At 40.2% G+C, this 54,808-nt stretch carries 45 protein-coding genes and 1 tRNA gene (1 of these 46 running past the window's edge); 21 read left to right on the forward strand and 25 right to left on the reverse strand.

The features are described 5' to 3' along the window. A protein-coding gene (locus HMPREF1128_RS00710) for a YcjX family GTP-binding protein (RefSeq protein ID WP_007523205.1) crosses the window boundary here: on the reverse strand, window positions 1-1,148 show its 5' portion. It extends 262 nt beyond the left edge of the window; 1,148 of the gene's 1,410 nt are visible here — the first part of the coding sequence; the start codon lies at window positions 1,146-1,148; its stop codon lies beyond the left edge, outside the window. 60 nt (window positions 1,149-1,208) lie between these two features. Between HMPREF1128_RS00710 and HMPREF1128_RS00715 the strand changes: the two genes are divergently transcribed. The 5 genes from HMPREF1128_RS00715 to trpA all read left to right on the forward strand — a co-directional run bounded on the left by HMPREF1128_RS00715 (window position 1,209) and on the right by trpA (window position 5,494). Continuing rightward, window positions 1,209-2,057: a CYTH domain-containing protein gene (locus HMPREF1128_RS00715; RefSeq protein WP_007523160.1), complete on the forward strand. Its 849-nt coding sequence runs from the start codon at window positions 1,209-1,211 to the stop codon at window positions 2,055-2,057. 18 nt (window positions 2,058-2,075) lie between these two features. Further along, a complete protein-coding gene (locus HMPREF1128_RS00720) occupies window positions 2,076-2,537 on the forward strand; it encodes a YcgN family cysteine cluster protein (protein WP_007523223.1) in 462 nt (153 codons plus the stop codon). Window positions 2,538-2,645: 108 nt separating this feature from the next. After that, window positions 2,646-3,395: an SDR family oxidoreductase gene (locus HMPREF1128_RS00725; RefSeq protein ID WP_007522970.1), complete on the forward strand. Its 750-nt coding sequence runs from the start codon at window positions 2,646-2,648 to the stop codon at window positions 3,393-3,395. Between the two features lie 96 nt (window positions 3,396-3,491). Next, a complete protein-coding gene (trpB, locus tag HMPREF1128_RS00730; RefSeq protein WP_007523169.1) occupies window positions 3,492-4,685 on the forward strand; it encodes a tryptophan synthase subunit beta in 1,194 nt (397 codons plus the stop codon). After that, window positions 4,685-5,494 carry a tryptophan synthase subunit alpha gene (gene trpA / locus HMPREF1128_RS00735; protein ID WP_007522977.1) on the forward strand — a complete coding sequence of 270 codons (810 nt, stop codon included), beginning with the start codon at window positions 4,685-4,687 and terminating at the stop codon, window positions 5,492-5,494. The genes trpB and trpA overlap by 1 nt, the downstream gene beginning before the upstream one ends. A gap of 73 nt (window positions 5,495-5,567) precedes the next feature. Here trpA and leuA read toward each other — a convergent pair whose 3' ends face one another. Next, window positions 5,568-7,112 (reverse strand): 2-isopropylmalate synthase, encoded by a 1,545-nt coding sequence (gene leuA, locus HMPREF1128_RS00740; RefSeq protein WP_007523128.1) that lies wholly within the window; start codon window positions 7,110-7,112, stop codon window positions 5,568-5,570. Between the two features lie 554 nt (window positions 7,113-7,666). On the opposite strand from leuA, the gene HMPREF1128_RS00745 reads away from it, so the two are divergent. Together HMPREF1128_RS00745 and HMPREF1128_RS00750 are read left to right on the forward strand one after the other, a co-directional pair. Beyond that, window positions 7,667-8,482 carry a Cof-type HAD-IIB family hydrolase gene (locus tag HMPREF1128_RS00745; RefSeq protein WP_007523237.1) on the forward strand — a complete coding sequence of 272 codons (816 nt, stop codon included), beginning with the start codon at window positions 7,667-7,669 and terminating at the stop codon, window positions 8,480-8,482. 95 nt (window positions 8,483-8,577) lie between these two features. Beyond that, on the forward strand, window positions 8,578-9,759 hold the full coding sequence (locus HMPREF1128_RS00750) for an efflux RND transporter periplasmic adaptor subunit (RefSeq protein ID WP_007523044.1): 1,182 nt from the start codon (window positions 8,578-8,580) through the stop codon (window positions 9,757-9,759). Between the two features lie 127 nt (window positions 9,760-9,886). On the opposite strand, the gene nfo is transcribed toward HMPREF1128_RS00750, so the two are convergent. Continuing rightward, on the reverse strand, window positions 9,887-10,732 hold the full coding sequence (nfo, locus tag HMPREF1128_RS00755) for a deoxyribonuclease IV (RefSeq protein ID WP_007523118.1): 846 nt from the start codon (window positions 10,730-10,732) through the stop codon (window positions 9,887-9,889). Window positions 10,733-10,795: 63 nt separating this feature from the next. Here nfo and HMPREF1128_RS00760 point away from each other — a divergent pair, with 63 nt between their 5' ends. From HMPREF1128_RS00760 to HMPREF1128_RS00770, 3 genes are all read left to right on the forward strand, one after another. After that, on the forward strand, window positions 10,796-11,356 hold the full coding sequence (locus tag HMPREF1128_RS00760; RefSeq protein WP_010129281.1) for a TorD/DmsD family molecular chaperone: 561 nt from the start codon (window positions 10,796-10,798) through the stop codon (window positions 11,354-11,356). 63 nt (window positions 11,357-11,419) lie between these two features. Continuing rightward, window positions 11,420-14,299 carry a DNA polymerase I gene (gene polA, locus HMPREF1128_RS00765; protein WP_007523125.1) on the forward strand — a complete coding sequence of 960 codons (2,880 nt, stop codon included), beginning with the start codon at window positions 11,420-11,422 and terminating at the stop codon, window positions 14,297-14,299. Between the two features lie 32 nt (window positions 14,300-14,331). Then, window positions 14,332-15,183: a hypothetical protein gene (locus HMPREF1128_RS00770; protein ID WP_007523225.1), complete on the forward strand. Its 852-nt coding sequence runs from the start codon at window positions 14,332-14,334 to the stop codon at window positions 15,181-15,183. A 102-nt stretch (window positions 15,184-15,285) separates the two neighbouring features. On the opposite strand, the gene HMPREF1128_RS00775 is transcribed toward HMPREF1128_RS00770, so the two are convergent. From HMPREF1128_RS00775 to HMPREF1128_RS00795, 5 genes are all read right to left on the reverse strand, one after another. Then, the gene (locus HMPREF1128_RS00775) at window positions 15,286-18,450 is read right to left on the reverse strand and encodes a type I restriction endonuclease subunit R (protein ID WP_007523158.1); all 3,165 of its coding nucleotides are present in this window, start codon (window positions 18,448-18,450) and stop codon (window positions 15,286-15,288) included. Between the two features lie 329 nt (window positions 18,451-18,779). After that, complete coding sequence (locus HMPREF1128_RS00780; protein ID WP_007523014.1) at window positions 18,780-19,631, reverse strand: FRG domain-containing protein; 852 nt, start codon at window positions 19,629-19,631, stop codon at window positions 18,780-18,782. Further along, the gene (locus HMPREF1128_RS00785) at window positions 19,618-20,868 is read right to left on the reverse strand and encodes a restriction endonuclease subunit S (protein ID WP_007523280.1); all 1,251 of its coding nucleotides are present in this window, start codon (window positions 20,866-20,868) and stop codon (window positions 19,618-19,620) included. The genes HMPREF1128_RS00780 and HMPREF1128_RS00785 overlap by 14 nt, the downstream gene beginning before the upstream one ends. After that, entirely contained in the window at window positions 20,861-22,531 is a 1,671-nt protein-coding gene (locus HMPREF1128_RS00790) for a class I SAM-dependent DNA methyltransferase (RefSeq protein WP_007523090.1), read from the reverse strand. Before HMPREF1128_RS00790 ends, HMPREF1128_RS00785 begins: the two co-directional genes overlap by 8 nt. 247 nt (window positions 22,532-22,778) lie before the next feature. Next, a complete protein-coding gene (locus HMPREF1128_RS00795; RefSeq protein ID WP_007523110.1) occupies window positions 22,779-23,321 on the reverse strand; it encodes a carboxymuconolactone decarboxylase family protein in 543 nt (180 codons plus the stop codon). 219 nt (window positions 23,322-23,540) lie between these two features. Between HMPREF1128_RS00795 and HMPREF1128_RS00800 the strand changes: the two genes are divergently transcribed. After that, window positions 23,541-24,974 carry an SPFH domain-containing protein gene (locus HMPREF1128_RS00800; RefSeq protein WP_007523028.1) on the forward strand — a complete coding sequence of 478 codons (1,434 nt, stop codon included), beginning with the start codon at window positions 23,541-23,543 and terminating at the stop codon, window positions 24,972-24,974. 77 nt (window positions 24,975-25,051) lie between these two features. Here the strand turns inward: HMPREF1128_RS00800 and HMPREF1128_RS00805 are convergent, their stop codons facing one another. The 6 genes from HMPREF1128_RS00805 to yajC all read right to left on the reverse strand — a co-directional run bounded on the left by HMPREF1128_RS00805 (window position 25,052) and on the right by yajC (window position 31,027). Then, window positions 25,052-26,353, reverse strand: a complete 1,302-nt coding sequence (locus HMPREF1128_RS00805) for an NCS2 family permease (RefSeq protein ID WP_007523198.1) — start codon at window positions 26,351-26,353, stop codon at window positions 25,052-25,054. A gap of 171 nt (window positions 26,354-26,524) precedes the next feature. Next, window positions 26,525-27,022: a non-heme ferritin gene (ftnA, locus tag HMPREF1128_RS00810; protein WP_007523073.1), complete on the reverse strand. Its 498-nt coding sequence runs from the start codon at window positions 27,020-27,022 to the stop codon at window positions 26,525-26,527. Then, on the reverse strand, window positions 27,022-27,522 hold the full coding sequence (gene ftnA / locus HMPREF1128_RS00815) for a non-heme ferritin (RefSeq protein WP_007523132.1): 501 nt from the start codon (window positions 27,520-27,522) through the stop codon (window positions 27,022-27,024). Before ftnA (HMPREF1128_RS00815) ends, ftnA (HMPREF1128_RS00810) begins: the two co-directional genes overlap by 1 nt. Window positions 27,523-27,864: 342 nt before the next feature. Beyond that, window positions 27,865-28,839, reverse strand: a complete 975-nt coding sequence (secF, locus tag HMPREF1128_RS00820) for a protein translocase subunit SecF (protein ID WP_007522991.1) — start codon at window positions 28,837-28,839, stop codon at window positions 27,865-27,867. A 10-nt stretch (window positions 28,840-28,849) separates the two neighbouring features. Next, entirely contained in the window at window positions 28,850-30,697 is a 1,848-nt protein-coding gene (gene secD, locus HMPREF1128_RS00825; RefSeq protein ID WP_010129275.1) for a protein translocase subunit SecD, read from the reverse strand. Window positions 30,698-30,721: 24 nt separating this feature from the next. Beyond that, window positions 30,722-31,027 (reverse strand): preprotein translocase subunit YajC, encoded by a 306-nt coding sequence (gene yajC, locus HMPREF1128_RS00830; protein ID WP_007523055.1) that lies wholly within the window; start codon window positions 31,025-31,027, stop codon window positions 30,722-30,724. 393 nt (window positions 31,028-31,420) lie between these two features. Between yajC and gyrA the strand changes: the two genes are divergently transcribed. From gyrA to HMPREF1128_RS00870, 8 genes are all read left to right on the forward strand, one after another. Next, on the forward strand, window positions 31,421-34,114 hold the full coding sequence (gyrA, locus tag HMPREF1128_RS00835; RefSeq protein ID WP_007523181.1) for a DNA topoisomerase (ATP-hydrolyzing) subunit A: 2,694 nt from the start codon (window positions 31,421-31,423) through the stop codon (window positions 34,112-34,114). A gap of 93 nt (window positions 34,115-34,207) precedes the next feature. Further along, window positions 34,208-36,139 (forward strand): ABC transporter ATP-binding protein, encoded by a 1,932-nt coding sequence (locus HMPREF1128_RS00840; RefSeq protein ID WP_007523155.1) that lies wholly within the window; start codon window positions 34,208-34,210, stop codon window positions 36,137-36,139. Next, window positions 36,139-36,912 carry a tRNA cyclic N6-threonylcarbamoyladenosine(37) synthase TcdA gene (gene tcdA / locus HMPREF1128_RS00845; RefSeq protein ID WP_007523018.1) on the forward strand — a complete coding sequence of 258 codons (774 nt, stop codon included), beginning with the start codon at window positions 36,139-36,141 and terminating at the stop codon, window positions 36,910-36,912. The genes HMPREF1128_RS00840 and tcdA overlap by 1 nt, the downstream gene beginning before the upstream one ends. A 155-nt stretch (window positions 36,913-37,067) precedes the next feature. Continuing rightward, complete coding sequence (moeA, locus tag HMPREF1128_RS00850) at window positions 37,068-38,291, forward strand: molybdopterin molybdotransferase MoeA (protein ID WP_007523227.1); 1,224 nt, start codon at window positions 37,068-37,070, stop codon at window positions 38,289-38,291. 69 nt (window positions 38,292-38,360) lie between these two features. Further along, window positions 38,361-39,107, forward strand: a complete 747-nt coding sequence (moeB, locus tag HMPREF1128_RS00855) for a molybdopterin-synthase adenylyltransferase MoeB (RefSeq protein ID WP_007523089.1) — start codon at window positions 38,361-38,363, stop codon at window positions 39,105-39,107. 83 nt (window positions 39,108-39,190) lie between these two features. Next, a tRNA-Asn gene (locus tag HMPREF1128_RS00860) sits at window positions 39,191-39,266 on the forward strand. Between the two features lie 210 nt (window positions 39,267-39,476). Further along, a protein-coding gene (gene prfB, locus HMPREF1128_RS00865) for a peptide chain release factor 2 (protein ID WP_139032663.1) occupies window positions 39,477-40,575 on the forward strand; the annotation gives its coding sequence in 2 pieces (ribosomal slippage) (window positions 39,477-39,551 and window positions 39,553-40,575; 1,098 coding nt in all). Window positions 40,576-40,730: 155 nt separating this feature from the next. Further along, on the forward strand, window positions 40,731-41,711 hold the full coding sequence (locus HMPREF1128_RS00870; protein WP_007523231.1) for an AEC family transporter: 981 nt from the start codon (window positions 40,731-40,733) through the stop codon (window positions 41,709-41,711). 217 nt (window positions 41,712-41,928) lie between these two features. On the opposite strand, the gene HMPREF1128_RS00875 is transcribed toward HMPREF1128_RS00870, so the two are convergent. From HMPREF1128_RS00875 to HMPREF1128_RS00885, 3 genes are all read right to left on the reverse strand, one after another. Further along, window positions 41,929-42,765 carry a hypothetical protein gene (locus HMPREF1128_RS00875; protein WP_035529862.1) on the reverse strand — a complete coding sequence of 279 codons (837 nt, stop codon included), beginning with the start codon at window positions 42,763-42,765 and terminating at the stop codon, window positions 41,929-41,931. Beyond that, entirely contained in the window at window positions 42,755-43,396 is a 642-nt protein-coding gene (gene pyrE / locus HMPREF1128_RS00880) for an orotate phosphoribosyltransferase (RefSeq protein ID WP_007523147.1), read from the reverse strand. The genes HMPREF1128_RS00875 and pyrE overlap by 11 nt, the downstream gene beginning before the upstream one ends. Window positions 43,397-43,575: 179 nt before the next feature. After that, window positions 43,576-44,418, reverse strand: coding sequence for a 23S rRNA (adenine(2030)-N(6))-methyltransferase RlmJ (locus HMPREF1128_RS00885; protein ID WP_007523107.1), 843 nt, complete (start codon window positions 44,416-44,418; stop codon window positions 43,576-43,578). 48 nt (window positions 44,419-44,466) lie between these two features. Here HMPREF1128_RS00885 and ampD point away from each other — a divergent pair, with 48 nt between their 5' ends. Beyond that, window positions 44,467-45,039, forward strand: coding sequence for a 1,6-anhydro-N-acetylmuramyl-L-alanine amidase AmpD (gene ampD / locus HMPREF1128_RS00890; RefSeq protein WP_007523071.1), 573 nt, complete (start codon window positions 44,467-44,469; stop codon window positions 45,037-45,039). Here ampD and rluA read toward each other — a convergent pair. The 8 genes from rluA to lptC all read right to left on the reverse strand — a co-directional run bounded on the left by rluA (window position 45,017) and on the right by lptC (window position 50,514). Continuing rightward, a complete protein-coding gene (gene rluA / locus HMPREF1128_RS00895; protein WP_007523246.1) occupies window positions 45,017-45,685 on the reverse strand; it encodes a bifunctional tRNA pseudouridine(32) synthase/23S rRNA pseudouridine(746) synthase RluA in 669 nt (222 codons plus the stop codon). The genes ampD and rluA overlap by 23 nt on opposite strands. A gap of 67 nt (window positions 45,686-45,752) precedes the next feature. Then, on the reverse strand, window positions 45,753-46,421 hold the full coding sequence (locus HMPREF1128_RS00900) for a hypothetical protein (protein WP_007523259.1): 669 nt from the start codon (window positions 46,419-46,421) through the stop codon (window positions 45,753-45,755). A gap of 73 nt (window positions 46,422-46,494) precedes the next feature. Beyond that, complete coding sequence (locus HMPREF1128_RS00905) at window positions 46,495-47,079, reverse strand: hypothetical protein (protein ID WP_007523052.1); 585 nt, start codon at window positions 47,077-47,079, stop codon at window positions 46,495-46,497. A gap of 98 nt (window positions 47,080-47,177) precedes the next feature. Continuing rightward, window positions 47,178-48,044, reverse strand: coding sequence for an RNase adapter RapZ (gene rapZ / locus HMPREF1128_RS00910; protein ID WP_007523214.1), 867 nt, complete (start codon window positions 48,042-48,044; stop codon window positions 47,178-47,180). Between the two features lie 34 nt (window positions 48,045-48,078). Beyond that, on the reverse strand, window positions 48,079-48,639 hold the full coding sequence (locus tag HMPREF1128_RS00915; protein ID WP_007523096.1) for a PTS sugar transporter subunit IIA: 561 nt from the start codon (window positions 48,637-48,639) through the stop codon (window positions 48,079-48,081). A 12-nt stretch (window positions 48,640-48,651) separates the two neighbouring features. Then, window positions 48,652-49,377, reverse strand: a complete 726-nt coding sequence (lptB, locus tag HMPREF1128_RS00920; RefSeq protein ID WP_007523207.1) for an LPS export ABC transporter ATP-binding protein — start codon at window positions 49,375-49,377, stop codon at window positions 48,652-48,654. Between the two features lie 8 nt (window positions 49,378-49,385). After that, window positions 49,386-49,898, reverse strand: a complete 513-nt coding sequence (gene lptA, locus HMPREF1128_RS00925) for a lipopolysaccharide transport periplasmic protein LptA (protein WP_007523039.1) — start codon at window positions 49,896-49,898, stop codon at window positions 49,386-49,388. A gap of 19 nt (window positions 49,899-49,917) precedes the next feature. After that, the gene (gene lptC / locus HMPREF1128_RS00930) at window positions 49,918-50,514 is read right to left on the reverse strand and encodes an LPS export ABC transporter periplasmic protein LptC (protein WP_035529880.1); all 597 of its coding nucleotides are present in this window, start codon (window positions 50,512-50,514) and stop codon (window positions 49,918-49,920) included. 434 nt (window positions 50,515-50,948) lie between these two features. On the opposite strand from lptC, the gene HMPREF1128_RS00935 reads away from it, so the two are divergent. Then, window positions 50,949-54,808 (forward strand): ESPR-type extended signal peptide-containing protein (locus tag HMPREF1128_RS00935; protein ID WP_007523092.1); only part of this gene is annotated, 3,860 nt, incomplete at its 3' end.

Here is a 54,808-nt window from a genome sequence, read left to right on the forward strand (position 1 = left end):
GCGGAAATTGCGTGATAACCCGTTTCAATCCCTTCAAATTCTGCATGACGCCCACCTTCTTGTACCAACTGACGCATAAGGCTTTCAAGATTAGGCAGCTGGTCGCTAGTAATGTGGTCAGCTTTAGTTGCCACAAATAAGAGTTTATCAATTTGAGCCGAAAATAGGCGATGAAACAGCGAGCGATTGCCATAATGGAAATGCTTAAACAGTTGTTGTAAACCAAGCTTCATTTCCAAAAAGGCTTCATAACCATGATTTAGCGGTGTTAAGCAGTCCGCTAAAATGACTTGGCGGTCAAATTGTGAAAAATAATCTTGATAAAATGGTTTCACAATTTTTTCTTGATAAGCCTGATAGCGTTTTTTCAATGTATGGTAAGCACTATTTTTCGGGCTATTTTCTAATTTTTGCCAGTCTGCTTCAGTTTGATTTAATAACGGGAAAAATTGATAAATCGGTGCTCCTTTCATGATTTCTGTTGGCAGCACAAATCGCCCCGGTTGAATGTATTGCATACCAGCATCTTTACAAGCAAACAGGTAATGAGTGTATTGTTCGCTAATCTCAGCGAGTTGGTTTTCATTGGTTTTTGCAAAAAGATCAAGATTTTCGACCGCTTGTAAGTAGTCTTGTGCTAATTCTGCCCGTTGACCAACGTGCACTTGCTGTTGGCTTTGCGACCATGTTTTGAAATCTTGCGAAAGCATTGGCAAATCAAGCAACCATTCACCCGGATAATCAAAAATATCTAAATAGAGCGTGCCTGTTTCTTTAAAGTGTTTGAGTAGCCCATTTTGTCGCTGATAGCGAATGGCAAGGCGAATCTCGCTAATGCCAGTGGTAGATGGCGCCCAAATCGGCGGTTGGCTTTCTAAACATTGGCGGTTTCTATCGTAATCAAAACGAGGAATAGTGAGATCGCCATGTTCAATACGCTTAACTGAAAGAATTTGATGATGGCGTGCTGGCGCAAAAAGATTAAGATGATTTGCCTCATCTTTGCGAATATGCAAAAGCTGATCGACAAGACTGGTAATAAATGCGGTCTTGCCACTACGGCTTAATCCAGTCACGGCTAAGCGAATATGATTATCTAAACCACGTTGGACGAATTTATGGAGTTTATTTTGGATTTGATGAAACATTGTTACAATGCAGAAAGCGAAAAATTAGCCAAATAATAGCAAAAAACAGCGAGGTAAAAAATGGCAAAGCTGGCAGAAACCGCAGAAATTGAATTGAAAATCAGATTAGCATCAGAAAATGTGGCGAAAATGCAGGCGTGGTTAAATGGCCTACCGAATGCAGCGCATCATCAAGTGGTTTTAGGTAACACTTATTACGACACCCCAGATCGCTTTTTTGCCCATGAACAAATGGGATTGCGTGTTCGCACTGAAAATACCCGCTATGAAATGACACTTAAAACGGCAGGAAAAGTCGTTGATGGCGTGCACATCCGCCCTGAATATAATTTGCCATTAAATGAACCTAAACCTGATTTTGCTAAGTTGAATACACATTTCCAGTTAGGGTTTGAAAATGCAGCTCAAATCAATGCCGAATTGTTACCGACTTTCAGTACTGATTTTACTCGACATATTTGGCTAGTTAACTATCAGCAATCACAAATCGAAATTGCGTTAGATCAGGGTAATATTCGAAATCCATTGGGAGAATGTAAAATTTGCGAGCTTGAGTTTGAATTAAAAACAGGGCAGTTAAAAGATATTTTGGCGTTAATTGCCCAAATGCCGGTCATGCAAGGTATATGGTTTAGCGATTTAAGCAAGGCACAACGTGGATATTATTTAGGACAAGCGGTTAAATTTTCAGAAGAAATTGCAAAAATCCTCAAAGCCGATTCTTTGCTAAAACAAGAAGCGCTGTTGGCAGATTATATTCGAGAATATCCAGAAAATAGCGCTTATTTAGCCACACTAAATCAACAGTTAAAAACCGAATTTGATTGGGCGCAAATGCAAGCTTATTTAAAAAGCCCAACCTATTTTGCACAAAATTTAGCGCGTTTAACTCAGCGTTATGCAGGCTAATATGTTAGAATCTGCGGTATGAAACAAAACGACCAACAAATACAAATTACCCCTGAATTTTGGAAGCATAAAAGTCTGCTTGAAATGAATGATGCCGAGTGGGAAGCGCTGTGCGATGGCTGTGGCAAATGCTGCTATCGTAAATATATTTTAGGCAGAGGCAAGCGAGAGCGACTTTATTATACGCGCGTGGCATGCAATCTTTTAGATGTGGAAACGGGAAGATGCACGAATTATCCGAACCGTTTTAAAATCGAGCAAGATTGCACTAAGCTCACCAAAAAGAATTTACCTGATTTCGGCTGGTTGCCTAAAACTTGTGCTTATCGCCTACTTTATGAAGGTAAGCCGTTGTTTGATTGGCATCCACTCATTTCCCAACGACCTGACTCCGTTAAACAAGCGCAAATTCTGATTGCCAATGGCGTTCACGAAAAGGATGTGATTGAGTGGTTTGAGTTTGTGATTGACGAAGTTTAATGCTAGCGGTGTGATTTTGTGAATTTTTTGCAAAATCACACCGCTTCTACTTGCATCAAAAATAAAAATGTACTACTTTAATAGTACAAGTTAAAATGAGGAGTAAACATGAGAACCGCATTAGTGACTGGCGCAACAGCAGGATTTGGTACGGCTATTTGTAAATTGCTGATTGCTTCAGGTTATAAAGTGATTGGAACTGGCAGACGCGCAGCGCGTTTAGCAGAGTTACATTCGCAATTAGGCAATAATTTCTTACCGCTTGCATTTGATGTGAGCGATGAAAAAGCGACTGAACAGGCATTAAATAGCCGTCCTGAAGGTTGGAAGCATGTTGATTTATTAGTAAATAATGCAGGGCTTGCTTTAGGGCTTGAGCAAGCACATCAAGCAAATTTAGCAGATTGGTATCAGATGATTGATACGAACATTAAAGGCTTGATTACGGTTACCCGTTTAATTTTACCTGAAATGGTAGCGCGTAATACGGGGCATGTTATCAATTTAGGCTCAATTGCAGGAAATTATCCTTATGCGGGTAGCAATGTTTACGGTGGAACGAAAGCGTTTGTGAAGCAATTTAGCTTGAATCTGCGTGCAGATTTAGCCGGCACCAATGTACGAGTAACCAATGTTGAGCCGGGCTTATGTGGTGGTACAGAATTTTCAAATGTGCGCTTCCATGGCGATGATGAAAAAGCAGCGAAGGTTTATGAAAATGTTGAGTATGTTAGCCCAGAGGATATTGCTAATATTGTGCTATGGCTAAATCAACAACCAGAGCATGTCAATATTAACCGCATTGAAGTTATGCCAACTGCACAAAGTTTTGCGGGTATGTCAGTCAGCCGAAAATAATAGATGGGGTACCTTAAGGGCGTGCTGAGTACGCCGTTTTTAAGCCATTCTTTATAAAAGCAATCGAACAAAAAATTAAAAAGGAAATAACAAAATATGTCAGACACACTTTTAAACCCTTATTTCGGTGAATTTGGGGGAATGTATGTACCGGAAATTTTAGTGCCTGTACTAAAACAGCTTGAGCAAGCTTTTGTTGAAGCGCAAAACGATCCTACATTTCAAGCCGAATTTGCCGATTTACTGAAAAATTATGCAGGTCGCCCAACCGCTTTAACGCTTTGTCGTAACTTAACGAAAGGCAGTAAAACTAAACTTTACCTTAAACGAGAAGATTTATTACATGGTGGTGCACATAAAACTAACCAAGTTTTAGGCCAAATTTTATTGGCAAAACGCATGGGGAAAACGAGAATTATTGCTGAAACTGGCGCAGGTCAGCATGGTGTCGCGACTGCCTTAGCGTGCGCTATGTTAGATATGCCTTGTGTGGTTTATATGGGCGCAAAAGATGTGGAACGCCAATCTCCAAACGTGTTTCGTATGCGTTTAATGGGGGCTGAAGTTATTCCAGTGCAAAAAGGCTCTTGTTCGTTAAAAGATGCTTGCTGTGAAGCAATGCGAGATTGGGCTGCTAATTATGAAACCACTCATTACTTAATTGGCACGGCTGCAGGGCCACATCCATTCCCAACAATGGTAAGAGAATTTCAGAAAATGATTGGCATTGAAACCAAACGTCAAATTCTTGAAAGAGAAGGGCGCTTACCAGATGCGGTGATTGCCGCTGTCGGTGGCGGTTCAAATGCGATTGGTATGTTTGCCGATTTTATTGATGAAACTGCAGTTGGGTTAATTGGTGTTGAGCCAGCTGGTAAAGGGATTGAAACAGGCGAGCATGGCGCACCGCTTAAACATGGCACAACGGGTATCTATTTCGGTATGAAATCGCCAATTATGCAAGATAAAGATGGACAAATTGAAGAATCCTATTCAATTTCAGCTGGACTAGATTTCCCATCAGTAGGGCCACAGCATGCTTATTTGAATGCAACAGGCCGAGCGGAATATGTTTCTATTACTGATGATGAGGCTTTAGAAGCATTCCAAGCGCTAGCAAGACATGAAGGGATTATTCCTGCATTAGAATCTTCTCACGCTTTAGCTTATGCGTTAAAACTGATTAAACAACAACCAGAAAAAGAACAATTATTAGTGGTGAATTTATCAGGACGTGGCGATAAAGACATTTTTACCGTAGATAAAATTTTAAATGGAGGAGCAAACTAATGAGCCGTTTTGACACTTTATTTCAAAGCTTAAAAGCAAAAAATGAAGGGGCATTTGTGCCATTTGTGACCCTTTGCGATCCAGATTTTGACCGTTCATTTGAAATTATTGAAACTTTAATTGCCAACGGTGCGGATGCATTAGAGCTAGGTTTTCCGTTTTCTGATCCACTTTTAGATGGGCCGGTGATTCAGGCAGCCAATAAACGGGCATTAGATGGCGGTTTTAGCACAGATAATTGCTTTGAGTTGATTGAGAAAATCCGCGCAAAATATCCAGAAATGCCGATTGGTTTGCTGTTGTGTGCTAATTTGGTTTTTGTACCGACTCAAGAAGCTTTCTTTAAACGCTGCCAAAAGGCAGGCGTTGATGCGGTGTTAATTGCAGATTTACCAATCTTAGCTGCAGAAGAGTTTGTACCAACTGCAAAAGTACATGGTATTCAACCTGTGTTTATTTGCCCGCCCAACGCAGATGAAGCCACAATTTCTCGTATTGCCAACTTAACCGAAGGTTATACCTATTTAGTTTCTCGTGCAGGGGTAACTAGTGCCGAAAACCAATCTCATGCTGGCAATTTAGATACATTAGTTGAAAGCCTCAAGCGGTCGAATTCTGCTCCAATTTTGCAAGGCTTCGGTATTGCCAAACCAGAACAAGTCAAAGAAGCGCTAGCGCTAGGTTGTGATGGTGCGATTTCAGGCTCGGCGATTGTAAAAATTATTGAACGTAATTTAGATAACCAAGCCAATTTAATTCGAGAATTATCGGCTTTTGTTAGTGAAATGAAAGCGGCAACGCGCAGTTAGTTACAATAAAAATAAAAGCGAGTGGATGTAAATTATGCCACTCGCTTTTTGCTTTTCAAGCTTTAGTTTTGGATTAGTGTTTAGCTTTTAAATTCGCCACTTTATGCGCACGATAAATCGCATTGATGGCGTGAACTAAGGCAAGTGCGGAAGATTCAACAATGTCTGTCGCCAAACCTACACCGTGGAATTTACGGCCTTCGTGTTCAACCACAATATCTACCTGACCTAAGGCTTCAGCACCTTCTCCTTTAGCGGTTAAGTTATAGTGAGACATTTTGATCTCTAAGCCAGTCAAGTTCAAAATCGCATTATAAACGGCATCTACTGGGCCGTTACCACCGATTGAAGAAGTACTTAATTTCTCACCATCTAGTTCGATTTGAACAAAAGCTGTGGCCGGATATTCTTTAGTGGAGTGGGCAGAAAGTTTATCTAATACTAAACGATCTTCATCACCTTGTTGCATATCGATAAATGCTAAGGCTTCCAAATCATAATCGAACACTTGGCCTTTTTTATCGGCTAATTTTAAGAAAGCATCATATAATTTATCTAAATCATAATCTTGCTCGGTGTAACCCATATCTGCCATGTGACCTTTCACGGCTGCGCGACCAGAGCGTGCGGTTAAGTTTAATTTCTCTTTCTTCAAGCCAATGGTTTCTGGTGACATGATTTCATAGGTATTTTTGTTTTTCAACATGCCATCTTGGTGAATACCAGAAGAGTGCGCAAAGGCATTTGAACCTACAATTGCTTTATTCGGCTGAATCGGCATATTACAAAGTTGGCTAACCATTTGGCTAACACGGTGAATTTCTTGTGTGTTAATGCGCGTATCTACGCCCATAAAATCTTGGCGGGTTTTAATTCCCATCACCACTTCTTCTAATGCGGTATTACCTGCACGTTCGCCAATACCGTTAATGGTACACTCAATTTGTCTTGCGCCATTTTGTACTGCGGTTAAGGAGTTTGCAGTTGCCATACCTAAGTCATTATGGCAATGCACGGAAATAATCGCTTTATCAATATTTGGTACGCGGTTACGCACTTGAGCAATGATGTTGCCATATTCATTTGGTAAGCAGAAACCTACTGTATCTGGAATATTAACCGTTGTTGCGCCAGCGTTAATGGCAGCTTCTACAATTCGGCAGATATTATCAATTCCGGTACGGCCTGCATCTTCACAAGAGAATTCCACATCATCGGTATAGTTGCGTGCACGTTTCACAGCTGCCACAGCCATTTCTACCACATCATCGAAAGAACGTTTTAATTTAGCCTCAACATGTAATGCTGAGCTGGCAATAAAGGTATGAATACGAAAAGCTTCAGCCACTTTTAATGCCTCATAAGCTGCATCAATATCTTTATCGACTGCGCGAGAAAGTGCGGCTACACGACTATTTTTGATATGACGTGCAATCGTTTGTACAGATTCAAAATCCCCTTGAGAAGATACTGGAAAACCCACTTCCATCACATCCACACCTAAACGTTCAAGCGCTAAAGCAATTTGTAATTTTTCTTTTACGGTTAAGCTCGCTTTTAATGCTTGTTCACCATCACGAAGAGTTGTATCAAAAATAATAATGTTGTTATTGCTCATAATCAGTCCTCTGTATGCGTTGTGTGGGAATGGTTTTGCCACAAACGCTTTGATTGTATTCTCTTTTTAGAGATAAAAAAAGCCCGCATGGAGATGCGGGCGAAAGTTGTGGATAGTGAACTCATTTCTCAGACAATCTTTATCCTCGCATCAAAAATACGATAACAGAGATAATCGGAGTGAGAGTTGTTTTTCCATTGTTGTGTGTGTTTGTGTTTGCATTGTAATTTGTTTGCGCTGTGTATATTAAACTCATTTGGAGTATTGTCAATAGTGTATTTCACTTTGCGCAAACGTTTACTAGATTAAATTGTGATTTCAAATAGCGTAAAATGCTAAAGATATGTTGATTTATAGATGAATGTGTCAAGTTTAGATGGTGATGTCAAATAAATGTTAAATAATTATTGAAAATTAAAGTAATTTAATCTTAAGGAGTGTTTGATGATTTTTTAATCAATTTGAAATGAGCTATCAAATGAAAGGATTCTCTTTGAACAAACCTAGAGAATTTGATAGGCTAGCTTTGATAATTTTTAATCTAAGGAGTCTTTATGACCATGCCGTTTAAAGCCATTATTTCAGATTTGGATGGCACATTGCTTAACGGGGAGCATCGAATCGGAGAATTTACGATTCAAACTCTTAGTCAGCTTGCTAAAAAAGGGGTTGATATTTATTTTGCTACGGGGCGTAATTATCCGGATGTGAAACATCTGATTAAAAAAGTGCCCGTTGATGAGGCTATGTTGGTCACCTCAAATGGGGCACGAGCGAATTTTTTATCGGGTAAAACGGTATTGAATCACTATTTACCAGAAAATTTAGCCAAAGCTTTAATGTCAGTGCCATTTGACCCACTGAATGTTTGTTTAAATAGCTATCAAGGCGATGATTGGTTTATCAACGTGGATATTGAAGCATTGAAAAAATACCATCAAGATTCAGGATATTGCTACAAAGTGGTTGATTTCCAGAATCATCACGGTAGAGAAACCGAAAAAGTTTTTTATATCGGCAGAACACCAGCAGATCTCGCCCCGATTGAGGCTTATATCCAAGCTAAATTCGGTGAACAAGTTTATATGACTTATTCCACGCCACAGTGTCTAGAAGTGATGAATAAAAATGTGTCCAAAGCAAATGCTTTAGATGAACTTGTTACACATCGAGGCTATCAACTTAGCGATTGCATTGCTTTTGGGGATGGCTTAAATGATAAAGAGATGCTCGCTCGCGCTGGAAAAGGCTGTGTAATGGGAAACGCTGATAAGCGACTTAAAGCCCTATTACCTGAGCATGAAGTGATTGGTGAGAATAAAGATGAAGCCGTCGCTTGCTATTTACGTAAGCTGTTTAATTTAGCTTAATTTACTCGAAAAAGAAGAAACAAGCGGTTAAATTTTGAAACCATTTTGCAAAATGATAGTCAATTTTAACCGCTATCTTTCTTTGGGAAAATAATATGAAATTCAAATCTTTTGCTTTGTTGCTTGGTATTACCGCTTTAGGTGTCGCAGGCTATGTTTACTACAGCAAGGAAGATAACGCTAAGCAAGTCCATTACATTACTGAAGCTGTTTCTCGTACAACTTTAGAAAAAACCGTGCTAGCAACAGGTTCTGTACGCGCTAGTCAGCGAACAGAGGTTGGCGCACAGGTATCTGGACGCATTATTAACTTGTATGTAAAGCTTGGGCAAACAGTCAAAAAAGGCGATTTAATTGCTGAAATTGATTCAAGTAGCCAAAGCAATAGTTTAAGTACTGCAGAAGCGCAATTAGCTTCTTATCAAGCCCAACTGGCTTCAGCGAAAGTGGCGTTAGAAGTGGCGCAAGCCAACTATAACCGATTAAGCAAATTGTATAAGCAAAATAGTGCATCTGAAGCAGAAGTTGAAACCGCGAAAAATACTTTAGCTTCAGCCAAAGCGAGCGTGAATGAGGCGATCGCGCAGATTAAGCAATCTCAAATTTCGGTAAATAACGCGCGGACTAACTTAAATTACACTCAAATTTTATCGCCAATGGATGGCGTGATTGTTTCTATTCCGGTTTCGATTGGACAAACGGTAAACTCTGCACAAAGTTCACCAACCATTGTGCATGTCGCCGATCTTTCTAAAATGTTGATTAAGTTAGAAATTTCAGAAGGCGATATTGCTCAGGTTAGGGCAGGTCAGGCGATGAGTTTTACCACTTTAGCTGAGCCGAATTATCGGATTCAAAGTCAAATTGAAAGCATTGATCCAGCGCTTACAACATTAAGTGATGATAATTCATCGAATAAATATGTGGAGCAATCAGGGAATACGGAAGCAATTTATTACTATGCCAATGCATTGGTAGATAATAGTGAGCAACGGTTACGTATTGGGATGACTGTGCAGGGGCAAGTCGATATCGCGAAACGTGAAAATGTGTTAGTGGTGCCAAATACCGCATTAACAAAACGTAACGGTGAAAACTACGTGCAAGTGTTAGAAAATCAACAGCCGATTGAGAAAAAAGTCGAGATTGGTTTAGCGGATGGTCAGCATACGGAAATTTTAAGTGGTTTGAATGAGGGGGAGAAAGTGATTACGACCCAGCGTTCAAATAGCGAAAAAATCAGCAGTGAACCGCGCCGTGGGCCAGGTGGTTTCTAACTCAACACTTAACAAATGGTTTACTTTGCAGGTTTCGCTGTAAAATTCTAGTTAGATAGATAAAAAAGATCTGCTGCCAAACGTTAATCTAACGCTTGGCAGCAAATTATTTTTTATTCCATTCTTTTTATACTTTTTCTAGGCTGCGTAAGTAGGCAATCTCTTCTGCCCAAATATCTGGATTGATGGTTTCTAAGATCATTGGAATGCCATTAAAGCGGTCATCTTTCATAATAAATTTGCAAAATTCGGTACCAATGGTTCCTTCGCGCAAGGTATCGTGACGGTCTTTTTGGCTACCTAATGGCGTTTTTGAACCGTTTAAGTGCATTCCCCGTAAATATTCAAAGCCAACAACTTGGTCAAATTCCTGAAATACGCTTTGGCAGCCTGCTAATGAGCTGATGTCATAGCCTGCAGAGAAAGTGTGGCAAGTATCTAAACAAACGCCAACACGCTTTTTATTTTCAACTTGTTCAATAATTTCAGCTAAATGTTCAAAGCGATAACCTAAATTTGAGCCTTGTCCTGCCGTGTTTTCAATCACCGCCACCACATTCGGTACTGCATCAATAGCGATGTTAATCGATTCGGCAATACGTGCTAAACAGTCACTTTCGCTAATTTTATTTAAGTGTGAGCCTGGGTGGAAATTTAACAAGGTTAAACCTAATTGGTCGGCGCGTTGCATTTCATCAATGAAAGCGGCACGAGATTTCTCTAAGCCTTCGGCTTCTGGGCTGCCAAGGTTAATTAAATAGCTGTCATGTGGCAGAATTTGGGCGGAAGAAAACCCATGGACTTGGCAAAAACGTTTAAATTTTTCAATGGTTTCTGCTTTAAGTGCAGGGGCTTGCCATTGGCGCTGGTTTTTAGTAAATAATGCAAAGGCATTTGCCCCAATTTCTACTGCGCGTAACACGGCATTTTCTACGCCGCCAGAAGCACTCACATGTGCGCCGATATATTTCATTTTGTGTCCTATTAACTGAATTTCATGTAAAATAACTGCACTTTCCTTTCATTTGAGAAAAAAATGCACGAAACAATGATTAACGATTTTTCCCTATTATGTCGTTTATTTGGGAATCTTTTCTACCGCCAGCCGACTGATTCTTTATTAGCTGGTACTTTCAACTGGTTAGCTCAAGGTGGATTACGCCAGCAATGGGCGCTTAACACCGATGCGCAGAGCGAATTAGCGCTAACGCTGATAGAAAAACACGCACACCCTACGGAATTAAGTGCTGCTTATCAAGCTATTTTTGCAGATTCAGGTCATGTTTCAACAAAAATTTCTGATTATCAAATCAATGTTTCTGAGTTTGAAGCTTTTCGCTTAACGCGCGATATGCCAGTATTAAGTGATTACGATCATGTCGCACTATTATTACTGACCGCTTCTTGGATTGAAGATAACCTTGATTCTACCGCGGCTCAACAAGCGTTATTTGCGGATTTTTTATTACCCGTGATGAGCAAATTTTTAGGTAAAGTGGAAGCGCAAGATTCCGCATTTTATCGCGCATTAGCGCAACTAACTCGTGAAGCGCTGGCTGCAATGGCTGATGAATTAGACGAGCAGTCAGAGAACTAGTCAATAACATTTGCAAAAAATCCAAAAAATTTCACCGCTTACTCATTAAAAGGTTTATACATTATGGCAACAATCGCTTCAGACCCACTTGTGCTTGTCGATGGCTCTTCTTACTTATACCGTGCATTCCACGCATTCCCTCCGTTGACTAACCGAGACGGTGAGCCAACAGGCGCCGTTTATGGCGTAATCAATATGCTTAAAAGCCTGATTACGCAAGTTTCGCCAAGTCATATTGCAGTGGTGTTTGATGCTAAAGGTAAAACCTTTCGTGATGAATTATTCGAGCAATATAAATCTCATCGACCTCCCATGCCAGATGATTTACGTGCGCAAATTCAGCCTCTCCATGCAATTATTAAAGCGCTCGGGATTCCATTGATTTCAATTGAAGGGGTTGAAGCGGATGATGTTATCGGCACCCTTGCAGTTCAAGCTGCCCGTGATGGCAAAAATGTGCTGATTAGCACGGGCGATAAAGATATGGCGCAGTTAGTGAATGAGCATATTATGCTGATTAACACAATGAATAATACCTTGCTAGATCGTGAAGGTGTTATTGAAAAATATGGCATTCCACCTGAGCTAATTATTGATTATTTGGCGCTACAAGGCGATTCATCGGATAACATCCCCGGTGTAAAAGGGGTAGGTGAGAAAACCGCACTTGCTTTATTGCAAGGAATTGGCTCACTTAAAACGATTTATGAAAATTTAGATAAAGTTGCCTCGCTCTCTTTCCGTGGTGCAAAAACGATGGCGCCGAAATTACTGGCAGAAAAAGAAATGGCGGATCTGTCTTATTTATTGGCAACCATTAAAACGGATGTACCGCTAGAGGTTAAGCATGATGAGCTTGTCATGCAGCCTCAGAATCAAGATGAACTGGTTCAGTTATTTGGTCGCTATGAATTCAAACGTTGGCTAAATGAAGTGATGAACGATGCTAATCCCGTCACGGAAAGTCGAGAAAAACGCCAAACATTAGGCGCTTATCAAGCTGCTGCATCCTTACAAGCGGTCGAAAATACTGAAAATTTTGCAGAACCAACAGTTAATCCGATTACGATTGATCGCAGTCGTTATGAAACCATTACCACTGAATCACAATTAGCAAAATGGATTGAGTTAATGGCTGCTGCCCCATTGATAGCCTTTGATACTGAAACTGATAATTTAGATGCGATGCAAGCAAATTTAGTGGGGGTTTCGTTTGCACTTCCTGACGGTCAAGCTTGTTATATCCCGCTGGCGCATAAAGCCAAAAGTGCGCCTGTTCAGAGCGATTTATTTGCGACTGAAGAAGAGGAGGATACGTTAGCGTGGACATTAGTAAAAGATCAGCTAAATTTGACCGCTTGTTTAACGCAATTAAAACCGATTTTGGAAAATCCGGCTGTGTTAAAAGTGGGTCAAAATTTGAAATATGATTTAACGGTGTTGGCTAACCATGGTATTTCAGTTCAAGGCGTCGCATTTGATACGATGTTGGAATCTTACACGCTAAATAGCGTGGGCAGACATAATATGGATGAGTTAGCCAACCGTTATCTCAACCACCAAACGATTTCGTTTGAAGAGATTGCCGGTAAAGGTAAAAATCAACTCACTTTTGATCAAATCAGCATTGAAAAAGCCAGTGAATATGCCGCAGAAGATGCAGATGTGACGATGAAGTTACATCAAACTCTTTTCTCAACGTTAGAAAAGATTCCAAGTTTGCATAAATTATTCAATGAAATTGAGATGCCGTTAGTTTCAGTGCTTTCACATATTGAACGAAATGGGGTATTGATCGACCCGCAAAAATTATTAGCTCAATCTGCAGAAATTGAAGCGAGACTCGCCGAATTAGAAACGATGGTGCATAGTGAGGCGGGCGCGGTATTTAATTTGGCATCAACCAAACAATTACAAGAAATTCTGTTTGAAAAGTTAGGCTTGCCGATTTTGAAGAAAACCCCAAAAGGTGCACCTTCTACTAATGAAGAAGTGTTAGAAGAGTTGGCACAAAAAGGGCATATCGTACCAAAACTTTTAATGGAACACCGTGGATTGAGTAAATTGAAATCAACTTATACCGATAAGTTGCCACAAATGATCAACCCAAAAACAGGACGAGTACATACTTCTTATCATCAAGCTGTGACTGCAACAGGCCGGCTTTCTTCGAGTGATCCCAATTTACAGAACATTCCAATTCGTAATGAAGAGGGCAGACGGATTCGCCAAGCTTTTATTGCGCGTGAAGGTTATAAAATTGTCGCGGCGGACTATTCCCAAATTGAGCTACGCATTATGGCGCATTTATCTAATGATGAAGGCATGATTACCGCTTTTGCGCAAGGCAAAGATATTCACCGTGCAACGGCAGCGGAAATTTTCGGCATAGCACTTGAAGAAGTCACCAGCGAGCAGCGCCGTAGTGCTAAAGCAATTAACTTTGGCTTGATTTATGGCATGTCCGAGTTTGGCTTATCAAACCAGCTAGGCATTTCTCGTGCGGATGCCAAACATTATATGGAACGTTATTTCCACCGTTACCCAGGTGTGCAACAATTTATGCAGGATATTCGAGTTTCTGCAGCAGAAAAAGGCTATGTTGAAACCTTATTTGGTCGTCGCTTATATTTACCAGAAATCAAATCAAGTAATGGCATGCGCCGAAAAGCTGCTGAGCGTGTTGCAATCAACGCACCGATGCAAGGGACAGCGGCAGATATTATTAAAGTTGCGATGATTGGCATTGATAAAGCGATTGCGCAAGATGAAAACATTAAACTTATTATGCAGGTGCACGATGAGTTAGTGTTTGAAGTTAAAGCAGATCAGGTGGAACATTACAGCAAAATTATTAAAGCTGAAATGGAAAAAGCCATTGATATGAAAGTGCCACTCATTGCAGAAGTAGGCGTGGGTGATAACTGGGATGAAGCGCATTAAATTTTTTAAATGAAGCTAAAACAGGAGTTCGAATGAAGAAACCATTATTGATGCTTTCTACAACAGCAATTTTTGCTTTCGCTGTCAGCGGTTGTAATGAAACCTTAGATCCAATTAGTACAGTTCAATCGTACGTTACAGAACACAATGGTAAAGAAATCACTTATGCTGAACTTTTGGCACAAAGTGGCCGTTGTAATAATCCAACATGGTCGCAAGAATCGAATGAAATCACGTGGCAAAGAGGCGGTGATGTTAGTGATTCAATAAAAGTTAATGTTGTTTGCCATAGTAAAACGAATCTCCAATTGCGCCAAAGATTTGCCTCTGAGCTTTCTAGATTAGATGAGATTGCAAAAAAAGTTATTCCTGCGGAAGAATTTGAAAAGGTGCGTAAGCAATATGAAGATCGTAAAAGCGATAAAACACCAGCATATAATGAAGTACGCCTTAGAGAGTTAGTGACAGCGTTTTGTCATTTCCCTGATCCAACTACTGAGCTTACTCAATTTATTTCTGAGGTAAGTTGGCCTCGAGGCGGTGCTTGTTCGCTAACAGAAGAACAGAAAAAAGCGCTTGAGACAGAATTTGCCTTTAAATATGGTTCTGCTGAATCCATTTTATGGCCATTTTATGAAGAAAAAGGCGTTGAATTGGCTAAAAATTTTGATGTAGAAAAAGTTGAAAATGCTAAACAATTTGATGTTGAAGAGAAAGTGACTTTTACCGTGCAATACCGCAAGAAAAGTGCAAGAAAGTTTAATAAAAAATACTCCGCAAGCGTAGGGGGTAATTTTTATGAATTAAGCATCAATGGCGAAGTAAAAAATCAACGAAGCCACCCGAATGTGCTATCGGTGTTTACCTCGCCGATAGAGTGGTAAGGTTTGAGCTTTTATTCAACATATTTAATTGAATCTTATATTATTTAGTAAAAAATCAGGGCGAATATTATTCGTCCTGATTTTTTTATTCCTCATTTTTTATTAAAGTTGGCTGAGATCTTCCGCAATTTCCTCCGCTTGCTTAATCACATAGCTCACGGCTTCTTCCTGTTTATCCGGCGGGTATTTATAACGCTGTAAAGCTCGTTTCACGAGAATGCGCATTTTGGCACGTACGCCTTCTTTGTATTGCCAGTCGATGGTAACTGAGCGTCTTAAAGTATCGGTAATTTCTTTGGCAAGTTTGCTCAATACTTCATCGCCCATCAGCTCTCGGGCGCTTTGGTTTTGGGCGAGGGCTTCGTAGAAAGCGAGTTCTTCTTTTTTCAGCCCCAGCTTTTCACCTAAAGCTAAGCGTTCTTGGAAGTCTTGGCTCATTTTGAAGAGCTCATCCAAAATTTCCACCACGCTTAAATTATGGTTGTGGTATTGATTTAGGGCTTCTTTTAAACGCTGCTCGAAGTCTTTTTGCAAGGTGAGGTTTGCGCCTGATTTGGCTTTGATTTCGCTTGCCAAATAACGCTCCACCGCGCTGACCCATAAGTTCTTAGTCGGGCTGTTTTTAATGGTCTGCAAAAACTCTTCAGAAAGTAGATTGATTTGAGGCTGCGGTTTTTCCAGCAGATCAAACAAATCAATCACGCCTTCGGAATAGACGGCTTGATTGACCAATTTTTTCAATAAAATCTGTCTTTCATTAGAACCCGTACCATTTTGTTTGTTCTTCGTGAGAATAGCGCGTACTGCATCATAAAAAGCAATTTCTTGGCTGTATGGCTCAACTTCAGCCAATGCGCCGCATAGCATATAGCCTTTTTTCACCAAACCCGCCGCTTTCAAAAAGGCTTTTTTACGTGGCTCGGTTTCTTTTTTATTAAACCAATGTTGCTCGTGCACTTTGCCATCAAACGGTAATCGATCGAGGCAAAAAATATGGTTGGCGGCAAAACGAATAGCCATCAGAAGATCATTCGGATTATCTTTTTCTAAGGCCGTCTGAACATCAAAGGTTTTCCCTTCAACCGGCGTTGCAAACAGGCTACGGACGAATTCTAAATGCTCTTTCATTTTAAAGAACACATCAATCACGTTATCAGTCAGCTTGCCCTTGCCTTGTGAATTGGTGTATTGCTGGGTCGCTTCTTTGAGCTTGTCAGCAATGCCTACATAATCCACAATCAAGCCGCCGTTTTCTCGGCTTTTATTGCGAAATACACGGTTAACCCGAGCAATCGCCTGCATCAGGTTATGCCCTTGCATCGGCTTGTCGATATACATCGTATTACAGCAAGGCGCATCAAAGCCCGTCAGCCACATATCGCGCACAATCACTACTTTCAGCGGATCGTTCGGGTCTTTAAAGCGGCGTTCCAGCGTTTGTTTTTCCTGTTTACTGTAAACGTGTTTCTGCATTTCCGGCGCATCGGAAGCAGAACCCGTCATCACAATTTTAATCACCCCTTCGTTGATATTATCCGAATGCCATTCTGGGCGCAGTTTGATGATTTCATTGTATAAGTCCACGCAAATCTGACGACTGGAAACCACCATCATCGCTTTGCTGTCGACGACTTCATTGCGTTTGGCAAAATGCTGCACAAAATCCGCGGCTAAATCAGCCAGACGGGCTTGCGAACCCAGCAGTTTTTCCTGCAAACGCAGGGCAGGGGATTGCTCCTCTTCCAGCAAATCATCAATTTCTTTGAATAGCTCATCGTGTTCTTTTTCGTTTAAGCGGATTTGGCGCGCTTCATACACAATCGGCACGGTTGCGCCGTCTTCCACCGCATCTTGTAAGTCATAAATCGACACATAACGTCCGAACACATCTTGCGTGTCTTTATCTTCTAGGCTAATCGGTGTACCGGTAAAACCGATAAACGAAGCATTAGGCAGCGCATCGCGCAAATGGCGGGCGTAGCCTGCTTGAAACTTGCCTTTATGCAATTTTTGCGTAAAGCCATATTGGCTGCGGTGTGCCTCATCGCTGATTACAATAATATTGCTGCGCTCGTTTAAAACAGGGAAGCGGCTTTCTTCCTCATTTAGGGCGAATTTCTGAATCGTAGTAAAAAATACGCCGCCGACTTCATTTTGCGCGAGCAGTTGGCGCAGTTGATCGCGGTCTTCCACTTGTTGCGGCGTTTGTTTGATTAAATCTTTGCCTGAAGAAAAGGTTTGGAAAAGCTGACCGTCCAAATCGTTACGGTCGGTAACCACCACAATCGTCGGATTTTTCAATTCAGGCTGCGCAAGCAGTTTGCCGGCATAAAACAACATGGAAATTGACTTACCCGAACCTTGCGTATGCCACATCACGCCAATGCGGCGGTCGCCTTTTTCTGAAGTTGCAAAAAGCGTGGAATCTACCGCTTCATTTACGCCGTAATATTGATGGTACGCTGCGATTTTTTTAATGGTTTTACCGCTGGAATCCCGCTCAAATAAGACGAAATAGCGGATATAGTTCAATAAATCCTCAGGCTTCATTAAGCCATTGAGCAGGCTTTGTAATTCATCATCAAAATATAAGCGCGCGCTTTTATTTTTTTCATCAACCACTTTCCACGGCGTAAAGCGTTGGAAATCTGCCGAAAGCGAGCCCAAACGTGCGGCTATGCCGTCTGAAATAATCAGGGCTTGGTTGTAAACAAACAGCTCGGCAATTTCATCTTTATAGGTTTCAAACTGATTAAACGCCTGCAACAAATCCGCCGATTCACGCAACGGATTTTTCAGCTCAAATACCACCAAGGGCAGGCCATTCACAAAGCCGATAATATCGGGAATTCGTTTCCCCCCTTTACGGCTGCGGATTTCCAGCTGATTGACGGCAATAAAGCGGTTGTTCTTCACATGCTCAAAATCCACCAAGCGCGCCATCTCGATTTTTTGTTCACCGTTTGCCTGATATTCCACCCGCACGCCATCACGCAACAGTTTATAAAACGCCTGATTACGCACCACCAAGTCGCCAATATCGCTTTTCGTCGCCGATTTCACCACCGAATCAACCGCACTTTCAGGCAGTTGCGGATTAAGCTTACGCACTGCCTCTCGCAGTTGCTCAATAAAGACCACACCGCTTAAATCGCCACGTGCAAACTCGCCTTCATGAACAGGCAAGTCTTTACCGTAGCGATATTCCCAACCGAGGGATTGCAGGCGTTGAAGGGTAAGTTGTTCGATGTCGTTTTCGTTGAGCATAGAGTGTCCTTTTGTGTATTTGCTGTCTTTGGGGAGCTAATGGATTAATTTCTTCGTTTATTGATACTGCCAAATCTCCCCTAACCCCTCTTTGCTAAAGAGGGGGATTCCTTGAGTAAATTGTCAGCAACTGGCTCATTGTTAATCTAAGAAAATTTCAATTTCTCATCGCATATTAAAGTAGAAAGCCAAAATTTAAATTACCTTCGATCCAATCCCCTCTTTAGCAAAGAGGGGGAGGGGAGATTTGGCAGAGGTGAAATAAACCTCATCATTTACAAAACGCTCTGAAAAAATAACCGCTTGTGTGAGGATTGCTGCTATTCTTCCTAGTCTTGATATTCTAAATTAATCTCTGTAATCGCATTATCAATGCCAATTTCACAAAGTTTTATTTTTCCTAATAAATCAGGATAAATTGTTGAAGCATCAATATTAATTGAGGCAAGATAAGCTAAAACATCTTTTCTTAATTCATTAGAAATAAGAATTTTACTTAATCTATGAAAAACATACCCATTACCAAAGTTTGTATTCATTTTGGCAATCTCATCAAATTCCCTAGATGATAACTTCGTAAAAACGCCTTTTTGTGCATTGATACGATTTCCAATTTTAATTATTGGTTCAATAATGAGCTTTTCACCAACATTAAAAAATTCATTTAATTCATAAATAACACGATATTGATTTTCTTTTTGATTTTCTTCATGACTCTCAAAAGCAAAATAAAGTGCAATAAAGAAAGATTTAGTCCAGTCTAATAAAGGCGTTTTTAATTGATAATGCTGTCCAAATGCCCAAATATCGTTATCTTCAAGGTTACTTGGTAATGAAATATAGCCGTCAATACTTTGATTAAGCAGAATACGTTTGCAATGCTCAAGATATTTTCCTTGTAGCTTTTCATACTCTTTTTCAATATCAATTTGTTTATCAAACTTTTTTAAATATCGCTCTAAAGTTGATTGCAAACGATAATCTTCACGGCTATGCCCGCGATAATATCGAGCGTAAATAGTATAACTTTCACTTGTTGATGGTATGCTTTTATATATATCAGGCGTTTCTTCATCAAATATATAAGAGTGAGCAGATAAAAGGGATTTTAATTCATCTAATGTATTGATTTCTGCTAAAACAGGGACTCTATCATTCCCGATAAGATTAGTTTTTTCCATTTGAAAAATTCCCACTCAATAATTTAGGTAATAATAAATCTCTAGTTGCCTCTAATACTTTATTCTCATCAAAATTTTTTCTGATTTTTGCATATAGAGATTCAATATATTCTGCAAAAAAAGCATTAATTGCATTATTAGCTCTTAAAAATGGAATACTATTCATATTTTTTTGGTTTAACTTAAGCTGAACAGCTCCTGTGATATAAGCAGATATATTTGTTTGTTGAATAAATATCATTAAGTGTTCAGTACTTATACCATTCCTTCCTTTGAGGATATGTGCATGGTTGTTTACCCAAGATTTACCCCAAATGTATTGAGTAAATGGCGTTCCATCTTCTTTTAAAACGGAACCATCTTCGCCAACTAATAAATAAATATCATCAAAAATAGCTTCATCTACATAATCCATAACAGATGTTGCACCATAATAAGGAATATTACCTTTTCTCTTTTCTCGTTGTTGTTTAGATAAAGGGATACGTTTACTATCAAAGCATTCTGAAACATCACCAAAGCTGCAATATTCCCACCCCTTTGGCATTTCAACCCCATCAACTTCCACCATCTCACACGGAAACGCTTTGGCGGTTTCTGCTAGTTCGGCGTAGCGGTCAGGCTCGGCTTGTGAAAGTGCGGTCAGTTCTTCGGGTGTTTTTCCGCTGATTGCCTGCATGGCTGCCAGCTCTGCTTGTTCAAGGCTAAGGCCGTCTGAAAGCGTTTGGACTTTGGCATGCACGGGCTCGAAATCGACAAACCAGCTTTTAAACAGGGCTTGGGTTATTTGTGCCAAGGTTTGGTTGATTTGGGTGTTGAGGTCTATTTTTTGGTCAAAACTAAGCAAAATTTCCCCAACTTTTATTTTGTTGATATTTAAATCAGGAAGAGAAATAGATTTTAAAATAGTTTGATTTAAAAGAGGTTGGCCAGATCCTACACGCATGCTATTTAAATTTAAGGATTTTAAATAATAAAACCAAAAAATACTTTCTTTTAAATTCATACTTCTTGCGGATATTGCATTATCTGTTACCCAACATTTCTTATCTGAAAAATGTACACTTCCACAATATGAGCCAACTCTTCCAATAATAATTGTATTTTCATCAGAGTTATATTCAGATGAATAACCAATTATTCCGTTAGCCCCATAGACAGGATAAAAACCAGTATCAGTTCTGTCTGGTGAAGTTTTTCCATTAGAAAACTTCAGGTGTTGCCCTAAGTTACTCATACCCCAATCCTCCTAAATTCTTCTTAATCTCTGCTTCCAACTCTGCACTTTTTGCAAACTGTTCCTTTAAAAGAGCGGTCAGATTTTGCATTTTTTCTGCAAATGGTACGCCGTCGTCTTCTTGTTCTGCGGTGCCGACATAGCGCCCCGGTGTGAGGATGAAGTCGTTGTCTTTAATCTCTTCTAAGGTAGCGGATTTGCAGAACGCGGCTTGGTCTTCATAGCCGTCTGATTGTTGCCAAGCGTGGAGGGTATTGGCGATTTTGGCGATGTCGTCAGCGGTGAAATCACGCAATACGCGGTCTTTCATGTAGCCGACTTGGCGGGCGTCGATAAATAACACTTCGCCTTTACGCTTTTTGTTGCGGTTTAAAAACCAAATACAGGCGGGGATTTGGGTGTTGGTGAAGAGCTGGCCTGGCAGGGCAACCATACATTCCACCAAGTCGGCATTGATGATGGCTTTGCGGATTTCGCCTTCGTTGTTGGTTTGGCTGCTCATGGAGCCGTTGGCAAGCAATAATGCCATTTTGCCGTTGGGCGAGAGGTGGTAAATCATGTGTTGCAGCCAAGCGAAGTTGGCGTTGCCTTTGGGCGGCGTGCCGTATGCCCAACGTGGGTCATCGGCTAGGGATTCGCTCCACCAATCGCTGATGTTGAATGGCGGGTTTGCCATAATGAAATCCATCTTTTTGTCGATGTGTTGCGGCTGGGTGAAGCTGTCAGCATTGTGTTTGCCGAAGTCGTAATCAATGCCACGAATCGCCATATTCATCGCAGCGAGCTTCCATGTGGTCGGGTTGAATTCTTGCCCGTAGATAGACACGTTGTTGATGTTGCCTTGGTGGGCGGTGATAAAGCGTTCGGTTTGCACGAAAAAGCCGCCGCTGCCCATAGCCGGGTCATAGACGCGGCCGGAGTATGGCTCGAGCATTTCGACAATCAGGGAAACAATGGATTTCGGCGTGAAATATTGCCCGCCGCGTTTGCCTTCGGCTTGGGCAAAGCGACCGAGGAAGTATTCGTAAACGTGGCCGAGAATGTCTTTTGCACCCAAATGCACGGACTTGCCGTTGTAAGTCGGGCGGGTAAAGTTGGTATCGGAGAAGAGGATAATCAGCCCGCGCAGGGTGTCTTCGTTTACGGCATAGCCGCTGATGCGTTGGAGTACGCCTTTGAGTTTTTCGTTATCTTTTTCAATGGCATCGAAGGCATCGTCAATCAGTTTGGCCACGCCGGAAAATTTCCCTCCCCAAGGCAGCTCTGCGCCGATGTTTAAGATGGAAACGGCTTTAATTTCGTCCCAACGGGCTTGTTGCGGCACCCAAAACACATTGTCGGCGGTGTAGTAGTCGCGGTTTTCCAGTTCGACGGTTAAGGCTTCTTGATATTCTTCGTCTGTATCGTAAAAAGTGCGGTCAAGATAGAGAGCGTTTTCAGGATCGGTCAGTTCAGCCTGAATTTTTTCTTGCTGATGGGTGAAGCTGTCGGAGATGTATTTCAGGAAAATGAGGCCGAGTACGATGTGTTTGTAATTGGCAGCATCAAGCTGCTGGCGCAGTTTATCGGCAGATGACCAAAGTTTTTCATCTAGATCGTTTAGGAAGGCTTGTTGTAAAGCGGGGTTATCAAGCGCATTTTTAGTGGTTTCTGGCTTATCCATAAATGTATATCCTTCTGATTTCGGGTAACTTTAAATAGTAGGTATAAATGGCAAGTATTCTATCTAAAAAATAGCAAGTAATGAATGGCAAAATAGTTTTTATCTTATTAAATAAACACAGCAGAATGGGGCTTATCGAAAATAATATGAGATAGAAAGAATATACTTAAAAACCAAAAGGACTGATTTTGATTTTATAATCAATTTCAGTCCTTTTTGTCTAACAAGCGGTTATATTTTTACAACATTATGCAAAATCTTGTAATTCTGGGTTGATTGGGGTTTTTGCGATGTTGTTTACATAGTTGCAAAGGGTAGCAAGGCTAACACCGAGAATGACATCAATTGCATTTTGTTGGTTGTAGCCAACTTTGAAGAAGGCTGCTAATTGTGCTTCGGTTAATTGAGCTTTTTGTAAGATAACAGCAAGGGTAAAACGTGCAAGGGCATCTAATTTTTCATCTTCAATACGCGCGGTTTCACGGATTGCTTTGACTAATTCTTCTGGTGCTTTTAAGGCTTTTAAAGCAATTTTAGTATGGCCTGCAACACAGAAACCACAACCATTAACGACGGCTGCAGTAATTTGCACCACTTCGCGCTCAATCGCAGTTAAACTGTTGCGATTGTTGATGCCACCTACGGTGCGGTAAGTTTCAAGCGCAGTAGGCGCATTGGCTAAAACGCCGATTAAATTAGGAATAAAACCGTTTGCATTTTGTACGGCTTGTAAAGCTTCTTTTGCTTCAGCTGGTGCGGTTTCGATGGTATGAATTTGGAATGTTGACATATTGTTTCTCCTATATAAATGATGTGCCTATCATAGGCGATAGCTAAAGATTTACAACCGTTTAGCGCAGTAGTTATTAGATAAAAAAGCGATATGCTATAACTAAAAACACAAATTCCTATCATTTTTAGGCTTTTTTGCAAAAGCATCTTGCATTTTGACCGCTTGGTTTCTATATTTGCGCTATCTTTCGGCAATTCTTATCAACAAGGAGTCATCATGGAAATTATCATTCCAGTCATTGCTGTTATTGTGCTACTCGCTATATTTTTAGTAGTGGCATTATTATTTCGTCGGGTGGTGAAAACCAATGAAGTGCATATTGTGCAGTCTGGCGGCAAAACAACCTCATATGGTAAAGATACCGGTAATGGTAACGTTTATTATGCGTTCCCGTCTTGGCTACCGTTAATCGGGGTGAGTACGATTGTGCTACCGGTGTCAGTGTTCTCAATTAAAATTGATAACTATGAAGCCTATGATTTAGAGCGTTTACCCTTTGTTGTAGATATCACCGCGTTTTTCCGCGTATCTGATTCTAATTTAGCAGCGCAACGTGTATCAGATTTTCATGATATGAATGTGCAGTTGGTGGATATTATTCAAGGTTCGGTGCGTTCGATTCTCTCTAGCCGTAACTTAAACGACATTTTGCAAGTGCGTTCTGAACTGGGCGATGATTTTACAATGGCAGTTAAAGAACAGCTCAAAAGCTGGGGGATTGAGCCAGTTAAAAATATTGAACTGATGGATATTCGCGATAGCGGCAACTCTAAAGTAATTTTCAATATTATGGAAATTAAAAAATCTTTTATTGAAAAAGAGAGTCGTGTTGAAGTCGCACGCAACCAAAAAGAAGCGCAAATTGCAGAAATTGAAGCGAAAAAAGAAGCTGATGTAAAACAACAAGAAGCAGAAAAAGCGGTAGGGTTGAAAACGGTTGAAAATCAACGTGAGGTTGCTGTTTCTAATGAGCAAGCGCAACAATTGGTGAAAGAACAAGAAAAAATCACCAAAGAACGTGAAATGGACGTTAAACGTGTTGCAGAAGTAAAACAAGCTGAAATTGCAAAAGATGTTGAAATTGTGAAAGCTGATCAAGAAAAACGTACGCAGGAAATTAAAGCAGAAGCGAATAAAAATGCGTTAATTATTGATTCTGAGGCAGAACGTCAGCATCAAATTTTAGTGGCAGAAGGGGAGAAACAAAAAGCCTTCTTAGCCGCAGAAGCTTTATTAGAAACCAAAGATAAAGAAGCGCAAGGTATTGCCAAAATTGGTGCGGCAGAAGCAGAAGCGAAACAAAAATTGGAAGTTTCTATGGTGTCTGGTCAAATTGAGTTGGCAAAAGAGATTGGTGGAAATGAAGGTTATCAACATTATTTGATTAGTATTCGCCAAATTGAAGCAAATCAAGCAATTGGTATTGAACAAGCAAAAGCACTTTCTCATTCTGAGATGAAATTTATCATCAATGATGAAAAAGTCGATAAAGGGCTTACCCGTGTAGGGGAATTATTTAGCTCTACAGGCGGTACGAAAATTGCAGCAGCGTTGGAAGGGTTGAATCAATCTGATTTAGGTAAAGCGGTGATTGATAAATTCTTAGGCACTAAACCTGCGGGAAATCAATCTGAACCTGAAGCGAAATAGTTCATTTAATAAAAGACAAGCGGTGGATTTTGCGAAACTTTTTGCAACTCCACCGCTTTTTTGTGCCAAAAGAAGAATTAAATCGCTAAATTAAATGCATAGAAAGCAACTAATACAACGGCAATAATAACCGTACCGAGATTTAATTTTTTGAATTCTCCAGCAATTACGCGACCAATTACAAGGCTAGCAAAGCCCAGCATAATGCCAGTAACGATGTTGCTGGTTAATACGATGAATACTGCACAAATTAAACCCGCCATTGCGCCAATAAAGTCATTGAAATCTAACTTAGATACGTTGCTCAACATCAATAAGCCAACATACATGAGTGCTGGTGCTGTCGCATAAGGTGGTACTAAAAATGCAAGCGGTTGGAAAAAGAGCATCAATAAGAAACCAATACCAACTACTACAGCAGTTAAACCAGTTTTACCACCAACTGCAGTACCTGCAGCTGATTCAATATAAACGGCAGCAGGGGCTGTACCGAATAAACCTGAAAGAATAGAGCTTAAAGAATCAGAGGTTAAAGCCCGACCACCGTTGATAATTTGTCCATCTTTATCTAATAAATTCGCTTGTCCAGCTACTGCGCGGATAGTGCCGGTTGCATCGAAAATAGCTGTCATCACTAAAGCGAACACAATTGGCAATACAGCGGCATTCAGTGCGCCCATGATGTCTAGGCTTAAGAATTGAGAGTTTTCACCAAAAGTAGGCAGTTTAATAAAACCGCTATATTTTACAGAAGGATCGAAGATTAAGCCGATAATCGTAATTGCAATAATTACCCATAAAATCGAGCCTTTCACTTTTAGGCGCTCTAAACCGATGATAGCAGCTAAGCCAATTAACGACATCATGACTGGAAATGAAGTAAAGTCGCCCATTTTAACTGGAATCGCTAACCCGCTGTTGATCACTAATTTTACGTTGGTTGCCGCAATTAGTAATAAGAACAGCCCAATCCCGATACCTGCACCATGTGCGATGCTAGATGGAAGATTGCGTAAGATCCAAGAGCGAATACCAGTAACAGAAATTAAGGTAAAAAGCACACCCATTAAGAAAATCGCACCAAGTGCAACAGGGATTTCGATTTTTTGACCTAACACTAAACTAAATGCAGTAAAGGCTGTAAGAGAGATCGCACAACCAATTGCCATTGGGGCATTTGCCCATAAGCCAATGATAATCGAGCCAATGCCTGAAACTAAACAGGTAGCAATAAAGACAGATTCAGCTGGAAAGCCGGCTTGGCTTAACATACCTGGCACAACAATGACCGAGTAAACCATTGCTAAAAAGGTGGTTAATCCAGCGATAACTTCTTGGCGGACATTAGAGCCTCGCCCTTCAAAATCGAATAATGACATAAAAAAAGGCCTCAAAGGAAAAATGAGGTACAGATTTTACAGAATCCGATTTTAATAAGCAAACGTTTGCTTGATTTAATATAAAACAAGCGGTTGATTTTTATACCTGATTTGTAATTTGCAAACTTCGTAAGAAAATCAACCGCTTGTGAGCTTTAAGCTAAACGAAAATTAGTGTGCTGCTGCCATTTTTTCTAAATCTTTATCGATATAGTATAGCGCTTTACCATCTTCGCCTAATAAACGGAATTTGTTTAAGATAGAGTTGAATAAGAACTCTTCTTCGTGTTGTTCTGCAACATACCATTGTAAGAAGTTGAAGGTTGAGTAGTCTTTTGCATCAAATGCAACTTCAACTAATTCGTTGATTTTTGCAGTAACGTGTTTTTCGTGCTCGAAAACGGTTTCAAATAATGATTTTAAAGAATCATATTTTGCTTTTGGTGCTTCAATTGCATAGATTTCTGCTAATGCACCCGTTTCGTTTAAGTAAGTAAATAAACGACGCATATGTTCCATTTCTTCAGTCGCGTGCGCTTTTAAGAATTTCGCTGCACCTGGGAAACCATTGTTATCTGCCCAAGCAGACATTTGAAGGTACACATTTGAAGAATAGAATTCTAAGTTTAATTGGTCGTTTAAGTATTTTACGATGTTTTGAGATAACATTATTCAGCTCCTTGGTCTAAAGTTTCTAAGTCTTTGTCGATGAAGTAAAGTGATTTATTGGTTTCACCTGCAACTGCGAATTTGTCTAAGATTTCACCGAATAATTTCTCTTCTTCATGTTGCTCAGCCACATACCATTGTAGGAAGTTGAAGGTTGAGTAATCTTTTGCTGCAAATGTTACTTCAACTAATTCGTTGATTTTTGCAGTAACGTGTTTTTCGTGTGCAAACACAACATCAAATAGCTCTTTTAATGAAGCATATTCTTTACGAGGTGCTTCAATTTTGCCTAATAATGGTGTTGCACCAGTTTCGCAAACATAGTCAAATAATTTTTGCATATGCTCTAATTCTTCATCTGCGTGACGAAGTAAGAAGTCTGCTGCACCAGTAAAACCATGTTTTGAACACCATGCAGACATTTGAAGATAAACATTTGAAGAGTAGAACTCTAGGTTGATTTGCTCATTGAGCTTATCAATAATAGATTGTTGTAACATTTTTACTCCTTGTGTAAAGATAATGTTAATGAAATGAGAGCCAATCTCATTTCTAAATTTTAATATAGCAAAGGACAGAATCAATCTGCCCTTAAAACACAACCATTATAGTAAAGGAAGAAAAACTAATCAAGTATTTAGATAGGTTTTTTCTAATAAATTTTAATTTTTGATAAGTTTAAACGATTTAAATAAAAAGTATTCTCATTTGCGAGCTTTAAATGAGAATGAATTTAATCCCGTTAAGATAAAAAGTAAAGTAATTTTTGAGAAAATTTTCAATAAATATGAAAAAGGCGTGCCAATTAGCACGCCTTTTAAATGGATTAAACAGATTCTAAATTAGTAATCAATAAAGGAATCTGTATTTGCCCCTTCTTTTTCCACTACCGGTTTATTCATATGTTCACGGGTTAAACCTAATTCTAATGCTACGCCGATAGCAATATAGATTGAAGAGTAAGTCCCGAAACCAATACCAATCAATAGCGCTAATGAGAAGCTATGAATGGTTGGTCCACCAAACCAGTATAATGCTGCAACCACGAATAATGTTGTGATAGAGGTCATCAATGTTCGTGAAAGCGTTTGGCTTAATGAAATATCAATAACTTCTTTTGAGCTTACACGGCGGATTTTACTGAAGTTTTCACGCACACGGTCAAATACCACGATGGAGTCATTTAGCGAGTAACCAACTACAGACAGAATTGCAGCCACAAAGGTTAAATCTACTTCAATTTGTAGATAAGAGAAGACCCCCAAAGTTACGATAACATCGTGGAAGAGTGCAAGCACCCCACCGACAGCTAAACGAATCTCAAATCGGCTACCAACATAGAGTAATAACATCGCTAAAGTTGCTAAAGTGGCATAAATTGCCCCTTGAGTCAGTTCTTCACCTACGTTTGGCCCTACGAACTCAACACTCTTAATGGTGGCATTTTGATCGAGATCGCGGTGTACCATGTTGATAATTTTATTACCGAGGTCTTTATCACCAGCTGAAGCAGGTAAGCGAATCATTAAATCTTTTAGGCTACCGGTTGTTTGTACTAATGCACTGCCATAGCCTTCTTTTTCTAACGAAACACGAACTTTCTCTAGATCTGCTGGTTGTGAGAAGGTTGTTTCAATTACCGTACCACCAGTAAAATCTAACCCCCAGTTAAAGCCTTTAGTTGCAATAGTAAAAATACAAAATGCAGTTATTAACAATGAAAAGGCATAACCGATGAAGCGGTACTTCATAAACGGTATGAGTTTATAAGGCAGTTTTACTTCTGCAATATCTTTTTCTTTAACATTAACAGTCATTGATTCCACCTTAAATCCAAAGTTTTTTCACGCGTTTATTTCCGCCATATACCCAGTTTACTAACATACGCGTTCCCGTAATTGCAGTAAACATGGAGATCATTACCCCTAAAGCAAGCGTAATTGCAAAGCCTTTTACTGGACCTGTACCCACAGCATATAGTACTAATGCGGTTAATACCGTGGTTAAGTTTGAGTCAAAAATAGAGGTAAAGGCGCCACTATAGCCTTCATAAATCGCTTGTTGAACAGAACGTCCGTTACGAAGCTCTTCTTTAATCCGTTCATAAATCAGTACGTTGGCATCCACCGACATCCCAACAGCTAATACAATACCTGCAATACCCGGCATTGTCAGTGTTGCGCCAATTAAAGACATTAAACCAATGGTTAATACCATGTTTACAGTCAAAGCAAGTGAAGCAAATACGCCGAAGACTTTATAGTAAACTAAACAGAAGAAGATGGTTAGGATTAAACCATACATCCCTGCCGTCATCCCTTTTTCAACGTTATCTGCACCAAGAGATGCTCCGATAGTACGCTCTTCGATAATTACGATAGGCGCAATTAATGCACCAGAACGTAGTAACACGGCAAAGTTCTGTGCTTCCGCTTGGCTCATGCTACCTGAAACTTGGAATCTATTAGAAAAACGAGCTTGAATGGTTGCTACGCTAATAATTTCTTCGTGTTTTTCTAAGATAACTTTGCCATTTTCATCACGGCGGCCAGAATCTTTAAATTCACGATAAAGTGTAGCCATTCCTTTTTTATAGAAGGTTTTAGTAATCTCAGACATTTGATTACCGCCCTCTGAATCTAAAGTGATACTTACTTGTGGTAAGCCACCTTCGCCTTTTTCAGATTTAGCATCAATAATATGCTCACCGCCTAATTTAGGGCTACGTAATAACACAACAGGATCGCCATGTTGGTTATATTTCACTTCAGAGTTTGCGGGAATAATGCCTCGTGCTACTGCATCTGGGGCGACGCTATCATTCACTAAACGGAATTCTAGTGTTGCTGTTGCACCTAATAGCTCTTTTGCGCGAGCAGTATCTTGGATACCCGGTAATTCTACAACAATACGATCCGCACCTTGACGTTGAATGGTTGGTTCAGAAACCCCTAATTCTTCAACACGCTTACGTAAAATTGATAAGTTTTGCTCGATCGCTTTATCACGTGCTTCAGCTAAACCTTGATCTGATAATAAGAAATTGACGGTATTTTCAGAAACGGGTAATGCCTGAAGTGTTGGGTGGTTACGTTTAATATAACGTACGGCTTTATCTGCGTTATCTTTATCAGCAAATTCGATTTCTACGGCAAAATTTTCGCCTTTTTTCATCGATTTATACTGCAGTTTTTCACGACGAAATTCACCACGAAGGCTGTCTTGCAAAGAGTCTTGTTGTTTTTGCAAGGCAGTATTCATGTCGACTTCCATTAAAAATCGCACACCACCACGTAAGTCTAAGCCCCGTTTCATTGGGCTACCACCCACATCTGTTAACCAAGAAGGGGTTGCTGGCGCAAGGTTAAGCGCTACAGAGTATTTGTCACCAAGTGCCTCTGCGATTTTTTCTTTTGCTGGAAGTTGCTGCTCATCGCTATTTAAACGCACTAAAATCGCATTGTTTTCTAACAACGTAGATTTTGGTGAAATATTGGCGTTGGCTAAAGCATGCTCAACTTGAGAAAGCGTTTCCGTATTGACTTCTTGGCCACGAGTGCCAGAAATTTGGACGGAAGGGTCTTCTCCATATAAGTTAGGAAGTGCATAAAGACCACCAATCAGAACGATGATGATGATCATTAAGTTCTTCCACAATGGGAAACGGTTTAACAAAATAGTTCTCCCGAATAATTAAAATTATTGTTGATCTCTTAATGCTTTCATGGTGCCTTTTTGTAAAGTTGCTACCACGAAGTTACGTGAAATCATGACTTCAGTGCTATCGTTTAATGCAATGATGATATTTTCGTTATCGTTGCTCACTTTAGTGATTTTACCGATAAGACCACCATTGGTCATAATTTCATCGCCTTTTGCTAAGTTTGAAAGTAAATCACGTTGTTCTTTTTGACGCTTTGATTGTGGGCGAATCACGAAGAAATAAAAAATTAAACCAAATACGACGAGAAGAATAATCATCTCTAAACCGCCACCTTGTTGCATAAGAGCTCCTTGTAATCAATAAGTGAATATAAAAACGGGGTTTACTCAGATTCATTAGAAAATCTGAGAAAATTGGGCGATAAAATAGCATAGTTTGCGCCATTTAACGAGTAGAAAATATCGCCTTTGTTTGCTTTATTACAGCTTTCTTGCCGAAAGGTGTTTTTATAAGCATGGAATTTGCTATTTTCAAGGCAAAATCGGGCATTATTTTTTCATGTGAAAAGCAAGCGGTCTAATTTTGGTAAAAAAATGCAAAAAGTTGACCGCTTGTAGATGCGCAGTTGTGTCTCTTTTTACGCCATTTTTTGCTTTTTTATGCTATACTTGTACGAATTTTTTCGCCCAAGGTAGATTGGGCAATTTTTTAATAAACTTGATTAGGAAATCTCAATGAGCGAATTAGCCAAAGATATTACCCCCGTCAGTATTGAAGACGAGCTAAAAACGTCTTATCTCGATTATGCGATGTCTGTCATTGTTGGACGTGCATTACCAGATGTGCGTGATGGCTTAAAACCGGTTCACCGTCGCGTATTGTTCTCGATGGATCAAAATAGCAATACTTTCAACCGTCCACACGTAAAATCGGCACGTGTCGTTGGTGACGTAATCGGTAAATACCACCCACACGGCGATTCTGCGGTGTATGACACTATTGTGCGTATGGCGCAACCTTTTTCTTTACGTTATATGCTTGTAGACGGGCAGGGTAACTTTGGTTCTATTGATGGTGATGCACCTGCGGCAATGCGTTATACCGAAGTACGGATGCAAAAAATCACGCAAGAGTTGCTCACTGATTTAGATAAAGAAACGGTTGATTACTCGCCAAACTATGATGGCAAAGAGATGATTCCGGATGTCTTGCCAACTAAAATTCCTGCATTATTAGTAAATGGTTCATCGGGGATTGCGGTAGGGATGGCAACGAATATTCCACCACATAATCTTGGTGAAGTTTTAGATGGCTGCTTAGCGTATATTGAGAATGAACAAATCAGCTTAGAAGAGTTGATGCATTTTATTCCGGGCCCAGATTTCCCAACTGGGGCAATTATCAATGGCCGTAAAGGGATCGAAGAGGCTTATCGTTCAGGCCGTGGTAAAGTTTATGTGCGCGCAAAAGCTAGCGTAGAAACCACTGACAAAGGCCGCGAACAAATTGTGGTGACTGAGTTACCATACCAAGTGAATAAAGCTAAGCTTATCGAAAAAATTGCGGAATTAGTAAAAGATAAAAAAATTGAAGGCATCAGCGGCATTCAGGATCACTCAGATAAAAAAGGGATCGCGATTGTTATTGAAATTAAGCGTGATGCCGTAGGTGAAGTTGTTTTAAACCACCTTTATGCATTAACGCAAATGCAGGTCACTTTCGGGATCAATATGGTGGCGTTAGATAATGGCCAACCAAAAGTCTTGAATTTAAAACAAATTATCGAAGCATTCGTTAAACACCGTCGTGAAGTGGTTACTCGCCGTACAATTTTTGAATTGCGTAAAGCTCGTGAACGTGCACATATTTTAGAAGGTTTAGCGATTGCGTTAGCTAACATTGATCCAGTGATTGCGTTAATTCGTCAATCGAAAACGGCTGAAGAAGCACGTGAAGGGTTGCTTTCTCGTAGCTGGTCGTTAGGTAATGTGGCTGCGATGCTTGAAGCAGCAGGCGTAGATGCTTCTCGCCCTGAAGATTTACCTGAAAATTTCGGTATTCGTGATGGCGAATATTATCTCTCTGAAGCGCAAGCTCGTGCGATTTTAGAACTTCGCTTACACCGTTTAACTGGTTTAGAACACGAAAAAATCGTTGAAGAGTATAAAGAGTTATTAACCGAAATTGCGGAACTTCTTCATATTCTAAATAGCGCAGACCGCTTAATGGAAGTGATTCGTGAAGAATTAGAGCGTGTAAAAGCAGAATTTGGTGATGAGCGCTGTACTGAAATTACCGCGGCTTCAGGCGATATCAATATTGAAGATTTAATCGCACAAGAAGATGTGGTTGTGACACTTTCTCATGCAGGCTATGTGAAATATCAACCACTTTCAGATTACGAAGCGCAGCGCCGTGGTGGTAAAGGTAAATCCGCTACTAAGATGAAAGAAGATGATTTCATCGAAAAATTATTAGTGGCCAATACTCACGACACTATTCTTTGCTTCTCAAGTCGTGGTCGTTTATATCAACTGAAAGTGTATCAATTACCGCAAGCAAGTCGTGGTGCGCGTGGCACACCAATTGTGAATATTCTGCCGTTAGTGAAAGAAGAAAACGAACGTATTACCGCGATTCTGCCAATTCCAAACGGCGAATTTAGCGCAGATAAATTCGTCTTTATGGCTACCGCAAGTGGTGTGGTGAAGAAAGTAACGTTAGATGCATTCAGCAATGTTCGCTCAAGCGGTCTGATTGCGTTAAAACTTCGCGAAGGCGATGAGCTAATTGGTGTAGATATTACCAACGGCGAGAGCGAAATTATGTTGTTCTCTGCACAAGGTCGAGTGGTTCGCTTTGAAGAAAAAGCGGTTCGTGCAATGGGACGGACTGCAACAGGGGTGCGCGGTATTAAACTTGCTACTACCGAGATTTCATCAGAAGAGATCGAAGAAGCAGAAATTGTTGATCTTGAAAACGAAGAAGCAGAAGAGAGCGCAGTAAATCTTAATACTGACAAAGTGGTTTCACTGGTGATTCCGCATAATGAAGGCGAAATCTTGACTGTAACCCAAAATGGCTTTGGTAAACGAACAGCATTAAGTGAATATCCAATTAAATCTCGTGCAACGAAAGGGGTTGTTTCAATCAAAGTAAATGAGCGTAACGGTAAAGTGGTTGCGGCAGTACAAGTTGAAGAAGCAGACCAAATTATGTTGATTACTGATGCTGGTACCTTAGTACGTACTCGCGTTGCAGAAGTGAGCCTAGTTGGACGTAACACGCAAGGGGTACGAATTATTCGTACTGCAGATGATGAAAGCGTAGTAAGCCTTGAACGCGTGTGTGAACCTGAAGAAGATGAAGAATCTGTCGATGGTGCAGAAAATCATGACACTTCAGTAGAAACCTCAAGCGAGGCATAATGACAGCATAACAAGCGGTCGTTTTTTCCAAACCTTTTGCAAAAAATTTGGGAAAAGCGACCGCTTGCATATTTAAAGAGAGCAATTAGAAAAATGGCACTACTTAATTTATCCAATGCCTATTTAGGTTTTGGTGATCATCCTTTATTAGATCATACCGAATTACATATTGAACCGAATGAACGAGTCTGTTTAGTTGGACGAAATGGCGCTGGCAAATCGACTTTAATGAAAGTATTAGCCGGAGAGATTCAGTTAGATGATGGTAAGCTCACGCTTGAAAAAGATATTGTGATAACCCGTCTTGAGCAAGACCCACCAAGACATGTTCAAGAAAGCGTATTTGATTATGTGGCGGAAGGAATTGCACATTTAAGCGACTTATTAAAGCAATATCATCACATTTCACAACAAATGCAGACAGATTATAGCGATGAGTTATTAACAAAACTTTCGCATATTCAAGCACAGCTTGAACATAATAATGGTTGGCAATTTGAGAATCGCATTCAAGATACACTGAAATTATTAGAATTAGACCCAGATAAAAAATTGTGTGAACTGTCAGGCGGTTGGGTACGCCGTGCGGCATTAGCGCGAGCGTTAGTTGCTGATCCCGATATTCTCTTGTTAGATGAGCCGACCAACCATTTAGATGTGGAAGCCATTACTTGGTTAGAAGATTTACTGCTTAATTTCAAAGGTTCAATTATTTTTATTTCGCATGACCGTAGCTTTATCCGCAAAATGGCAACACGAATTGTGGATTTAGATCGGGGTAAGTTGGTCTCTTATCCGAGCAATTACGATCTTTATTTAGAAACCAAAGCGGAAGATTTGCGTGTAGAAGAGTTGCAAAATGCCCTCTTTGATAAAAAATTAGCGCAAGAAGAAGTTTGGATTCGTCAAGGCATTAAAGCTCGCCGTACACGAAATGAAGGGCGCGTGCGTGCTTTGAAAAAATTACGTGAAGAGCGCCGTAACCGTCGAGAAGTGCAGGGTAGTGCTAAAATTCAAATCGATCAAAGCACGCGTTCAGGCAAAATCGTTTTTGACATTGAAAATGCAAGCTACGAAGTGGCAGGAAAAACTTTGTTGAAAAACTTTAGCGCAACTATTCAACGTGGCGATAAAATTGCACTTGTTGGTGCAAACGGTTGTGGTAAAACAACATTTATTAAATTATTACTAGGCGAGTTACAACCAACTTCGGGCACCATTCATTGTGGCACAAAGCTTGAGGTGGCTTATTTTGACCAATATCGTGCAGAATTAGATTTAGAAAAAACCGTGATGGATAACGTTGCTGACGGTAAACAAGATATTGAAGTCAACGGGGTAAAACGCCATGTTTTAGGTTATTTGCAAGATTTCTTATTTCCGCCAAAACGTGCAATGACGCCAGTTAAAGCACTTTCTGGGGGTGAACGTAATCGTTTATTATTAGCTAAATTATTGCTCAAACCGAATAACCTGTTAATTCTTGATGAACCGACCAATGATTTAGATGTTGAGACTTTAGAATTGTTAGAAGAGCTGTTAACAGATTACCAAGGCACTTTGATTATTGTGAGTCACGATCGTCAATTTATTGATAATACGGTGGAAGAGTGTTTCTTCTTTGAAGGCGATGGTGTGGTAAATAAATATATTGGCGGATATTTTGATGCGAAACAGCAACAAATCCAATATCACGCAAGCCTTGCAGCCCATTCGCAAAATGTGAAGAAAAATGAACCGCTTGCAATCGAACCAGTGAAAGCTGAAAAGCCAAAAGCAGAGCAAAAGAAAGTAAAACTTTCCTATAAAGAACAGCGTGAGTTAGAGGCATTGCCAGCACAAATGGAAGCGTTAGAAGCTGAAATGGAAGCCTTACAAACAGAAGTGAATTCTGCGGATTTCTTTAGTAAAGAAGCCAGTTATACACAAGCGCAACTGCAAAAACTCGCTGAGGCAGAAATGGCATTAGAACAAGCCTTCGAGCGTTGGGAGCAATTAGAAAATATCAAAAACGGAAATCTATAATGGCGAGAGTAGATAACTTTGAACAACGTTTCGGTGGCATTGGTCGCCTTTATACGCCAGAAGGTTTAGCCAAATTGCGCCAATCGCATATTTGTGTGATTGGCATTGGTGGTGTTGGCTCTTGGGCGGTCGAAGCGCTGGCGCGTTCTGGTATCGGAAAAATTACCATGATTGATATGGATGATATTTGTGTCACCAATATCAATCGCCAAATTCATGCCTTAACGAGCACGGTGGCAACCTTAAAAACGGAAGCCATGAAAACACGAATTGCGGAAATTAACCCAGAATGTCAAGTTGAAATTATTGATGATTTCATTAGCCCAGATAATCTGGCGGATTATTTAAACCGCGGTTATGATTATGTGATTGATGCGATTGATTCGGTAAAAACTAAAGCCGCACTGATTGCCTATTGTAAACGCAATAAAATTCGCCTCATTACTACAGGTGGCGCTGGCGGGCAGACAGATCCGAGTCAAATTCAAATTGCGGATTTAAGCAAGACGATTCAAGACCCACTTGCCTCAAAAGTTCGAGCGCTGCTACGCAAGGAATATCATTTTAGTCAAAATCCAAAACGCAAATTTGGCGTAGATTGTGTTTTTTCTACCCAGCCCCTAATTTTCCCGAAGATGGGCGAAGGTTGTGAAATCTCAGCCACAATGAATTGTGCGAATGGCTTTGGTGCGGTAACTATAGTCACTGCGACGTTCGCTTTTTTTGCAGTAGGTCGCGTGATTGATAAGCTATTACAAGCCGAAAGCAAATAAATTTGCTTGCTGAATTAAATTCATACCTTGGCTATGATAAGATTTACACGATAAATTTAGCCTCTGTGGTGATGAATCATTTACTGGTCGGTATTCTTTCTATTTATATAGATTGATGTGCCACAGTAGTCATAAAAACGTAAAAGGAGAACGTAATGCTTCCATTAAATCAAGCGTTAGAAGAGATGCTAGGTCAATTACCTACACCAAGCTCAATCGAAACGTTTCCATTAAATCAATGTGCAAATCGTATTCTGGCAGAAGATATTTTTTCCCCGATTGATGTGCCAGGCTTTGATAATTCAGCGATGGATGGTTATGTGCTTCGTTTTGAAGATTTAGAAAAATTTGCTGATTTTCGCGTTATTGGAAAAAGTTTTGCAGGCAATCCATTCACTGGACAAATTCAAGCTGGCGAATGTGTACGGATTATGACAGGAGCGATGATTCCAGCTGGCACAGATGTTGTGATTATGCAAGAACAGGCAGAAACGGTTGCCGATGATCGTATTCGTTTTAATGCACAACCTAAGCTCGGTGCGAACATTCGCCGAGTCGGGGAAGATGTGAAGCAAGGCGCTTTAGTGTTAGCGAAAGGCAGCAAACTTAACGTGGCTAGCTTACCGTTATTGGCTTCATTAGGTATTGCGCATGTTTCTGTTTTTTCCCGTTTAAAAGTTGCCATTCTTTCAACGGGAGATGAGTTAACCAGTGTTGGTGAACCATTAGAAGCTGGCAAAATTTATGATACTAATCGCTTTACTGTAAGCTTACTCCTAGAAAAATTAAATTGTGAAATTCTAGATTATGGCATTTTATCTGATGATCCAGCGCTTTTTGAAAAAACGTTTAGTGAAGCACAAGCGGCTAGTGATGTATTGATTACAAGCGGCGGTGTTTCTGTTGGGGAAGCTGATTTCACTAAAGCGGTGTTAGAAAAATTGGGCAAAGTAAATTTCTGGAAAATTGCGATGAAGCCGGGCAAACCTTTTGCTTTTGGTCAGTTAGGCAAAACATGGTTCTTTGGATTACCGGGTAACCCAGTTTCGGCGTTAGTCACATTTTACCAATTAGTACAGCCAGCATTAGCCAAATTATCTGGCTTTAATGCTCAAGGAATTGCAAATTTAACGACAAATTTAACCGCTTGCGCGGCAACAAATCTGAAAAAAGCGGTTGGACGACAAGATTTCCAACGCGGATTTTATTATTTAGATGAACAAGGCAACTTGATGGTAAAAGCCGTTGGGATGCAAGGTTCACATATCTTTAGCGCATTTTATGAAAGTAACTGCTTTATCGTATTAGAGGCTGAACGCAGTAATGTGGCAGCAGGCGAAAAAGTGACAATTCAACCGTTTAATGCGTTATTAAGTTAAACCTTTTCACGAAATATTTTAGGGCGTACTTTGTACGCCCATTGTTATCAATAAAGAGACTCAAACGTTATGGAACTCTCCGATCAAGAAATGCTGCGTTATAACCGCCAAATTGCATTAAAAAGCGTCGATTTTGAAGGGCAAGAAAAACTCAAAGCAGCACGCGTGTTAATTGTTGGTTTAGGTGGGTTAGGTTGTGCTGCTTCACAATATTTAGCTTCAGCTGGAGTAGGGCATTTAACGTTGGTCGATTTTGATACGGTTTCACTCTCTAATTTGCAACGTCAAATATTGCATACAGATGCAAACATTGGACAGCCAAAAGTGTTTTCTGCAAAAGCAAGATTGGAAGCGATTAACCCCCATATTCAGATTAAAGCGCTTAATCAGCATTGCGATGAGGCAACTTGGGCAGAATTGATTGCGAACTGTGATTTAGTATTAGATTGTACAGATAATGTTACGGTGAGAAATCAGCTCAATTTGCAATGTTTTGCACAAAAACGACCGCTTGTCTCTGGTTCGGCTATTCGTTTTGAAGGGCAAGTTTCAGTCTTTACGTATCAACAAGGCGAGCCTTGTTATCAATGTTTAAGCCAATTATTTGGCGAGCAAACCTTAAGCTGTGTAGAAGCCGGGGTGATAGCGCCTATTGTGGGAGTGATTGGTAGCTTGCAAGCATTAGAAGCGATTAAACTCTTATTGAATATTGGGAAAAGTTTAGCTGGGAAATTATTATTGATAGATGGCTTACATTTTTCTGTACGCGAAATGAAGCTACCTCAAATGTCAAATTGTGTAATTTGCCAGCCTTAATTGTAAAAAATGCAATAAAAAGTGAATTTTAAACGGAGCATTTGACTCATTTGATAAATTCGCCTATTATAACCTTGTTTTGTTCCTCCTTAGTTCAGTCGGTAGAACGGTGGACTGTTAATCCATATGTCGCAGGTTCGAGTCCCGCAGGAGGAGCCAACTAATTTCCTTTAGTTTTTACTTTTGTTCTTTGTTTTATTTGTCTCCTTTTATAAAACAGTTGATTCATACCTCCAGAATTAGAACAAAAGATTTGCCCTGCGGGTTTTCCGTAGGGTTCTTTTTTTCTGCCTTTCTGATTTGCAAAACTTTCCAACAATTTAACCGCTTACGTTATAATACGCGCCGAATTATTTAGAAGGAAAAATCATGTTTGAATTAAATCCCATTAAAACCCAATTAGCGGATTTGGCTGAACGCACAAATTTGCTTCGGGGGTATCTTTGACTTTGATCTGAAAGTTGAACGTTTAGAAGAAGTGAATGCTGAATTAGAGCAACCTGAAATTTGGAATACACCTGAAAAAGCGCAAGCGCTAGGAAAAGAGCGTGCGAGTTTAGAATTGGTGGTCAATACCATTAAAGACTTAGATCAAGGGATTGAAGATGTTGAAGGCTTAATTGAATTAGCGGTTGAAGCAGAAGATATAGATACTTTCCAAGAAGCGCAAGCCGAAGCTGATCAGCTAGAAGAAAAATTAGCAAAATTAGAATTCCAAAGAATGTTTAGTGGTGCGCATGATGCAGCAGATTGTTATGTCGATTTACAGGCAGGATCAGGCGGAACAGAAGCGCAAGACTGGACAGAAATGTTGCTCAGAATGTATTTACGTTGGGCGGAAAGTAAAGGCTTTAAAACCGAACTGATTGAGGTTTCTGATGGTGATGTAGCTGGTCTGAAATCTGCAACCATTAAGATTTCTGGCGAATATGCTTTTGGCTGGTTACGCACTGAAACAGGCATTCATCGTTTAGTCCGTAAGAGTCCGTTTGACTCAAATAATCGTCGCCATACTTCGTTTGCTGCGGCTTTTGTTTATCCAGAAATCGATGATGATATTGATATTGAAATCAATCCAGCAGATTTACGGATTGATGTTTACCGTGCTTCTGGTGCGGGCGGTCAGCACGTCAATAAAACTGAATCTGCAGTGCGTATTACCCATATGCCGTCGGGTATTGTGGTGCAATGCCAAAACGGTCGTTCTCAACATCAAAATAAAGATCAGGCGATGAAGCAGTTAAAAGCAAAATTGTTTGAAATGGAAATGATGAAAAAGAATGCGGAAAAACAAGCAATGGAAGAGAGTAAATCTGATATTGGTTGGGGAAGCCAAATTCGTTCTTATGTGTTAGATGATTCTCGCATTAAAGATTTACGAACAGGCGTAGAAAACCGTAATACTCAAGCGGTTTTAGATGGTGATTTAGATAAATTTATCGAAGCCAGCCTTAAAGCCGGACTTTAAGCATCCTATCAAAACATAGCCCGAATTTCGGGCTATGTTTTTTTTATAGTGAAAATAAGCTAAGGCTTTCAAAAAATTATTTCTATTTGTATTTTGTTCGTGCTATTTTTTACTTCTCATTATGCCAAATAATCACAAAAAATCAGGTAAGCAGTATGTTTTGGGAATCATTGCAATATAGTTTTGGGGTTACTTTCCCAATTATTTTTCTCATGTTCGTGGGCGTATTTTTACGTCGTCGAAAATTTGTAGATGATGCTTTTTGTCATACGGCATCTAAGCTGGTCTTTAATTTTACCTTGCCGCCAATGTTGTTTTTAAATGTCATTAAAAGCCCGCTGAATTTTGCACAAGAAATCAATTTGATTCTAACTGGTTTAGTCGGCACGTTGATCATTTACCTTTGGGCAGAGTGGTGGGCCGCGCGAAATATTCAAACGCGTGAATATCGTTGTATTTTCACGCAAGGCACTTTCCGAACAAATGCTGCGATTTTAGGTTTGGCTTTAGTTATCAATGCTTATGGCGATGCCGGTATTGCTCCAGTTTCTCTTTATACAGCATTTTTAGTGCTTATTTTCAATAGCCTTGGTGTGGTAACAATTCTTAATTCATTGAGTAATGAAAAACCTAATGTAATGAAACTATTGCAAGCGGTGATTAAAAATCCTCTGATTTTAGCCATTATTGTGGGCATGCTATTTAACTATTTCGAAATTCGTATTCCAATGCCAGTGATGAAATCATTGCAACCGCTTGCCCAAGTAACGTTGCCATTAGCGCTCATTTGTATCGGGGCGAGTATTGACTTTAAAGCGTTGTACCGCCTGAAAAGTGAAGATAAAGCTGAACAAGAGCTTAATCGTGTCGTTCTTTATTCGGCAGTCATTCGCCTTGTGTTTGCGCCAATATTTCTTTTTACTCTGGGCAAATGGATTTTCCAACTTTCCCCGATTCAGTTAGGTATTATTTTCTTAACCGCATCCGCACCAGTTGCCGCAGCCGTTTATGCAATGACTCGTGCCTATGGTGGCAATGGTACTGGCGCGGCGAATTTAATTGGACTCACTACTATTGGTTCAGTCATTAGCACTAATGTGGGATTATTCCTTTTAAAACAGGTTGGCTGGATTTAGTCAAAAATTGAAGAAAAAAGACCGCTTGCAAGCGGTCTTTTTTGATGAAAAATTTGCGATAAACGTTCTAATTATTCTTATTTCTCAAATGGTCTTACCCATTTAACAGGTGAAATTTCTTTTGTTTTCATCTTATCAGAACCCCCCGCTTTCCAAATGGTTGTAGTATAGCTCAAGCCCCACTGATAATAGGGTAGGCCATCATTGTGATTCCAAATTATTGAGCGCCATCTTCGGTAGGCCATTCTAAAATCGCTTTTTGATAGGGGCTCACAAAAAGCGAGGGTTTGTGTATCACTTTTTGCTCGCTTTTGGCTTGATGAGCGGGCCAAATTTTATCGGTGTAAAGTAATTCCCATTTAAAATTATTTTCATATATAGAGGGCGATTGTGCATTATTGTCCGCGGCTGGTTCGTTTCGGTGAAATTTTATTTGTAAAATACGACTGAACTCATCATAGCAATGTGGGCTATTTTTATATTCTTCTGTATTAAAACAAGCACGCTTTTTCTCGTATTGATAAAAAGGAATGTTTTCAAGCACGACTTCATATTCGCCATAATGCTTTAAGTCTATAAAATCGACAATTTCAGAAACAGATTCCCCTTCAGAAAGTGGTTTATAAAAAGTACGTTTTAGAGCAATGACACTGTCGTCATCATGAATTGGATAGAAAGCTGGATGAATTTTTAGCCCCACATAAGAAAGTTCTTCTTGAGAGTGGCTATAACTTTTTTCCTGATTTTTATTCTTTTTATAGTCACCAAAATACCACATGGTATCGACTTCGTAGCCACTATCCGTTTTATTCAGCATAACAAACTGCGGCACATCGTTGATATAATAATAACCGCCATTGTCACTTTGATAGAGATAATGTTCTTCTCCTTTGCAGTCATTTCTAATTTGTCGACAAATGTTCACAAGCTCAGCTTTGCTCATGCGAACGGGTTTTAGCACACTTGGCTTTATTTCTGTTGTTTCATTATTAGCATAAGCGGTTGCAAAACAGAGAGAAAACCCAACCGCTTGTAGGAGCTTTTTAAACACCATATTCTTCTCGGTAAGCTTTCATTGCAGGTAAAAATGGTGCATATTCGGTTGATTTTTCGATAAATTGTAATAAGTCATCAAAATCAATAATCGAAAACACTTGGCAGTGATAATCACGTTCTACTTCTTGAATCGCGGAAAGTTCGCCTTTGCCTTTTTCTTTTCGGTTTAAAGCGATGAAAACGCCCGCTAGATTTGCTTGGTTCGCCTCAATAATTGCCATGGATTCACGGATTGCGGTGCCTGCGGTGATCACATCATCAACCAACAAAATATTCCCTTTTAATGGTGCGCCGATAAGATTGCCGCCTTCGCCATGATCTTTGGCTTCTTTGCGGTTAAAGCAACAAGGTTTGTCTAAATCAAAGTGGTTGGCAAGTGCCACAGCAACGGTTGTTGCGATGGGAATTCCTTTGTAGGCAGGGCCAAAGAGGACGTCAAAATCAATTTTGGCAGCTTGAATGGCTTGGGCATAGAATTCGCCTAATTTAGCTAAATCTTTTCCTGTGTTAAATAATCCTGCATTAAAGAAATAAGGGCTTTTTCTGCCTGATTTAAGTGTAAATTCACCAAATTTTAATACTTGACGACTTAGCGCGAATTCAATGAATTGATGTTTGTAAGATTGCATAAGGCTTCCTGTTAGGGGTGATCGGTAAAGGTATTCTAATAGATGACAAACGTTTTCGTAAAGCAACTAAACAGGATTTGTTTGACTAAAATATACCTTTAAAGGGATTTGCAAAATAATGCAGAAAATAGCCCGCTTGCAGAAATGAAAAAAGGGGAGTATTCCCCTTTTTTATGTGATTATTCTGGTGTAATCCAATCAACAGTCCATGAACCAGTACCTTCTGGTACTAAAACTTCAGTCAGATAAGGCAGAATTTTTTTCATTTGCGCTTCTAGCTGCCATGGTGGATTGATAACAATCATTCCACTCGCGGTCATGCCACGTTGATCAGAATCCGGACGCACAGCTAACTCAATTTGTAAGATTTTTCGAATACCAGATTCTTGCAATCCTCTCACAATACGTTTGCTATGTTGGCGAAGCACAACTGGATACCAAATCGCATAGATGCCGGTCGCAAAACGTTTATAGCCTTCTTCAATAGCCTTAACCACTAACTCGTAATCTTCTTTAAGCTCATAAGGCGGATCAATTAAAATAAAACCACGGCGTTCTTTCGGAGGCAGTGCAGATTTTAATTGTTGAAAACCATTTTCACGCTTGGTTTGCACATTTTCAATTTTGGCAAACTCTTGGCGCAATAATGGAAAATCATTAGGGTGAAGTTCAGTTAAAATGGCACGGTCTTGCGCTCTAAGCTGATTAACAGCCAATAATGGCGAACCTGCATAATATTTCAGTTTATTACCACGGTTGATTTTTTTGAGAGCATCAATATAAAGCGCCACTTCTTCGGGTAAATCATCACGTTCCCAAAGGCGGGCAACGCCTTCTAAATATTCGCCTGTTTTTTCAGATTCAGCACTAAATAGGCTATAACGCCCAACGCCCGAGTGGGTGTCTAAATATAAAAAGCCTTTTTCTTTTTGTTGTAAGGATTGTAGAATCAAAAGCTCTACAATGTGTTTGAGCACATCGGCATGATTGCCGGCGTGAAAACTGTGACGATAGCTCAGCATAATTTTCTCTAGTTTTGTTTAATTTTAGCCATTTTATCACAAACGCTTATGGATTTAACGCTTAAAAACGGTACGCTGATTCATCAAAAGCAAGTGCCTTCCCCGCATTTCAATGCCCGTCCCGAAGGGACTGAAATTTCGCTATTAGTGATTCACTATATTAGCTTGCCGCCAGAGCAGTTTGGCGCGCATTTTATTGATGATTTCTTTCAAGGTAAGTTAGATCCGACCGCGCATCCTTATTTTCAAGAAATCAAAGATTTACGTGTTTCTGCGCATTGTTTAATTAACCGACAAGGTGAAATCACGCAATACGTGAATTTTAATGAAATGGCGTGGCACGCAGGGCTTTCCATATTTGAAGGAAGAGAGAAGTGTAACGAATTTTCGATTGGTATTGAGTTAGAAGGCTCGAATAATCAGCCATTTACTCAAGCACAATATGAAAGTTTGGCAAAATTAACGGATAAACTTCAACAAGCTTATCCGAAAATTGTTGATGAGCGGATTACCGGGCATCAGCATATATCTCCAGGAAGAAAAGTCGACCCTGGTCGTTATTTTGCTTGGGACTATTATCGCCAGTTATTAACTCAAATTAAAACTCAGGCGCAGCGCTAAATGTCATCGGCTCACCGGTAATTGGGTGAGTAATTGTTAAACTTTCAGCATGCAAGCAAAGGCGGGGAGATAAACTTTTTGCCAGTGGATTGGCATAAAATTTATCGCCTAAAATAGGATGCCCTAGCGCTAAACTATGGACGCGTAATTGATGAGAGCGTCCAGTAATTGGAGTTAATTTCACTCTCGTTGTATTGTTTGGCAAATGCGCTAAGACTTCATAATGCGTAATTGCTTTTTTACCGCGTTCATAACAAATCTTTTGACGAGGGCGATTTTCCCAATCACAAATCAGTGGAAAATTCATCTCACCCGTATCGCCCGCTTTTTCGCCTAATTTTCCCCAAAGCAGAGCAATATAGTGTTTTTTCGGTTCACGTTCGCGAAATTGGCGTTTGAGTTCTTTTTCTGCAGCTTTGCTTAAAGCAAATAGTAAAATACCGCTAGTAGCCATATCTAAACGGTGGGCTGGCTCAGTAAAACCATATTTTTTCTGCACGCGAGTCATTGCACTATCAAAATATTCAGGGCGATTGCCAGGAACAGAGAGCAGACCGCTAGGTTTGTTAATCACTAAAATATGGTTATCTCGATAAACCTCATCTAAAAAAGGCTCAAGTGGCGGATGATATTCAATTAATGCCATTTTTTCTGATTATTAAAGGAATTAAAAATATATAAGGGGCGTATTATACGCCCCTAAATAGGAAAAATTATTGTGCTTTTGGCGCTTCTGCTGGTGCAGAAGGTGCCTGAGCTGCTGGCTGTTCTGCAGGCGTTGCAGGTTGAGCTGGCGCAGGTTCATATTTCTGTGTTAATTCAGATTCTAATGCTAGGCCTTCATCTGCCAGCTTATTGAGTTGAGTTTGTAGTTCACCAAGTGCTTTATGGCTTTCTTCTGTTGGATTTTTTGCGACAGTTTCAGTCGCTTCCATCATTTTTAGCCCAAGCGCTAACACTTCTAATGTTTTATCTTTTAATGCTTTAACTTTCTCATCTTGAATGTCTAATTTTTCTGCGCTCGCTTTAACAGCTTGAATTTGTTCCATTAACACTTTGTTAAGCGTTTCTTGCATCACTTTTGGATCAGCCTGTTCGCCTAATTTTTTCATCGCTTCTTCAGATGCGCTGTTAATTGCAAGTTCTTGTTCAGCTTTCCATTGGCGGAATGTTTTGTAATCTTGTTCACCTGTATCTGCTTTTGGCGCTGGTGCAGCTTCTTTTGTTGGCGCAGATGTTGCTGCTTCTTTTGCTGGTGTTGATGCCGCAGCAGTTTCTTTTGCTGGTGTTGCAGCTTCTGTTGTTTGACTTGCAGGTTTATCGCAAGCGGTTAAAAAAATCGCTAATAATGCAGCTGTGCTTAGAGCAGTGAATTTTTTCATCGTTATACCTTTAATCATCCAAGATAAAAAAGGTTAGGCAATCACCTAACCTTTAAAAAAAGAAAAGTTAAAATTATTTAATACCAAATTTTGTTTTTAACTCATTTTGTGAGTTTAAAAGATTTTGGCTTTTTTGCATTAAGTCTTGAACTTTAGTTTGAAGACCTTTTTGTAAATCTGCATCTTGTGGGTTTGAAGCAATTTTTAATGAATCAACCATCACATCTCGAGATAAACCTAAAACGTCTTTCGCTAAAGTACGGAAGTCAACTACTTGTGCATTTTTAATATCAAGTGAATCTAATGATTTAATCGTATCATCAATATATGCAGTAAAGCCTTTTACTGCTTCTTCAATTTGTTTTGGATCGCCAGATGCTGCTTTAGCTTGTAACTCTTGTTGAAGTTTAACCATTTGACCTTGGTTTTGGCTATCCCAAGCAAGTACTTTTTCTAAATCAGCTTTACCTTGTGCCATTTCATCAGCTGCTGCAGGTTTCGCTGCTTCTGTAGCAGGTGCGGCTGCTTTTTCTTGCGTTGCTGCCGCTGGTGTTTTTTCTGGTGCTGCAGTTTCTGCTGGTTTGTTAGCTGGTTTGTCACAAGCGGTTAAAAATAATGCAAATAATGCAGTTGCACTGATTTTAGTAAATTTAGTCATAATTCAATCCTTATAAAGTTAGTGCCGTCAACCGGCAATATAATTGTACCTCAATGGACAAGCAATTGTCATATTAGTTCGGTAAATTTGTGTAGATTTTAGTCTGGCTTATGCTTTTTTGTATATTTTTCAAGACTACGATGGCGAATTTGAACTTTTTTTCCTTTCGCTTCGAAATATTTCCCAATTTGTTCGGCAACAAATACAGAACGGTGCTTTCCGCCCGTACAACCAATTGCAATTGTTAAGTAACTACGATTATTTTGTTCAAGTTGCGGAAGCCATAGCTCTAAATAATTGCGAGTATGGTAGATAAATTGGTGCACTTCTGTTTGGCGTTCAAGGAAATCAATCACAGGTTGTTCAAGCCCTGTCATTGGACGAAGTTCAGGATTCCAATGCGGATTAGGCAGAAAACGCACATCAAAAACATAGTCTGCATCTAACGGCAAGCCATATTTGAAGCCGAAAGATTCCACTACAATATTGAGTTCCTTAACGCTAGCGCCTTGTAATAACATCCGTAAACTTTCAGCTAATTCATGAGATGAAAGGTGAGTAGTATCAATAATATGATTAGCTTGATGAATAAGCGGATCTAATAATGAATCTTCTAAATCAATCGCGCTTTCTAATGAAAGATCTTTTGTTGAAAGCGGATGCAAACGGCGAGAATCGCTATAACGGCGAATCAAGGTATTACGTTCACAATCTAAAAAGATAATTTTTGTGTTGTAATGTTCTAGTTGAGTTTGTAAGTCGATAATTTCATTTGGATTATTCGGCAAATTACGAATATCTAAACTAATCACCGCGGAGCTATTGGTCTGAGCGAGAAATTCAGCTAGTTGGGGAATAAGAGGAAGTGGCATATTATCTACGCAATAATAGCCCATATCTTCTAATGCATGTATTGCAACAGATTTCCCTGAGCCTGAACGCCCACTGATAATAATTAATTCCATAAGACCTCAAATGATTGTGTTTGTATAATATTTATTATTCTGTTTTTTCGTTGGCTTGTTCTTCTGTTTTTTCCGCTTTTTCAGCTTGTTCTTCTTGATTATCTAAATAACAGAAAAGTTGCCAAATATCTTCTTCCGTTTCAGCAGTACGGATTTGTTTAATGATATTTTTATCACTTAATTTTTCAGCGATTTTAGGTAAATACGCTTTATAGTGATGACAAGATTGCTCTGGAAAAAGGATAGCATAAATTAAATCCACCTCTTTGCGATCTTGCGCTTCATAGTCAACAGGTTGCTCTAGTTTAAGGAATACTGCAATCGGTTTTTCAAGCGATTGTGTACAAGCATTCGCCAGTTTAGCGTGTGGCATTGCCACACCATTATTTAAAGCGGTACAGCCTAATTTTTCTCGTTTTAAAAGCGCATCAAAACAAGCAATAGGGCAAGCCTCATCGCTATCAATTTCTTCTGAAAGCTGTTTGCGCATCGCATCGGCAAGCAGTTTTCCAGCAATTTCTAATGCACGTTTTTTACAAGAGGCGGGCGTATCCAAATGGATATTCTCCGCAGTTAAAAATTCAGTTAATAACATAATAATAAAAATTTACAACTTAAATTGCTCACCTAAATAAGCTTCTTTCACTAATGGATTATTTAAAATCTCATTTGGGGTGCCTGTTGCAATCATATGCCCGTCTTTCACAATATAAGCGCGCTCACAAACATCTAAAGTTTCACGCACATTATGGTCAGTAATTAACACACCTAAACCGCGTTCTTTTAGATTAACAATAATCTTTTTAATATCAATCACCGAAATTGGGTCAACCCCAGCAAAAGGTTCATCAAGCAAAATAAATTGCGGGTTTGCAGCTAAAGCGCGCGCAATTTCTACACGACGACGTTCACCACCAGAAAGTGATTGCCCTAAACTATCGCGAATATGTTCAATACGAAATTCAGCAATTAACTCATCGGCGCGAGCTTTACGTTCGGCATTGGTTAAATCTTTACGAATTTGTAGCACGGACATTAAGTTTTCATACACGGTTAAACGGCGGAAAATAGAAGCCTCTTGCGGTAAATAACCGATCCCTTGTTTAGCGCGGTCGTGCATAGGGAGCAAACTAATGTCTTCATTATCAATGCGCACCACACCATTATCGTGACGAACTAAACCCACCACCATATAAAACGAAGTGGTTTTACCCGCACCATTCGGACCTAATAGTCCGACAATTTCGCCAGTATTGACTGCCAAGCTTACATCTTTTACCACTTGACGATTTTTATAGCTCTTAGCTAAGTGTTCCGCATAAAGAGTCGCCATATTTGCCCTTATTTTTTCTTATTGTTTAATTGGTTTGGAATTAACACCGTTTTCACACGAGATTTACCACCGCTAGTAGCTTTTAACTGTTGTTTTTTTACATCATAAGTAATGCGCTCAGCTTGAATTTTGCTGTCTAACTGTTTCAGTTCCGCATTCCCAATCAGAATTAAATATTCGCTATTTAAGTCGTAATGCACACTGTTGCCTTTGCCATTCACAGGCTTACCATCATCTAACGTTTGTTGGAAAGTCACTGGAGACCCCGTCGCATCTAAGGTTTCTTTTTTGCCTTCTTGGCGAACAATCGTGACTTTGCTGGCATTTACTTTAATAGAGCCTTGAGTAATAGAAACGCCATCGCTAAAAATAACGGTGTTACTGTTCATATCTAAAGATTGGCTGCCAGAATCAATGTTAATTGGCTGATCGGTGTCACCTTTTAACGCATAAGCTGAAAAGCTCATCGCAAGACAAGCGGTCAAAAAAGCAGATTTTATTGCAAATTTTTTCATAGACATTCTTAGTTAATCCTCATCATTATGGGGTTGGCTGTTCGTTATTCTCACGAACGACAGTCGGCTCAATAAAAGATTTGACATCTTTTAACAGCGTTGCCACTTGTTGTTTTAAGTTTCCTTTTAGCCCCACGCCAGTGGTCGTAAAGCCCAAACCGGTCGATTTCACGCTTTCATCAGTTTGAATATCTTGCGTGTTTAAATCCACAATTAGTTTTTCAGTTTCAATACGTTGCAAGCGAGAAGTTTTATCTAGCGCATTCAATTTTACATTGCCTGAAAGCGTTAAGATTTTCTCTTTGGTAATTTCCGCCTGATTTGCGGTAAGCTCCCATAATTTTTGTGAACTTTCTTTATCGAACAAATTCACTAATGGGCGCACAAATTCAGTCAATTCAGTCTCTTCAAAACGCTTAATTTCTTGCGCTTCGGCATAGTATTGAGGCTTACCTTGTAGGTCGAATACTTCAGTAGAAAGCTTCTCGCCCGTATAGTCTGGCGTGCCTTGTTGTTTAATTAGGTTATCTAACGGGTTGGCATCCTTTGGCTGCAGGCTATACCACCAGCTACCTAGTCCTGCCGCAATTATCAGTAAAATGGCGGTTAAACGAATATTCATATCAAACTTTATAGCTAAAAACAGCATATCATCATATCACAAAAGCATTTCCACATAGTGAAAATAAGTAAATTTTTGCAATCTTTACTGCAATGCTTTTTCAGACAAACTGCAAGCGGTGAAGTTTTCTAAATTTTTTACAAAAACACTTTTGTAAATTTGAGTAAGGTACGACCACTTTACGCTATTTTTTTAGCTTTTGGAGTGAATTTTTCACTAAGGGTAAACTGATGAAGCGTTCGTAACGCTTTGATTTTAAAGGTGTTTTTAAATTTTCTCTTTTGTGTGGTTTAAATTTTTTTAAAAGTTCAATTTTTTTTTAATTTGGTCTATAATCGGGAGCCCCCTAATAGGGTCTATAACGCATTTTTAACAAATGTGTGTGTATTCATACATAATGAATAATTTGTGATTTTTAAAATATAAGGAATCTCATGAACAAGATTTTTAAGGTTATTTGGAATAAAACGACCCAGTCGTTGGTTGTTACTTCCGAATTGGCGAGAGGAGCGGTGAAATCCTCATCTGATGCTTCTGTTTCTTCAGTAACAAGTACTGCCAATAAATTGTTTAAATTAAGCGCTATTGCGTTAGCAACCTTAGGGGTTGCGGGGCAGGCGAATGCGATTACTGCTGGAGGCATGAACCAAATAGTTGGTGATAATGGTAATCATCTAACTGCTATCGCGGGCGGTACTTCGACAGGTACAGGTTCTATTGCGATAGGTAGAAGCTCAGACGCTAACAAAGGTGGTGTTGCTATTGGGCGTGCAGCTACTGGCACTGGAGATAATAGTGTTGCCTTAGGTATTGCTACAAAATCAACAGCTGTTAAATCTGTTGCTGTAGGTTCTGATGCTCATGCTGAGGCTGATTTTGCAATTGCGCAAGGTGGATTTGCAAACGCAACAGCTACGAATGCGACTGCAATCGGTGGTTTTGCTAATGCAAACGGAATTTCTGCAGTTGCGATTGGTCAGAATGCGAATGTTCAACGTGAACAGGGTATCGCCATTGGTAATGGGGCAACTGTTACGGCAACTAGTAACCAAGGGATTGCATTCGGTACAGCAGCATCCTCAAATGCAGGAAATTCTACTGCAATTGGTACTTTAGCTAATGCAAAAGCAGATGCATCTATTGCGATTGGTAGAAATTCTGTTGTTGAACGTGAAAAAGGTATTGCAATTGGTGAAGATGCAACGGCTACCACAAACAGTACTCAAGCGATTGCAATCGGTGTTTCATCAGTTTCAAATGGTACTAACTCAACAGCAATTGGTTCTAATGCAAGAGGCGGCTATATTGATAGCGTAGCATTAGGTACAAATGCGAATGCATCAAACTTTCAAGCGATTTCGATTGGTAAAAATTCCGTCAATGGTGCGATAGCTGGTGTTGCTATGGGCTCGGGCAGTACTGTTGGAGGATGGGCAGATAATGCTATTGCAATTGGTACTGGTGCGGTAGTTAACGGTCCAACTGGTGGCTCAAAAGGTAATAATGCTATTGCAATTGGTACTGGTGCGACAGTTAATGATTCAGCAGGTGCCTCACAAGGTAATAATGCTATTGCTATGGGCTTTGGCGCTAAAACAATTGGCGAAAATACTATCGCTATGGGTATGACTGCGAAGGCTAATAAAGAAAGCGGTATTGCTATTGGTCGCGAGGCAAACGTATCTGGCAACTTTGGTCTTGCAATTGGTCGTAATGCTAATGTATCAACAACAGAAGATAACGCCATCGCATTAGGTCGTAATACCGTTGCGGGTAAAGATAGTGCTGTTGCTGTTGGTTTAGGCGCGCAAGCAACGGGTTCATTTTCTTTAGCGGCCAGCCGTTATGCTAAGGCTAGTGGGCAAGAAAGTATTTCTGTAGGTACGAATGCGAATACTTCGGCAGATTATGCAGTTGCTATTGGTTCAGCATCGAATGCTACTGCGGCAGGTGCGGTTGCGCTAGGTCAAAATGCAAATGTTACTGCAGCAGGCGCTGTTGCTTTAGGTAAAGATGCAAAAGCAGCAAATGCACAAGATGTCGCTTTAGGTGCTGGCTCAACAAGCGGTGCTAAAAATGCATTAACCTCAATCAAAATTAGTGGAACAACTGAAGTTGGTAACAACGGTGCTGGTACTGGTACTGGTACTGTAGCGGTAGGTAATGCAACTAACCAACGTCAAATTCAATATGTGGCAGCAGGTTCAATTAGTGCAACTTCTACTGATGCAATTAACGGTTCGCAGCTTTATCACGTGATTACTGCAGTTAATGCAACAGCAAGCACTGCAACAGCAGCGAAAACTGCTGCAGCGACAGCGCAAACCACTGCAGATCAAGCCAAAGCAGCGGCAGCGACAGCACAAACCACTGCAAATGACGCTAAAACAGCGGCAGGTGCAGCGCAAACCACTGCAAATCAGGCAAAAACAGCCGCAGGTACAGCGCAAACTACTGCAGATCAAGCAAAAGCAGCGGCAGCGACAGCGCAAACTACTGCAAATGACGCTAAAACAGCGGCAGGTGCAGCGCAAACTACTGCAAATCAGGCAAAAACAGCCGCAGGTACAGCACAAACTACTGCTGATCAAGCCAAAGCAGCGGCAGCGACAGCGCAAACTACTGCAAATGACGCTAAAACAGCGGCAGGTGCAGCGCAAACCACTGCAAATCAGGCAAAAACAGCCGCAGGTACAGCACAAACTACTGCAAATGAGGCTAAAACAGCCGCAGGTGCAGCGCAAACTACTGCAAATGACGCTAAAACAGCCGCAGGTGCAGCGCAAACCACAGCAAATGACGCTAAAACAGCCGCAGGTGCAGCGCAAACTACTGCAAACGAGGCTAAAACAGCCGCAGGTGCAGCGCAAACTACTGCAAATGATGCAAAACAAGATGCAGTTATAGCGAAAAGTATGGCAAGAGATGCGGAATCTATTGCAAAAGCAGCAGATCTTAACGCAACCCAGGCATTAAATTTAGCTAAAGAGTCTACTAATAGCTATTTTCATGTAAATCGTCCTGTTGAGGATATAGATGCTGATGCACCTACGTATTCAAATGATAATGGTGGTACAGTTAATTCACCAGGTTCGGCACAGGCCCCAAATTCTATTACAGCGGGTATGTACGCAAGTACTGAAAGCGATGCATCTAACGCGATTGCGATGGGGTACACTGCTTCAGCAGCGAGTGCTGACGCCGTTGTGGTTGGTGCAAATAGTTCAGTCCGTACTGGTACAAAAAATGCAACACTGTTAGGTTCTAACTCTGTAGTAGATACAGGTGCCCAAAATGCGACAGTTGTAGGTCAATACTCTGCAGCTGGCACGAACTCATTAAATGCAACTGTAGTGGGTGCAAGAAGCTATGTTCGTCCAAACACAAATAACGGCACAGCATTAGGTTACTACGCAGGTGTAGATAACAGCACTGTAAATGGTACTTCTGTAGGTGCTCACACTTGGGTGGGTGAAAATGCAGAAAATGGTACGGCTTTAGGTGTACGCAACCTAGTTGGTAATAGCACTCGTAATACTATTGCGATTGGTGTGGAAAATAACATCGCCGATGGTAAACAAAATAATACGGTTATTGGTCATAACAATAAAGTCAAAGCAAACGGCACAACTGTAATTGGTAATGGTGTTGAAGTTGCAGAAGGCTTTGATAATGCCGTTGTTTTAGGCAACCATTCAACCACTACGGGTTCTCATACTGTTGAAAATGTAACTTCAGCAACTGTAGGTAATTTAACTTATAGTGGCTTTAAAGGTACTGTTTCAGGTAAAGGTAGCTTTGTAAGCGTTGGTGCAGTAGATAATGAGCGCAAATTGATCAATGTTGCAGCAGGTAATATTTCTGATACTTCAACTGAAGCGATCAATGGTTCACAACTTTATTCTGTAACCAAACAATTAGATCAAACAAACGAAACTGCAAAAGCAGCAGCTTCAACAGCAACAGCAGCAGAATCAACTGCAAAAGCAGCGAGCGAAGTTGTTAATACTAACTTAGGTAAGATTGAAGGCGCAGTAGCAGCAGCAGCAAGTTCAGCAACCGCAGCAGCAAGCTCAGCAACAGCAGCAGGTTCTTCAGCAACAGCAGCTGGTTCATCTGCAACCGCAGCAGGTTCATCAGCGACAGCAGCAGGTTCATCAGCGACAGCAGCAGGTTCATCAGCGACAGCAGCAGGTTCATCAGCAACTGCAGCAGATTCATCAGCAACAGCAGCAGGCTCATCAGCAACAGCAGCAGATTCATCAGCAACCGCAGCTGAAAGCTCAGCAACCGC

The sequence above is a fragment of the Haemophilus sputorum HK 2154 genome, from assembly GCF_000287615.1.
In the GTDB taxonomy this organism is placed as follows: Bacteria; Pseudomonadota; Gammaproteobacteria; order Enterobacterales; family Pasteurellaceae; genus Haemophilus_A; species Haemophilus_A sputorum.

What these genes read in the sequence shown, in the direction of transcription:
- lptB (WP_007523207.1), bottom strand. Translation starts at nt 49,377, where the DNA reads ATGGCGACTCTTTATGCGGAACACTTAGCTAAGAGCTATAAAAATCGT.
- rluA (WP_007523246.1), bottom strand. Translation starts at nt 45,685, where the DNA reads ATGGCATTAATTGAATATCATCCGCCACTTGAGCCTTTTTTAGATGAG.
- HMPREF1128_RS00770 (WP_007523225.1), top strand. Translation starts at nt 14,332, where the DNA reads ATGAAGAAACCATTATTGATGCTTTCTACAACAGCAATTTTTGCTTTC.
- moeB (WP_007523089.1), top strand. Translation starts at nt 38,361, where the DNA reads ATGGAACTCTCCGATCAAGAAATGCTGCGTTATAACCGCCAAATTGCA.
- HMPREF1128_RS00725 (WP_007522970.1), top strand. Translation starts at nt 2,646, where the DNA reads ATGAGAACCGCATTAGTGACTGGCGCAACAGCAGGATTTGGTACGGCT.
- HMPREF1128_RS00915 (WP_007523096.1), bottom strand. Translation starts at nt 48,639, where the DNA reads ATGTTATTAACTGAATTTTTAACTGCGGAGAATATCCATTTGGATACG.
- trpA (WP_007522977.1), top strand. Translation starts at nt 4,685, where the DNA reads ATGAGCCGTTTTGACACTTTATTTCAAAGCTTAAAAGCAAAAAATGAA.
- HMPREF1128_RS00900 (WP_007523259.1), bottom strand. Translation starts at nt 46,421, where the DNA reads ATGAAAAAATTCACTGCTCTAAGCACAGCTGCATTATTAGCGATTTTT.
- rapZ (WP_007523214.1), bottom strand. Translation starts at nt 48,044, where the DNA reads ATGGAATTAATTATTATCAGTGGGCGTTCAGGCTCAGGGAAATCTGTT.
- gyrA (WP_007523181.1), top strand. Translation starts at nt 31,421, where the DNA reads ATGAGCGAATTAGCCAAAGATATTACCCCCGTCAGTATTGAAGACGAG.
- moeA (WP_007523227.1), top strand. Translation starts at nt 37,068, where the DNA reads ATGCTTCCATTAAATCAAGCGTTAGAAGAGATGCTAGGTCAATTACCT.
- HMPREF1128_RS00795 (WP_007523110.1), bottom strand. Translation starts at nt 23,321, where the DNA reads ATGTCAACATTCCAAATTCATACCATCGAAACCGCACCAGCTGAAGCA.
- ampD (WP_007523071.1), top strand. Translation starts at nt 44,467, where the DNA reads ATGGATTTAACGCTTAAAAACGGTACGCTGATTCATCAAAAGCAAGTG.
- HMPREF1128_RS00785 (WP_007523280.1), bottom strand. Translation starts at nt 20,868, where the DNA reads ATGAGTAACTTAGGGCAACACCTGAAGTTTTCTAATGGAAAAACTTCA.
- HMPREF1128_RS00780 (WP_007523014.1), bottom strand. Translation starts at nt 19,631, where the DNA reads ATGGAAAAAACTAATCTTATCGGGAATGATAGAGTCCCTGTTTTAGCA.
- trpB (WP_007523169.1), top strand. Translation starts at nt 3,492, where the DNA reads ATGTCAGACACACTTTTAAACCCTTATTTCGGTGAATTTGGGGGAATG.
- HMPREF1128_RS00875 (WP_035529862.1), bottom strand. Translation starts at nt 42,765, where the DNA reads ATGGTGTTTAAAAAGCTCCTACAAGCGGTTGGGTTTTCTCTCTGTTTT.
- secF (WP_007522991.1), bottom strand. Translation starts at nt 28,839, where the DNA reads ATGACTGTTAATGTTAAAGAAAAAGATATTGCAGAAGTAAAACTGCCT.
- HMPREF1128_RS00805 (WP_007523198.1), bottom strand. Translation starts at nt 26,353, where the DNA reads ATGTCATTATTCGATTTTGAAGGGCGAGGCTCTAATGTCCGCCAAGAA.
- yajC (WP_007523055.1), bottom strand. Translation starts at nt 31,027, where the DNA reads ATGCAACAAGGTGGCGGTTTAGAGATGATTATTCTTCTCGTCGTATTT.
- HMPREF1128_RS00870 (WP_007523231.1), top strand. Translation starts at nt 40,731, where the DNA reads ATGTTTTGGGAATCATTGCAATATAGTTTTGGGGTTACTTTCCCAATT.
- HMPREF1128_RS00790 (WP_007523090.1), bottom strand. Translation starts at nt 22,531, where the DNA reads ATGGATAAGCCAGAAACCACTAAAAATGCGCTTGATAACCCCGCTTTA.
- ftnA (WP_007523132.1), bottom strand. Translation starts at nt 27,522, where the DNA reads ATGTTACAACAATCTATTATTGATAAGCTCAATGAGCAAATCAACCTA.
- HMPREF1128_RS00840 (WP_007523155.1), top strand. Translation starts at nt 34,208, where the DNA reads ATGGCACTACTTAATTTATCCAATGCCTATTTAGGTTTTGGTGATCAT.
- HMPREF1128_RS00905 (WP_007523052.1), bottom strand. Translation starts at nt 47,079, where the DNA reads ATGACTAAATTTACTAAAATCAGTGCAACTGCATTATTTGCATTATTT.
- HMPREF1128_RS00885 (WP_007523107.1), bottom strand. Translation starts at nt 44,418, where the DNA reads ATGCTGAGCTATCGTCACAGTTTTCACGCCGGCAATCATGCCGATGTG.
- HMPREF1128_RS00720 (WP_007523223.1), top strand. Translation starts at nt 2,076, where the DNA reads ATGAAACAAAACGACCAACAAATACAAATTACCCCTGAATTTTGGAAG.
- HMPREF1128_RS00715 (WP_007523160.1), top strand. Translation starts at nt 1,209, where the DNA reads ATGGCAAAGCTGGCAGAAACCGCAGAAATTGAATTGAAAATCAGATTA.
- pyrE (WP_007523147.1), bottom strand. Translation starts at nt 43,396, where the DNA reads ATGCAATCTTACAAACATCAATTCATTGAATTCGCGCTAAGTCGTCAA.
- nfo (WP_007523118.1), bottom strand. Translation starts at nt 10,732, where the DNA reads ATGAAATATATCGGCGCACATGTGAGTGCTTCTGGCGGCGTAGAAAAT.
- HMPREF1128_RS00775 (WP_007523158.1), bottom strand. Translation starts at nt 18,450, where the DNA reads ATGCTCAACGAAAACGACATCGAACAACTTACCCTTCAACGCCTGCAA.
- lptC (WP_035529880.1), bottom strand. Translation starts at nt 50,514, where the DNA reads ATGAATATTCGTTTAACCGCCATTTTACTGATAATTGCGGCAGGACTA.
- HMPREF1128_RS00750 (WP_007523044.1), top strand. Translation starts at nt 8,578, where the DNA reads ATGAAATTCAAATCTTTTGCTTTGTTGCTTGGTATTACCGCTTTAGGT.
- tcdA (WP_007523018.1), top strand. Translation starts at nt 36,139, where the DNA reads ATGGCGAGAGTAGATAACTTTGAACAACGTTTCGGTGGCATTGGTCGC.
- polA (WP_007523125.1), top strand. Translation starts at nt 11,420, where the DNA reads ATGGCAACAATCGCTTCAGACCCACTTGTGCTTGTCGATGGCTCTTCT.
- HMPREF1128_RS00745 (WP_007523237.1), top strand. Translation starts at nt 7,667, where the DNA reads ATGACCATGCCGTTTAAAGCCATTATTTCAGATTTGGATGGCACATTG.
- leuA (WP_007523128.1), bottom strand. Translation starts at nt 7,112, where the DNA reads ATGAGCAATAACAACATTATTATTTTTGATACAACTCTTCGTGATGGT.
- HMPREF1128_RS00800 (WP_007523028.1), top strand. Translation starts at nt 23,541, where the DNA reads ATGGAAATTATCATTCCAGTCATTGCTGTTATTGTGCTACTCGCTATA.
- lptA (WP_007523039.1), bottom strand. Translation starts at nt 49,898, where the DNA reads ATGTCTATGAAAAAATTTGCAATAAAATCTGCTTTTTTGACCGCTTGT.
- ftnA (WP_007523073.1), bottom strand. Translation starts at nt 27,022, where the DNA reads ATGTTATCTCAAAACATCGTAAAATACTTAAACGACCAATTAAACTTA.
- HMPREF1128_RS00760 (WP_010129281.1), top strand. Translation starts at nt 10,796, where the DNA reads ATGCACGAAACAATGATTAACGATTTTTCCCTATTATGTCGTTTATTT.